This window comes from Flavobacteriales bacterium, assembly GCA_016124845.1.
Taxonomy (GTDB): Bacteria; Bacteroidota; Bacteroidia; order UBA10329; family UBA10329; genus UBA10329.
Genome location: WGMW01000008.1, coordinates 1 through 57,671 on the forward strand (window position 1 = coordinate 1; position 57,671 = coordinate 57,671).

The window sequence follows — 57,671 nt, forward strand, 5'->3', positions numbered from 1 at the left end:
TCTTCTTGCCTTGCATCTACCGAAGGTCGGACCGACCGCGCAAAAAGTCAAGATCATGGAAAACTGAGTTTTCAACAGGTATATTTGGGTTGTGCAACGGGCACAATGCCTAAAAGTATTGCGTGGGACGGTACGTCAGTCGGGCTCAGTTTCATTCTGCTGCGTTACCGTATCTCGAAAACTCAGTAGTTTCAAAACGCAATACTTTTAGGCGCACCGTTGGCGTGCATTGCGAAAACTAATTGAAGCATCTATCATTCATATTGTCAGGAGTATTCTTGTTCTGCACTTTAAGTGCATCTGGTCAAATCGACAAAAGGAGCTTGAATGGCGAAAAGTCAGGGGTTGTTAGAATGAAGGACATCTCGGACGATGAATTGGTAAGTTTCAAATCTGGAAACCACATCATTACATTCAATTTCGTTGACATAACGCAGAGTGACACATCACTCGTTTTTCCATTTGACAGATTACCAGCGGACACATTGACTTTTAGTGAACTTGCAGACAGAACGGAACGTGCTGGAGGAGAGAACTGGGATGAATACTCACTTAAATTCAAAGTCAAATTTCTAATCGACCGTGGGTTGGTTTCCGTTTATTCGACCTTTGAAAAAAAGTGGATTAAGAAGCTTTACAGGACAGTTGTTTATCGTGGAAATTATGAAGGGACTGATTACATCTACACTCAAGATGAACGTCTTGTATTCGAAGTTAATCGACCATTTATTGGATGCCCCAGCTTTTAAATAAAACATCGACACGCCAACAATGCCTAAAATCATTGCGTGGGACGGTACGTCAGTCGGTCTCGGTTCGGTTCTGCGCTGTCCGTGCGCGGGTCAGTCCGAGTGATCTTTGATCGTATCGAGGACTGTGGGAAGGCTAACCACACACTTCTCGATACGCGCTACGCGCACTCGAAGTGACCTAACGCATTATCTTGAGCGGAAACAGTTATAAGGCATTTAAGGATGACAATAAAACAAACAATGAACAATTTGAAAATATCAATTAGACTTTCAAAACTTAGCGACTTGACAGAGATGCAGAAAATGTTTGTGGACACCATTTCGACAATCTGCAAAGACGACTATTCGCCAGAACAAATTAAGGTATGGACTTCTTCCATTGAAAACACTCAACGTTGGACAGACAAATTGACTTCACAATATTTTCTTATTGCAGAGCTTGACAATAAAATTGTCGGATACGCTTCATTGGAGAATAACGACTACTTTGACTTTTTATATGTTCACAAAGACTACCAGAGACAAGGTATTGCCGACAGACTTTATTCAGAAATCGAAAAAGAAGCAATTAAGCGAAATGCAACTATTCTAAATTCAGACGTAAGCGAAACAGCAAGACGGTTTTTTGAGAAAAAGGGGTTTAAAATAATAACACCACAGACAAACATTATCAAGGGCGTTGAAATCGTAAACTATAAAATGACCAAGACATTATGATTTTACTTACTGAACTCCGTTCAGAACCAATAAAAGCGACCTATAACAGCAGCTAAATCCCTACTTCTTCTTCTCACTTTGCTGCACCACCCCGCCTGAAACGATGAATTTCATCACTTCGGTAGAAGGCATATCGAGAAACTCCACGTGCTCCCTGCGCACAGCCATTTGGTTACCCATAACGCCATACGAGTACGGGAAATAGACGGAGATGTAATCTTCGGAGAGCTTGAGATCCTTGAGGTCGTGGCGGGTTACAAAACCGAACTTGTACTGTTCGGGGTCGCGCTGCACCAACACTTTTACGGGCTTGCCCATCTTATCCTCCTTCCCGAAGAAAACGGTTATGAGATCCTTTACCGCAAAGTAGATGACCTTGACCAGCGGGGCGCGTTTCATCAGTTCATCGAACCACGCCACAGCCGACCGCGACACTAAATGCGCAATGAGGTAGCCCAGCATGGCCAGCCACAGAAAGGAGAACAGCAGTCCGAAGCCGGGGATATGATACGGAAGCAGTTCGGAGAAGAGCGGTTCGAAGAGGTCATCGAGCAGCGTAACGAACCACACGATAACGAAAATGGTGACCGCAATGGGCATGATGAACAACAGCCCTTGCAGGAAATACCCGAACGCACGTCTTACAAAATTCTTCATGGTCTATGGTGATTGTCTGCTTTCCTACACGGAAGGGTGGGTGGGTTTGTTACTGGTTATTGGTTATTGAGTGATCCGAATTCGATGTACAAGTACCCTAAATAACTCAATAACCGAATAACTCAATAACTCGTTAAGCATCGCTTTGCATATCATCATTCGAGCTATTCTCCAATTCTTCCTGCGTCTTTTTGGGCAAGCTACCAACCACAAGGTTGTATGAGTCCAGCACCCATTGCCGTGCCTGCTCATCGGTAATGGAACCGTCAAATACAACGGTGTTCCAATGTTTCTTGCTCATGTGGTAACCGGGCCGTACGCCCGAGAATTCCTCGCGCAGTTCGATGGCCTTTTCGGGGTCGCATTTTGCATTGAACTGCAACGGATTGTTCTCCAACGCTGCCAAGCAGAACATCTTTCCCATCACCTTAAAAACCAGCGTGGATTCATCGAACGGAAAACCCTCCTCCACCCCTTTCAGGTTCAGACAGCATTCGCGGAGTTCTTCGATGTTCATGGGTTACTGATTACGGATCAATACGAATATACGAACAGGTTCAATGCTCCTTCAACGCACCGAAATAGCGAGTATTCATTAATTCTATATAGTCTTCAATTGAAGGAAGTCCTACTTCCATTCTCCGTTCGTTCAAACCCTCCCGATCCATTACGGGTTTTGGTTCAAAAGAGGTACTGTCAGGATTTAACGTTACCTGTGTACCATAGGTCTGCTGTTCTCCACGGTTGATGGCCAGTCTATCAAAAAGGTATGCGTAGTTAAGAGCAGGGGCATTTCCCTTATCTACCTCAATCTTCATCTGTTGAAGTACCGCTTCTTGAAATTCCACGTCCTTATCCTGATGCTGAACCAGAAGCCAAAACCTTGTGCAGCCTTCTTTGCCCACTTTATCATATCCGAGAAATCCATACTTGTGAAACAGAGCTTCTATAACTGAACCGTTCAGGCTATCGGTCAGTTGCATGTTCCTTGAAACTGTTTCCTTATCAAATCCAACCTCTCTACCATTTTCCAATTCCCTTGAAATACCTCTCCATCGCTGGTCTTCCGCAACCATAGAATCCAATAGCGATGTGAGGGTGGAATCTACTTGTGCAACCACACTATTGCACAGAAGCATCGATACCGATATCAATATTGCATTAAGTACAGACATTCAGAACATAAATCACAGGCCGGCTCGGAGCAGCATCATTCTCAAAAGGAGCAACCTGCAGATTGAGCAGGTAGAGGCCATCTTTCGCTTCCTGCGGAATGAACGCCAACTCGGTTACCGTGCAATCCATCCGAGGCGCTTCGGGATAGTTCCAAAAAGCCTTATGACCGAGCAGTTTGCCTCCATCCTCTTCCCTATCGATACTGGGTAGGTCGAGTATGAGATGGCGGCAACCGTTTGAAACCAACTTTGCCACGGTCTCATGATGCAGGTAAGGCGGATTCGTTCCCGAATACATGCGGTTGTGCTTGCTCTCGTCATTCGGTAGCGTTCGGATAATGATGGCGTCCGTTCTGGTCAGTTCTGGAAGTTGGTCAGGCATCACCACCCTGTCGCCACCAGGCATCTCTTTCGGTTGGACCGTGATAAGTTGCGCAACGCAATGGAACTGCTTGAAATACTGGTTCACACTAAAAACCTCCTTGTCGATATGACCGACACATTCGGTATGCGTGCCATTGCCATGCGGGTTGAAGAAGATGTCGCGGTAATTGACCGAAGCACCTTTCTCCACCGCCCCGACCCAATCGCCCATCACGTAGGGTTCCATGGTAACGGGTTTGGCGTAATAAGCGTTCAGCTTCCCTTCCACCGAAACAGGAATGGACAGGTCGATACCTTGGGCAAGGTCGGCCGTGTACTGTTTTCCGTTATGTGAGAGGGTCACCTTCATCAGTTCGCCCAGGTGTTTATCCAGTCCGTGTTCTTGTCGGCCTCAACTGTATTCTCTTCTGCATCTTTCAACTCCCAAAGCAGGTCAAGGCCGCTGCGTTTCTCCACTTCGTCAATGGTTACCACTTTGGTGACCAACGCATCGTTGCGCCCACTGTTCTGATCCATGATAAAAGCTGCATGTTCAAATGTGGATTTGCCCGTTGGCAGAATCACCACTTTCCAGTAACCGCTGGGTACCTTGTGCTCCTCGTTGGCCTTTGGCAGTGGCGGCATATCCCGTTCGTAAAGCGGACCGGTCATTACGTAAACCGTTCCGTGCTTCAGCACCAGCTCGCGCACGGCATTCTCCAACTTCACCCACGGACCTTGGTTCAGATCCGATTTCTGGGGAGTGATGTTGCTAAGTAGATTCGTCTGCGAGGCATCCAGCGAATGCTTGAACGAACCCAACGGAGCCTGATGTCCGCGCTCGTAATCCTGTGCCGCATTGGCTCCTGAATAATCAGAGGCTTCCAAGGTCTCATCATCATCCAACCACTCTTCGGAGTGCCAGTTGCGCTCCAGTCCGAGGTCGCCATCCACTTCATGCACAGTTAGCCGATATGCGACCCAATCGGCAAACTTGGTGTCATCGTTACTGCTCAGCACGTAGATGTCGTGAAAGATGAGATCATTGGTTGCTGGAGCCCCGTACGGAAACCCCATGAAGAAATGTTTGCAATGGATCTCGGGTCTTGTCTGCGCCATGGTGGCGACAACGGACAAACTGAGAATGAATGTGAGAACGCTCCTCATAACCGCAATTTGGGTCTAAGGTAGAATGGTGTGGTCGGAAATAAAGAAGCCCCGCTCATTAGTTATGAACGGGGCTTCCACTTTTTCAGTTCAGAATTACTTCACAAGCACCAATCTTTCCTGAATGCTCCTTTCGCCATCCACCACAATGCGGAGCATGTAAACGCCATCCGCCTCGGCAGAAAGATTCAGCATATATCGGCCGCTGAGGCCAGGCAGCTGCGCCATTTCAACCACTTGGCGACCAAGCAGATCGCGTACCTCCAACTCTACTTTAGACTGATGGTCCAACGAGTAATTGACCGTGAACATACCGGTTGATGGGTTCGGGAACACATCCATCGTCAATCCATATTCCTCAATACCTGTGGCACATGGCGAATCATCGCTATACGTGTACTCAGACGTGAAGCTGGTGAGCTCACAACCATTGGCATCTACCAGATGAACCGTGTAGTTACCGCTTTGAGTAGGACAGTAGAATGACTCTGTGGCACCTGCTATCGGAGCTCCATTGAGCGACCATTGGTATGAAACGGCTGAATCGTTTGAGCAATAAAGCACACCATCGGAACCTGCGGTGATGGTCGGATTCTGCACATCATAGTATGATAGATACACCGTGTCCGTGTTGCTCACGCAACCATCCGCATTGACCACACTCAGCCAGTAGGTGGCCGGAGTTGAGACCGTGATACTTGGAACAGAAGCCCCTGTGCTCCAGTTGTACTGCGCATAACCAGCTGCAGCGCTCAACACAACTGCATCTCCTGGACAAACCTGAACATCGCCCGAAGGATCGATCTGAATCTCGAATGGTGCACCTTCACCGATCACCACGCTACCGACAACAGTACATCCGTTGGCATCTGAAACTGTTACGGAGTAAGATCCCGCGGCCAACGCATTCGGATCGAATCCGCCCCAGTTCGGTGTGTATGGAGCCGTTCCGCCCGTTGTTGTGACGGTAGCTGTTCCATCGCTTCCGCTCGCACACGAGGCATCGGTTCCGGTAACCGAAACAGACATCTCCACCACATCCACAAAGAAGGTACACGTGGCCGTATTGCCGTTGTTATCCGTTGCAATGATGGTCGCGTTCAACTGAGACGTGATGGCTGAACCAGCCAAGGGCGATTGTGTCAATGTAACTGTTCCGCATGCATCGCTGGCAGTTGCCATGGCCGTGTAATCTGGAACCGTGAATTCGCAGTTGGCATCCAGGTTCAACAATTGATCGGCCGGACATGTGACCGTTGGGTTTGTGCTGTCCTCCAATGTCACATCAAATTCACAAGTGACCGAATTACCGGCATCATCAGCAACAGTGATCGTTACTGTTTGAACGCCTCCTGCGGTCAGCGAAGTTCCACTTGCCGGCACCTGCGTTATCTGAAGTGTGGCATCGCAGTTATCCGAAGCTTCCACATCACCAATGTAGTTCGCCAATGTAGCTTGGCAGTTAGCATTCAGGGCAACTGTCTGGTTGGATGGACAGACCGTGATAACCGGATCGGTCACATCCTGCGGTAGCACCGCGAACGAACATGTGGCGGTGTTTCCATTACCGTCATCAGCAGTAAGTGTTATGGCAGTACTTGAAAGAATGAAGGTACTTGCCGGTGGGAATTGCGATACCGAAACCGTTGACCCACAGTTGTCGGCCGTGGTGGCCATTGATGTATAATCCGGCAACAGGAACTGACAGTTGGCATCCAGATCGGCCGTTTGGTTTGATGGACATGTGATGGTAGGATCCACATCATCTATCGGAGTCACATCAAACGTACAGGTGGCATCATTTCCAAATGCATCTTCCACTGTTATGGTTACCGTGGTTCCTGCCGAAATGGTGCTACCGGCCACTGGTGACTGTGAACCGCTTACAACACCGCAGTTATCAGAATACTGCACCAACGGGCCATAATCTGGCACTTGATATTCGCAGTTGGCATTCACGGAAACCTGCTGATCGGCAGGACATGTGACCGTTGGAGGAGTATTGTCCGAAGGAATGATCTGGAACGAACAGTTAGATCCGTTTCCATTGCCATCTGATGCCGTCAGAAAGATGGTCTCGGTCTGCGCGATCAGATCTCCTGGCTGGCCACCTTGTCCACCAGATTGGCCTCCGAGTCCTTGAGTTACGATGATCTGCGAAGCGCAGTTGTCTGAAACGGTGGCAAGTCCTGTGTAATCAACCAACTCGAATGCACAGTTGGCATTGAATGTCACTTGCATATCACCAGGACAGGTTATAACCGGAGACGTTGTATCTGCTGGAGTAATATTGAATGAACAAGAGCCTATATTTCCGTTTCCATCATCGCCAGAAAGGGTGATCTGAGCGGTACCGCTGACCAATGTTCCAGCCGCTGGGCTCTGCTGAATCACGATTGTTCCAGAGCAGTTATCCGTAGCTGTTGCAAATCCTGCATAATCTTGAATTTCAAACTGACAGTTGGAATTGAAATAGACCGACTGATCTGGTGCACAGGTCAGGTCAGGAGCAGTATGATCGGCAGGATTGACCATGAACACACAGCTGGTGGCATTTCCAGCACCATCCGTCACAGTCATCGTGATCTGGGTGGAAGTGCTGATGGCTGCTGGAGGCGCTGGCGACTGAGTTGTTGTCAGAATACTTGAACAGTTATCCGAAGATGTCACCAAGCTTCTCATATCCGTCAGCGCATATTCGCAGTTCTGGTCGAAATCCACGTCCATATCTGCCGGACAGGTAATGTCTGGTGCGATATTGTCCTCTGGCATCACCAAGAAGACGCAACTTCCTGTATTGCCACTTTGATCGGCTGCTGTGAGAGTAACAACCGTGTTGGAGGTGAACGAAACTCCTGCCGCAGGCACTTGCGTGACCGTGAATGTAGTACTGCAATTGTCAGAAGGCGTTCCATCACCTGTATAATCTGCCAATGCAAATGCACAGTTCGAATCGAAATCGACTGTTTGATCGGATGGACAGACGATTGTCGGTGGCGTGTGGTCGGATGGAACGACATTGAACGTACAAGACGTGCTGTTTCCATTGTCATCCTCCGAAGTAAGCGTAACCGTTACCGAACCGGAGATCAACGTTCCAACTACAGGGTTCTGGGTGATCGTTGGACTACCATCGCAGTTGTCAGAAGAACCGGCCTGCGTTGTGTAATCTGGCAGCTCGTAGAAGCAACTTGCATCAAACTCAACTGCCTGATTGCCCAAACATGTAATGCTCGGAGCGATGTTGTCCTCCAGCGTAATGCTGAAATTACATGTCGAGGTATTTCCGTAATCGTCTTCAGCAGTTACCGTCACAGTTGTCTGTGTATTGATGATGGTTCCAATAGCTGGGCTTTGCGACAGCGTTGCTCCACCGCAGTTGTCGGTCACATTCGACTGAAGCGTGTAATCAGGCAACGTGAACTGACAGTTGATATCGGAACCGACCACTTGATTGGCAGGACATACCACCACAGGTGGCGTTGCATCGATCACATCGAACGTACAACTCGCATCATTTCCTGCTCCATCCGTAGCTGTCAACGTAACAGTTGTAACCCCTGAAATGGTTGTACCAGCCGTTGGCGATTGAGAAACCGCAGGCGTACCGTTACAGTTATCGGTCGTTACCAACAAACCTGTGTAATCCGGAATCTGCAACTGGCAGATCGCATCGAAATTCTCGAATTGATCTGAAGGACACGTAACAAGCGGTGCCTCATTATCTGTTACCGTTACGGTGAAGCTACACGTTCCTGTGTTTCCATGGCCATCGTTGGCAGAATACTCCACCGTAGTTGTTCCCAACGGGAATGAACCTCCGCTTGCCGGACCCGATTGGAGTACAGCAACCAGGCCGCTACCGCAGTTATCGGCCACGGTCGGTGTTCCGTAGGTAACCGTTGCTTGGCATGTAGAATGCGCCACATTGGCCGTAATGTCTGAAGGACATGTCAGCACAGGGTCTTCCGTATCGTTCACCGTTACGGTGAAGCTGCATGTGCTTGAGTTTCCACTACCATCAACCGCAGCGTAAACCACAGTAGAAGTACCTAATGGGAAAGACGAACCGGATACCAACCCGGAGCTAAGTGTCGGTGTTATGCTTCCCGTGCAGTTATCTGTCACGGTTGGCGCAGAATAGGTCACCACCGCATCACAGCTTCCAGCATCGTTGTCAGTCGTGATGTTGCTTGGACATGTGATAACTGGAGCCTCATTGTCAGTCACTGTTACATCGAAGCTGCAAGAGCCCGTGTTTCCGTTGCCATCATCTCCACTATAGGTTACCGTAGTTGTTCCAACCGGGAAGTTGGAACCGGAGGCCAGACCCGCGTCAAGCGTAGGCGTGATCGGAGAAGTACAGTTGTCAGTAACGGTTGGTGTTGAATACGTGACATCCGCACCACACGTGTTTGCAGCTACGTTCATGGTAATGTCCGAAGGACAGGTCACAACCGGATCCTCAGTATCGTTCACGGTCACGTCAAACTCACATGTAGTTGTGTTTCCGTTGCCATCATCGGCCGTGTAAACAACCGTCAGTGTTCCCGTAGAGAAAATGGTTCCACTGGCCTGACCGGATGTCAATGTCGGAACGATCACTCCCGCACAGTTGTCTATGGATGTGATGGTGGCGTATGTGATCAGCGCACCGCATGTTCCCTGATCTGTTCCCTGAACAATATCAGACGGACAATCGAAAATGGTTGGAACCGTATTGTCTTCCGGTGTTACCGTGAACGTACATGTTCCTGTGTTGCCAGCGTCATCTGTTCCGGTAAGTGTGATCGTGTTGGCACTTCCAATGACCGAACCGGCATTTGGAGATTGCGATACAGCAACCGTTGGATCACAGTTGTCTGCCGTAGTGGCCAAACCAGTATAATCCAGCAGAATGAATTGGCACGTGGCGTTCAGATCCACCGTCATATCCGAAGGACATGTAATGGTCGGATCGATGTTGTCCTCAAGCGTTACGGAGAAACTACACGTGGCGCTGTTTCCATTGTCATCGATCACCGTCAGATTGACCGTGGCGTTGGCAGAGATGGTTGCACCTATCGCTGGACTCTGAACGAACTGAAGATTCGCATCGCAGTTATCGTGCGCATTGGCCATCACGGTATAATCAGGAACCGTGAAATCGCAGTTGGCGCTCAGGTCTTCCACTTGGTTCGATGGACAGATAATGGTCGGAACCGTATTGTCCTCTGGCGTTACCGTAAATGAACAGCTATTGGTGTTGCCTGAATCATCCATCACATTGATAGTGACCGAAGTGGCCGCAGTAACGATGGTCCCGATGCTTGGTGACTGCGTAACATAAGGTGTCAAATCGCAGTTGTCTGCAATGGAAGCAGAACCCATGTAGTCCGGAATCGTGAACTGACAATCTGAAGTGAAGTTGACCGTAGCGTTTGCTGGACAAACGATTGTCGGAGCCGTTGCATCCTCTGGCACCACATTGAAGCTACACGTGGCCGTGTTTCCAGCATCATCCGTTACCGTAAGCGTAACCAATGTTGTACTGGAACGCGTAGCACCAATGGCAGGGCTTTGCGTCACCGTTGGGCTCGCATCGCAGTTATCACTGACCGTTGCTCCTGTGTAATCCGCAAGCGTAAACTCACAGTTCGTATCGAAACTTACAGTCTGATCAGTTGGACAAGTGATGGTCGGGTCCACATCATCGTTCGGAAGCACTTGGAATGTACATGTTCCCGTGTTCGAAGATGCATCTGTAAACGTGTATGTAATAGTGGTTGCACCGCTGATCACCACGCCCGCAGCAGGCGATTGTGTTGGTGAGAACGGAGGCGCATCGCAGTTGTCCGTTACACTCACTAATGTTGAATAGCTCGGAAGCGTGAACTGACAGTTGGCATCAAACGATTCTAACTGATCCGCAGGACATGAAAGAACTGGAGCGGTATTGTCAGAAGGCGTTACGGTGAACGTACATGTGCCGATGTTTCCTGACGCATCGGTAGCCGAGATGGTAACTACGGTTGCTCCTGCAACCGCACTTCCCGTAACTGGGCTTTGGGTGATGACTGGCGAGCCATCGCAGTTATCTGTAGCCGATGCAAGGCCTGTGTAGCTTGGCATGCTCAACTGGCATTGCGCTCCGAACGAAGCCGTTTGGTTGGATGGACACGTAACCGTTGGCGCGGTATGGTCTTCTGGAATCACTTCAAACGTACAGTTGGCTGTGTTCGAATTGTCATCCGTTGCCGTCAACGTTACTGTTGTTTGAGCAGAAATATTGGTTCCAGATGATGGAGATTGCGTTACCGTTGGGTTGGTTGTGCAGTTGTCAGCCGCTGTTGCCGAACCTGTGTAATCACCCAATGTGTATCCACACGAAGCATCGAAATTCACGGTCAGATTTCCTGGACAGGCGATCGTAGGATCGGTCGCGTCATCTGGAACCACGCTGAAACTACACGTACTGGTATTGCCACCGTCATCTGTCACGGTAATGGTCACAGAAGTAGTTCCGCTGACGATCGTTCCTACACTTGGGCTCTGCGTGGCCAACGGATTGGCATCACAGTTATCAGCGTACGTGGCCGAGCCTGTGTAATCCACCAACGCAAAACCACAATCAGCCGTAAAGCTCACATTCTGAGTCGTTGGACACGTAAGCGATGGTTGCGTAACGTCCTGAGGCGTTACCACCAACGTACAGGTAGATGAATTGCCTGATGCATCTGTAGCAGTAATACTCACCGTTGTGGTTGCCGTAAGTGTTGTTGCTGCCGCTGGCGACTGCACGAGTGCTGGGCTTGCATCGCAGTTATCACTCACCGTGGCTGAAGCCGTGTAGTCTGCCAAGCTGAATTCGCAGTTGGTATCGAAATCAACTGTTGCATTTGCAGGACAGGTCAATGACGGATCTTGGTCATCATTAGGAATTACCTGGAACGTACATGTTCCTGTGTTGGATGAAGCATCTGTTGCAGAGAATGTCACCGTGGTCGGACCTGTGATTGTTCCGCCAGAAGCTGGTGATTGCGTCAAAGTGAATGGTCCCAAATCGCAGTTATCGCTTACAGACACAAGTGCCGAGTAATCCACCATAGTGAACTCGCAGTTTGCATCCACAGAAACTGTTTGATCCAATGGACAGTTCAGCGATGGAGGCGTGTTGTCTTCTGGCGTTACCGTGAATGTACATGAACCAATGTTTCCTGAAAGGTCTGTAGAAGACAGTGTGATCACAGTTGAAGAACCGATCAAGGTCCCAGCCACGGGACTTTGAGAGATCGGAAGACCACTATCGCAGTTATCGCTCGAAGAACCCATGGAAGTGTAGTCGACCAATGTGAACTGGCAGTTGTTGTTGAATGATTCTGTCTGTGCCGAAGGACAGGTAACGGTCGGAGCCGTATTGTCGTCAGGAACTACATCAAACGAACAGGTCGCGGTATTGGAATCACCATCCGTAGCGGTCAATGTGATAGTTGTTGTTCCATTGATCACCGTTCCCACAGATACGTCCTGTGTGATGGTTGGAGAAGCGCTACAGTTATCGGTTGCCGTTGCAAGAGATGTGTAATCGACAACGGTAAACTCACAGTTGGTATCGAAATCCTCCAGTTGGTCTCCAGGACAACTGATACTTGGGTTGTTGTTGTCATTTGGAGTAACGAGGAATGTACAGTTAGACGTGTTTCCGTTGGCATCTTCAGCCGTCAACGTCACGTTAGTTGCAACAGTTATCAGCGTTCCGAAAGCAGGGCTTTGCGTCACATTCGGGCTGACATCACAGTTATCGGAAACCGAACCAGAACCCGTGTAATCAACGATCAAGAAATCGCAACTGGCATTGGAGCTCACGATCTGATCGGAAGGACAAACGATGGTCGGATCCACATTATCATCTGGAATCACATTGAATGTACACGTACTGCTGTTTCCCGAAGCATCTGAAACCGTAAGTGTGATGGCCGTTTGACCAGCGATCATTGTTCCTGTGCTTGGGCTTTGCGTCACGGTCGGGCTGCTATCGCAGTTATCGCCCGTTGTGGCCGAACCGGTGTAATCCACCAATGTGAATTGACAGTTGGTGTCGAAGTTCACGTTCTGATCCGATGGACACGAGATCGTTGGATTCATGTTGTCCGAAGGAATCACATCAAACGAACATGTATTCGAATTTCCATCCGCATCTTCTGCGGTGATCGTGATCGTCTGCGTAGCTGTGATAGGAGTTGAAGCCGCTGGACTTTGCGTGACTGTTGGAGAACTGTCACAGTTATCACTCACGTTCACCATGCCCGTGTAGGTCAAAAGCGTGTAGTTACAGCTTGCGGTAAAGCTAACTGCTTGATCTCCAGGACACGAAACGGTTGGAGCTGTATTGTCTGATGGAATCACATCGAATGTACACGTGGCAGTATTTCCGGCATCATCGGTTGCCGTAAGTGTAATCGTAGCAGTTGTTCCGATCGATGTTCCCGCGATTGGCGATTGGGAAACTGTCGGAGAAGTCGTACAGTTGTCCGCAGCCGTTGCCATCGATGTGTAATTGAGCAACGAATACTGGCATTGCCCATTGAATGAAACCGTTTGATCGGATGGACAGGAAATGGTCGGATCAGTATTGTCAACTGGAATCACGTTGAACGTACATGTTCGGATATTTCCGGCATCATCGGTAGCCGTCAATGTAACAGTCTGGCCTCCAGAAATGCTTGTACCAGCAGTTGGAGACTGCGTGATGGCAACACTTGCATCGCAGTTGTCTACAGCCGTTCCGAGTGAAGTATAATCAGGCAAACTCAACGTACATCCCGCACCGAACTGCTCTGTTTGGTTGGATGGACAAGTGATGGTCGGCAGCGTGTGGTCAGCTGGAATCACATCGAATGTACACGTGGCGGTGTTTCCAGCATCATCCGTTGCGGTCAACGTGATTGTTTGCGTTGCGGTAACAACTGTTCCTGTAGCGGGACTCTGTGTAACCGTTGGCGAAGCATCACAGTTATCGGCAGCCGTGGCCAAACCAGTATAGGTCTGTAGCGGATATTCGCAATCTGCATTGAAGTTCACATCAATATTGCTCGGACAGGAAATTGTCGGATCGACATGATCATCCGGAATCACATTGAATGTACATGTATTGATGTTTCCGCTGGCATCGGTTACCGTCAATGTAACTGCTGTCTGACCAGAAATGGTAGTTCCCGAAGCAGGACTTTGCGTAACTGTTGGCGAAGAATCGCAGTTATCGGCAGCGGTAGCAGAAGACGTCCAATCGGCCAAAGAATGCTGACAGCTGGCATCGAAGCTCACATTCTGATTCGAAGGACAGCTGATGGTCGGATTGGTCACATCATTAGGAATAACGCTGAACGTACATGTGCTGGTGTTGTTGTCTGCATCTGTTGCAGTAATGGTTACCACTGTTGTTCCGGTCACGACCGTAGAGGCCGTTGGGCTTTGCGAAAGTGTTGGCGATCCATCGCAGTTATCGTTCACAGTGGTCAAACCCGTGTAGCTCAAAAGTGTGTACTGGCAAGAAGCGCTGAACGAAACCGTCTGATCGGTAGGACAGGTAACCGTTGGTCCGGTGTTGTCAGAAGGAATTACATTGAACGTACATGTTCCGGTGTTTCCACTTGCGTCTGTGGCGGTTAAGGTAACCGCAGTTGTACCACCCACTGAAGTTCCAGAAACGGGTGATTGCGAGATGACAGGACTTGCATCGCAGTCATCCGAAGCAGAACCCAAAGCAACATAAGAACCTATTGTGTACTGACATTGGGAATTGAAAGACACGTTCTGATCGCTTGGACACGAAACAGTCGGATCCGTATTATCAACTGGAAGCACGCTGAACGTACATTGACTGCTGTTCGAGTTATCATCAACAGCCGTAAGGGTTATTGTCTGAGCACCGGAAATGGCAGTTCCTGGTGACGGAGATTGCGTTACAAGCACACTATTGTCACAGTTGTCAGAAGTTGAACTCAAACCTGTATAGTTCGGAAGCACAAACTGACATCCCGAACCGAATACTTCTGGCTGGTTTGATGGACAACTGATGGTTGGAGCCGTGTTGTCGGCAGGATATGCGCTGAATGTACATGTACCTGTATTTCCAGCATCATCCGTTGCTGTCAAAGTAACCGTTGTAGAAGCGGTAAGAATGCTACCGATAGATGGTGTCTGCGTGACTGTTGGCGATGGATCGCAATCGTCCGTTGCAGCCGTTCCTGTGTAATCAGGCAGCGTGAACTGGCAAATGGAATTCACAGTGATCGGCTGATTGCTCGGACAGATGATGGTCGGATCGACAATATCATTGGGAAGAATGGAGAACGTACAGCTTGCCGCATTTCCATCTGCATCCGTTGCCGTCATGGTAATTACCGTACTACCAGTAATAAGCGTATTTGCCGCAGGGCTTTGGGTCACAACTGGCGAAGGGTCACAATTATCTTGAAGGAAACCTACTTGACCTGTGTAATTCAAAATCTGGTACTGACAACTTGCGTTGAACGTCACTGTCTGATCTGAAGGACAGTTCATCTGCGGAGCTTCATTATCCTCCACCGTTACGGTGAACGAGCAGGTTCCCACATTGCTGGCACCGTCCGTTGCGGTATAGGTTACTTGCGTATCTCCGATCGGGAATGTGGCTCCACTTGCCAGACCAGTACTCAATACTGGTGTTACCGGACCATCGCAGTTGTCATTTGCCAGAAGGTTCACATAGGTCACAACCGCATCACACGATCCCGGATCAGAATCAACCGTAAAATCAATCGGACAGTTAAGGAATACCGGAGGTTGATTATCGGTGATCGTTACCGTGAAAGAGCATGTGGCTGTATTCGAAGACGCATCGGTAACTACAAATGTCAATGTCTGCGTTCCAACGGCAAAGAAGCTTCCACTTGCCAATCCGGCCGTTTGGCTCAATGTCTGTCCCGTACAGTTATCCGTAGTGGTCGGAGCTGCGAACGTGACAACCCTTCCGCATTGACCAGAAGAAGCAACCATGTTGATATTCGATGGGCAACTGATCGTTGGATTCTGGTTATCGATCACTGTCACCGTTTGGGTACATGTGTTTGTATTCCCTGCATTGTCGGTAGCCGTCCAAGTCACGGTTGTATTTCCTACCGGATATGCCGAAAGCCCATCATTGGTTGTAGAAGCCACCGCACAGTTATCAGATGCTGTTGGGGTGCCGAGAGAAACACCGGACGCAGTACACTGACCGGCATCCGCATTCACTGTAACAGTAGAAGGACATGAAATGGTCGGATTCTGACCATCGGTCACGGTTACCGTTTGATTACACGTGGCCGTATTTCCAGAGCCATCGGTAACAGTCCAAACAACCGTTGTATTTCCAAGCGGGAATGTGCTCGGAGCGTTATTCACGGTTGTTGCAACCGAACAGTTATCTGCAGTAGATGGCGAACCCAGAGAAACACCAGAAGCGGTACACACACCTGTTGATGTGTTCACGCTCACAGTTGCAGGACAGGTAATGGTCGGATTCTGTGTGTCTACAACCGTTACTGTTTGGTTACAGGAACTCGTATTGCCGGAACCATCAGTTACAGTCCATGTAACCGTGTTGGCTCCAAGCGAATAGCTTGATGGAGCATTATTCGAAGTTCCGGCCACCGAACAGTTATCCGATGTGGTTGGAGAACCAAGGGTGACGCTCGTTGCCGAACACGTTCCGCTGGCCGCATTCACCGAAACATTTGACGGACAGGTGATGGAAGGATTCTGATTATCGCTGACGTTGACGGTCTGCGTACATGTGGCGGTGTTTCCAGAACCATCAGTCACGGTCCAAGTAACTGTATTGGCACCCAGCGGAATATTGGAAGGAGCGTTATTGGTGGTACTTGCAACAGAGCAATTATCTGAAGTAGCAGGAGATCCCAAAGAAACTCCTGATGCATGGCAGGTTCCAGAGTTTGTGCTCACACTAACGGTTGCCGGGCATGAAATGGTCGGATTCTGATTATCATTCACCGTAACCGTCTGGTTGCAGGAAGCCGTATTTCCGGCAGCATCCGTTGCCGTCCATGTTACCGTATTCGCGCCAAGCGAATAAGTAGAGGTTGCATTATTGGTGTAGGTAACTCCCGAACAGTTATCTGAAACCGTTGGCGTGCCAAGCGAAACACCGCTGGCGGAACATCCTGAGTTCACATTGACCGAAACATTGGAAGGACAGGTTATACTTGGATTCTGATTATCGTTGACCGTGACCGTGAAACTGCACGACACGTTATTTCCAGATGGGTCGGTGGCTTTGTAAGTAACCGTTGTGGTGCCGACCGGGAACGAGCCACCACTTGCCGGTCCAGCGGTCCTTGTGAGCGTTGCCGAACAGTTATCATTATACGTAGGCAATGAATAAGAAACATTCTTAGAACACGAACCGCCCGTATTATTGGTGGTAATATTGGTTGGACAACTTATGGTCGGGTTGGTATTGTCCTGAACCGTCACAGTAGCATTGCAGCTTGCAGAATTACCATTGTTGTCGGTCACGGTCATGGTAACTGTATTGTTGCCAATGTTGCTACAGCTGAAACTTGTTTGGTTTAATGAATAAGTAGAAATTGAGCAGTTATCAGTACTTCCGTTGTTGATGCTACTTGCAGAAACTGAACCTGAACCAGATGAATTAAGCGTAACTGTTGCATTCTGACAATGAGGTGTTGGAGCAACGTTATCGATTGTAGGGGCGCCAACCGATTGGCACGAAATAGAAACAGAACTTGGATTGGCACAGCCACCCACTCCTCTTACAAAATACTGAGAGCTGAAAGGAGGAGCAATTGAAACACTTGAGCCCGAAGTGGCACCTACAGTTGTCCCACCACAACTGCCTGTATAAACCTGCCATTGCGTTGCGTCATGTAAATTTCCGCTGATCTGTAGATTGGTTGCGCTGCCCGCACAGACGGGGTTCGGGTTCCAAGAGAGAGACGGAGTAGAGGCGTAATTACAAGGCGTATAACTTATTGTAACTACAATTCTATCAACGCAAATGGCATTGTCTACACCTCCATTAGAGACGTTTGTTGTGATAGTGTTGGTTCCTCCATAGTTGTACGCATTCAAAACTGCGGAACTGGAACTTGAAACCGTTGTATTGAAACAGCTATTACAGGCGCAACTCCAACCACTGTTAACCCCAGATGCAATGGTGGCGCTATTGAGAAGCACATTGAATGAACCACCATCACAGACGGCATAATAGGTACACGAGATTCCTGTGACCACCGAGTTGGCAGGAAGGGGATCAGTGAATGTTTTACTTGGTGTCCAACCACCAGTTGAGTTGGATGAACACTGATAATCCTGAATTCCACAAAGTTGACAGAAACCACCTCCTGTGTAATCAAGGGTCACGGTTGCCGTCTGGGAAAAAGCAAAGGAAACGTTCAGTAAGATAATGGCCACCAAGGAAACAAATCCTAAATAACGCTGTGATCCTTGCTTTCGCTTACGTAAGAACTTCACAAATGGAGAGAGTAAAGAAATATTCATGTATCAAGAGGGTTGGGACAAGTAAAAGACGAAAATACCATTTTCCTCCATGAGACACATCATTTCATCGACCATCGGCAAGCGCGGTACAAGTAAAAACAAAAGGCCACCGTTGCGGGTGGCCTTTCATTATTCTCCTTGGAGCATCTTTTACTTGATCAGCACAAGTCTTCGCTGCGTCACATTTTCATCATTGATCAACATACGAAGGATATAGACCCCGTCAGCTTCTCCTGAAAGGTCAATGATCTTCCTTCCGGTCGACCCCATCAATTGTTCTCCGACTATCACCTGCCGCCCCATCTGATCCAGAACAGCCATTTCCAACTTCGAATCATTACTCAACGTGTAGCTCAATGTGAACTGACCAGTAGATGGATTCGGATATACTTCCATGCTCAGGCCGTACTCTTCAATGCCTGTGGCACAAGGCGAATCCTCGCTATACGTGTATTCTGAAGTGAACGAACTGACCACACACCCGTTGGCATCGGTAAGTTCTACTACATAGTTTCCACTCTGCGTTGGGCAATACCAAGAGTTGGTGGCACCCGAGATCGGTGTTCCATTGAACGACCATTGATAGTTGGTGGCCGTATCATTGGAGCAATAAAGTACACCATCTGTACCTGAACTGATGGTAGGGGTCTCCGAGGCAAAATAGGCCACATTCACCGTATCCGTATTGCTCACGCATCCATTAGCATTTACCACGGTTACCCAGTAGCTGGCCGGGTTGGTAACCGTAATGCTCGATACGGTTGCTCCTGTACTCCAATTGTATTGCGCATAGCCGGCACCGGCACTCAGAACCACTGATTCCCCTGGACAGACCTCGATGTCTCCAGATGGGTCGATGGTGATCTGGAAAGCACTGCCCGAACCGATGGTAACGCTACCATTTGCAGCACAACCATTGGCATCCGTTACGGTAACGGAATACTGACCCGCGACCAAGGCATTCGGATCGAAACCACCCCAGTCCTGCGTGTATGGGCCTGTTCCTCCTGTGGGAACAGCGATCGCGGTACCGTCATTTCCGTTCGAACAGGTGACATCGGTGCCAGTAACGGACACGGACATTTCCACAACATCAACCAAGAACGTACATGAAGCCGTATTGCCTCCACCATCCGTTGCAATGATAGTTGCATTCAATTGAGATGTGATGGTTGAACCTGCCGCTGGAGACTGGGTCACGCTTACGGTTCCACAAGCATCGCTTGCCGTTGCCAGAGAGGTGTAGTCCGGAACTGTGAACTCGCAGTTGCCATCCAAATTCAGCACCTGATCTGATGGACACGCAACCACAGGAGCAGTAGCGTCCTCAACTGTAAGATTGAACTGACATGCTGAATAGTTCCCGTTATCATCAATCAGTGCGACTCCCACCTGACTGGTTCCGGCCACGTTGATCTGGCTTCCCGCAGCAGGCAATTGCTGAAACGATAACGTTGCATCGCAGTTATCGGTACCGGAAACAAGCGAGCTGTAATTCGGTACGATGAACTGGCAGTTGGCATTCAGACTTACGGTCTGATCCGGTGGACAGGACGTGATGACCGGATCCATGTTATCTTCTGGTTGAATACTGAACGAACATGTCCCCTCATTCCCAGCATCATCCTGCGCTGTAATGGTTACGGTTGTAGTGGAAACGATGACCACTGTGGCTGGGGGAAACTGAGAATAAGTGAGGTTGGAAGAGCAGTTGTCCTGAGCCGAAGCGGATGAGGTGTAATCCCCCAGTTCGAACTGGCAGTTGGCATCCACATCAACAACCATATCTGAAGGACAGGTGACGGTTGGCGCATTCACATCTGATGGAATAACCATGAAACTACATTGAGCAGTATTGCCAGCACCATCTGTCACTGTAATCGCAACAGAGGTGGAAGAACCGATGGAGGTGCCTTCTTCGGGAGCCTGTGCGATGAACGTATTCGGACAATTGTCCAAGGCCATCACCATGGACTTGTAATTCGGCATTTCAAACTGACAGTTCGAATCGAATTCAACAAACTGATCGGTTGGACAAGTAACTGTCGGATCGGTAATGTCTGAAGGATTGACCCAGAAACTACAGGTGGCCTGATTGCCATTTCCATCATTGGCCGTCATGGTAACCAGCACCGTATCTCCTACAAATGACCCTACCGCATAGTCTTGCGATACAAGAACATTGCCCGAACAGTTGTCGGTGGCGGTGGTCATAGAGGTGTAGTCCGCCATCACAAAACTGCACGAATTACCAAATGCCACATCCTGATCTGATGGACACACAATGACCGGATCCTCATCATCCGTAGGATTGACATTGAAGCTACATGTGCTTGAATTTCCGCTTGCATCCGTTGCAGTCAGAACGACATTGGTCGAAGCGTAAACCAAAATTCCTGTTGACGGGTTTTGATCGATAGCAATTGTTCCCGAACAATTATCAGTTACCGATGCAAACCCTGCATAATCACCGATCTCATAAGCACAGTTCTGATCGAATGAAACGGTAATGTCTCCCGAACAGACCATTGTTGGTCCGAGATTATCAACTGGCGTGATAGTGAAAGTACAATTGCTGGCATTACCACTCACATCCTGCGCGGTCAGGGTTACAAGCGTATTTGAGGTTACCACCGTTCCAGCAATCGGGCTTTGGGAAACATTGAAATTGGAAGAACAATTGTCAGTAACCGTTGCCTGATTCGTAAAATCAACCAGCGCGTATTCGCAGTCAGCATCCAGATCGACCTCTGCATCGGACGGACACGTGATAACAGGCGCAATAGCATCTTCTGGTTCCACCAAGAACAGACAACTTGCAGAATTGCCGGCTCCATCAACAGCGGTCATGGTGACAATGGTGCTCGTAGTGAAAACGGAACCCACCGCTGGCGACTGAGAAACCGTGGGAGCACCGTTACAGTTATCTGTGCTGCTCACGGAAGATGAATAGTCAGAAAGCATGTATTCGCAATTGGCGTCCAACTGTGCCATCTGAGTGGACGGACAAGTGATGGATGGCGGAATATTGTCCACGGGCAGCACGCTGAATGTACACGAGGCCGAATTCCCCTCATCGTCTGTTGAAGTGAACGTGACCACCGAAGTTCCAGTAAGCATACTTCCAGGAGCGGGCGACTGTGTAATTGTCGGACTGAGGTCGCAGTTATCGGAAGTTGATGCCTGAGACGTGTAATCTGCCAACTGAAACTCACAGTTTGCATCGTAGAAAACCTGCTGATTTCCGATACACGTGATGCTTGGAGCAATGTTGTCGATCAGAATCACCTCAAACGTACAGGAGGCCTGATTGCCTACACCGTCTTCCGCGGTTACAGTAACGGTTGTCTGTGCAGACACAACCACACCAATGGCTGGCGACTGTGTCATTGTTGTAGAACCGCAGTTATCGCTCGATTGAGACAAGAGCGTGTAATCGGGCAATGTGAACTGACAGTTGATGTCTGAACCGACCGTCTGGTTGCCTGGACAGGTAACGGAAGGTGGAGACGAATCGCTTACCGTGAACGTACAACTGTTGGTGTTCCCGGCATTGTCCTCTACAGACATGGTAACCAACGTTGTTCCTGTAATGATAGAAGATGCCGCAGGTGATTGCGTAAGTGCAGGAGACGCATCACAGTTGTCATTGGTCGTAACCAAGGCTGTGTAATCTGGAATTGCCAACTGACAAAGGTTGTTGTATGCCTCGGTCTGATCGGAAGGACATGTGATCTCCGGCATCTCGTTATCCACAATTGTCACCGTGAACGAACATGTTACGATCTGACCATTGCCATCATCCGCAGAATAAGTGATCTGGGTATCTCCCAACGGGAACGAGCTACCACTTGCAAGACCCGACTGCAGCGTTGCCGTGATGGAAGGATTACAATTGTCTGAAACGGTTGCATCCGAATAGGACACAACGGCCTGGCAGGTCGTTGGCTCCACATTCACGCTGGTATCGGATGGACAACTGATGACAGGATCTTCGTTGTCCTCAACAGTTACCGAGAAAGAGCAAAGACTTACATTTCCCGAAGCGTCCGTAGCTGAATATCTAATGGCGGTCGTTCCCAACGGGAATGTGCTTCCAGACGCAAGTCCCAACTCCAAAGCAGGCGTTATCGGTGAGGTACAATTATCGGTAACCGTTGGCAATGAGTAGGTCACAACCGCATCACAACTGCCTGAGTCATTATCAACCGTAATATCAGCAGGACACGTGATGACCGGAGCTTCATCGTCCGTAACCGTTACCGTGAAACTGCAAGTTGAAGTATTTCCATACTCATCTTCAGCCTGATAGGTGTTGGTAGTTGTACCAACTGGGAAGTTTGAACCCGAAGCTATTCCCGCCTCCAATGTTGGCGTAATGGAACCTGTGCAATTATCCGTCACCGAAGGAAGGCTATAAGTGACATCTGCACCGCATGTGCCCGCATCCACATTCACCGAGATATTTGAAGGACATACGATGATCGGGTCTTCTGTGTCGTTTACCGTTACGCTGAATGAGCAATCGGTTGCATTTCCAGCCCCATCGGTAGATGTGTACAGAACTGCGGTTGTTCCAACTTGGAAAATGGAACCACTTGCCGCCCCATTTATCAACTGCGGGATCACATTTCCATCGCAGTTATCGATGGCCGTAATGGCCGAATAGGTCACAACCGCCCCACAGATGGAAGCATCGTTCGTTGTGGTAATATCCGATGGACAACCGATAACGATCGGAGCCGTGACATCTTCTGGAGTCAGCACGAAGGTGCATGTTCCGGAATTGCCCGAAGCATCCGTGGCAGTGATGGTGACCGTGGTCGTTCCACCGATCAATGAACCGGCCAATGGCGATTGGCTAACGGTCGGACTTCCATCGCAGTTATCGCTCACCGTTGCCGAGTAACTTCCCACAGTGTAGGTGCAGGAAGCAGACAGGGAAACCGTAGCATCAGCAGGACAGTTGGTAAGCGTTGGTGCTTCCTGATCCTCCCCTACTACATTGAATGTACAAGTGGAAGAATTGCCGCTATCATCGGTGGCAGTAAGAGTTACCTGCGTTGTGCCAGAAACATTCGCCCCAATATTCGGACTTTGCGTTACCGTAACTGTTAGATCACAGTTGTCGGTTGCTGTTCCCAATGTGGTATAATCGGCCAACGAATAACCGCAGGTTGCATCCGTGGCAACTGTTTGTGTTGCAGGACATGAAATGCTTGGAGGCGTGTTATCATCCAACTGAACCGTAAACGTACATTGACCGATATTTCCTTCCGAATCGGAAGAAGAAAGCGTTACAACCGTAGTTCCTCCAATGGCAGAACCTGCAACTGGAGATTGTGTGATGGCAAGTCCCGAGCCATCGCAGTTATCAACCGATGACGCGCTTGAAGTAAAGTCGGTGAGGAATACCAGACAGTTGACATTCGATGCAATGGTCTGTGGGCTCGAAGGACAGGTCACGGTCGGAGCCGTAACATCCATGGCCGTGATGTCGAATGTACACGAAGCCGTGTTGCTCGAATCATCCGTTGCTGTCAACGTAATGGTTGTAGCCACACCTACACCGATCGTGCTTCCGATGGCCGGAGAAGTGCCTTGCGTCACCGTTGGTTCGGCAGCGCAGTTGTCTGAGGCAACGGCCAACGTGGCGTAATCCTGAATCTGATACTGACAGCTTGCATCGGCATCCACAGTCATATCTCCCGGACACGTAATGGTTGGAGCCGAATTATCGTTCAGAATGAGCTGGAACGTACAGTTGGAAGTATTTCCATTGTCGTCCTGAGCCGTAAGCGTTACAGTCGTATTGACGGTAATGGATGATGAGATTGCGGGAGACTGGGTAACTGTAACCGTATTGTCGCAGTTATCGGTAACGGTTGCACTTCCTGTAAGGTCTGGAACGAGGAAGACACAGTTCGAACCCACGATGGAAGAACTCACTACCTGATCGCTCGGGCAAGTAATTACCGGAGCTGTATTATCCACAGGGGTCACATTGAACGTACAGGTACTTGTATTTCCATCATCATCCGCAGCCGTAAGCGTTACCTGTGTAGTACCACTTTGGGTCGTACCTGATGATGGAGATTGCGTCACATCGATGGTCAGATCGCAGTTATCGGAAGTTGTAGCGAAACCACTGGTGTAGTCGCCCAATGCAAACTGGCAGTTGGCATCCGCGTTCACGGTTTGATTCGATGGACAACTGATGGTCGGAGCAGTTTGATCATCATGAATTACCGTGAATGTACACGAAGCAGAATTCTCAGATACATCTGTTGCGGTTAGCGTCACCACCACATCACTATTGTGTGTTGTTCCGGCTGCAGGGCTTTGCTCTACAGTAACATTCGGATCACAGTTGTCATCCGTAGTTGCGAGATAAGCGTAGCTCGAAAGCGTGATCAGACAGCTTGCGTTTGCAACCGCAGTTTGTGTAGCAGGACATACGATGGTCGGATTGGTGTTGTCCTCAACGATGAGGGCAAACGTACAATTGGAAGAATTACCGGCATCATCCGTTCCGGTAACGGTAATGGTGGTTGTTCCCTGAACCGTTGTCCCTTGCGTTGGCACCTGTGTAAAGGTCAACGAACCATCGCAGTTATCAGAAGTACCTGCCTGTGCATTCACCAGACCCGTATAGTTTCCCGCAGAGAAAGTGCAGTTCGAATTTCCCGTTACCACAACATCTGATGGACACTGAAGGGTCGGTGCAATCGCATCATGCAGAACCACATTGAATGTACAAACCGATTGATTCGTTCCATCCGAAGCGGTCATCGTAACAGCAACCGTAGAATTTGAGGTCAGATTGTAAGTTGATCCAGAAGAAGGTGACTGCGTAACTGTAACCGTGCTCAATGATGGGCAGTTGTCCGTGGCTGTCACCAAACTGGTGTAATCTGCCAAGCTGATGTTGCAGCTCGCATCCACATTCACTGTCTGTGCCGATGGGCAGACCACAACTGGAGCTGTATTGTCGTTCAGGTTGAGTGTGATCTGACACGTGCCATCATTTCCAGCCTCATCAGTTACCGTGAGAACCACAACCGATGAACTTGCACCGATGGAAGTTCCAGCAGATGGATTCTGGCTCACAACCAAGTTTCCGGTTGAAGAACAGTTGTCCGCAAGGGATGTGGCCAAGCTGGTAAGATCCTCCATTACGTACTGGCAGTTGGCATTGAAATTCTTGCTTACCGATGCCGGGCAAGAAAGCGTTGGTGCGGTTTGGTCTTCCGCAGAAACAGTAAATGAGCAGCTTGTGGAATTGCCCGCATCATCTGTTGCCGTCATTGTAACGATGGTGTTTCCAGACACAGGACCTACAATATCCTGCGTCACATCCAAGTTCGAATCGCAGTTATCACTTTCAGAAAGCAGCGAATAGGCTGGAATGACCATACCGCAGCCCGAAGTTGCCGCCAACGTGGAGTTCGGTGGACATTGGATGGTCGGAGCGATCACATCCTTCGGATGCATATCGAACACACAGGTTGCCACGTTCGTTCCGTCCGTTACACTCACAGTCACTGTGGAGTTTGAGGAAAGCACCGTTCCCGCAGTTGGCGATTGTGAGAATGTCAATGTCGAGTTGCAATCGTCCGTCACATTCAGCGTGGAGTAATCGGGCACGAAGTATTGGCAGATGGCATTTACATCCACCGAATCCGGCTCTGTTGGACAGTTGGTGAAAACCGGAACAGAGTTATCGAACGGAGTGATGGTCCAAGCACAGGTGCTTGCATTGCCGGAGTTGTCTGTTGCGGTGATCTGCACCGTGGTCTCACCCGTCAGCGTTCCCGTAGGAGGTGTTTGAACCACCGAGGCCAATCCGCAGTTGTCAGCTATTCCACTCGCTCCGGTAAAGTCATTCAATTGATATACACAGTTCGGGAAGGTGGTGGTAATTGAGGTTGGACATACAACATCAGGAAACTCGGTATCTTCCACCGTAACGGTGAATACACAGTTTGCCGGTGAATTACCAGCACCATCAACCACCGAATATTCGACCGTGGTAGTTCCGAGCGGGAACGTATCACCATTGCCCAAAGTAGAAACTTGAGTAATCGTAGGGTTGGCAGTACAGTTGTCCTGAGCATCGATCGAGAAATTGACCACCGCATCGCATACATCTACATCTGTGGACACGGTCATGTTGGAAGGACACGGATCCCATTCAGGATCTTCCGTGTCCGCAATCGTGAAACTGAAATCGCAAGAAGCGGTGTTTCCAGAACCGTCTGTCACTTGATATCCAATGGTGTAAGAACCATTCTGGAAAGTGTTTCCACTCGTTAGAGGAACATTGTCCGTTCTACTCAATGGATTTCCAGGAAGTGTACAGTTATCGGAGATTGTCGGGTTTTGCCAGATGACCTGAGCTCCGCAGGCACCGGTTGTGTAGTTGATAGTTGGTGTGGGACAGGCAATGGTCGGATCGGTAACATCAGAGACCGAAACCGTGAAACTACAGTCAGCTGTGTTTCCGTTCACATCTGTTGCCCGGTATGTAACGGTTGAAACCCCAAGTGGGAAGTTGGCACCTTGATTCGGTCCAGCTGTCTGCGTGACACTCAATATGGAACAATTGTCGGTTGCTGTTGGCGTGCTCCAGGTGGCCGATCCGACACACGAAGAACTTGCATTGACAGACATGTTGGAAGGACAAGTGATGTGGGGATTGGTCTCGTCTGTAACAGTAACCTGAAACGAGCAATTGGCCTGATTACCCGAAGGATCCTGTGCGGTAAAGCTCACATTGGTTGTTCCAACCGAAAAGGTTCCACCACTCACCGAATGCCCGGTTGAACTGGAAATGGTGGCAGAACAATTATCTGATGCGGTGATCGAATAGGAAATATTTGCACCACAACTGTTGCTCGGAGCAACAGCACTCAACGTTCCCGAAGGACATGAAATGGATGGATTCTGGTTATCTACAACCGTTACTGTGAAGGAACAGTCATAATTGGAACTGCCCTGAGTTGCTCGGAACGTAACTGTGGTTACACCGACCGGAAAGGCCGAACCGGAACCTGGACCCGAAAGAAGGGACGGACCGGTAAAGCTGCAGTTATCGCTCGCGGTTGCGGACGAATAGGTAACGGTGGCCGTACATTGGTTTGAAGGAGCATTGACAGAAATATTCGAAGGACAGGTTATTTGTAGCGGCTGATTATCAGTAACAGTAACGGTAAATGAATGATCGGCCGTATTTCCGTAAGTGTCCGTTGCCCGATGTGTTACGGTGGTGGTTCCAACGGGGAATTGCGAACCGCTTGCGGGTCCGGCAATGCGCTGCACAGTTACACCACAGAGGTCGCTTGCAACAGGAGTATCGTAACTGACAACTGCATAGCATTGACCAGAAGCTGTATTCGCTGTCATATTTCCAGGAACACTGGTCCAAGTAGGTGCGGTATTGTCTGTGGCGGTTGTGATCTTCAAATCGTATCCCGAAACAAGCAGCGGATCGCCTGATGCTTGATCACCCGCATCGAGACTCCAGTTTCCGTAAACAGAAGTTCCCACGTAATCATTCAGGTTTCCACCGTCAGGTTTCCATGTTCCCGTTGCCGGGGTGCTGTCGTCAGGAATAACGGAACCGTTCTGCCTGAACTTGGTGGCAACAGCATAACCAATAGATTGACAGCCACCCCAAGTACTGGCTCCCCCATTGGTGGAACCATAGGCACTGACAGCCAAAACTTCATTGTTGGAAGGCCCATTCAACCTGTAGTTGACCTCATTGAAATAAGAGCACCCTGTACCGGTAGGATTCGCACAGGAACCACCCGTTTTTGACCAATGTATCACCACCTCCACATCAGAAATGGCACAACCCGAGGCAAACTGAGAATGCGACAGAGAAACCCCTCCTAAAGTTTGTGTCTGGGCATCGATACAGACCGAACTGACCGGTGTGTACGAGTAAGTATATGTTTGAGATGATGCATTCGAGTGTACCTGAAGCAGGATCAATAGTAAGGCTGAAGCCCTCACAAGTAGTCGTTTTAACATAGTTTTCTGTTTCTGCAAGCGAATTTATCCTTTTTGGAACAGATAGGTCTGTTCCTTTCCTAAATATGAAATTGGGGTAACAAACACGTGGGTCAGGAGCCTATCTGTCTCCTCAGCGCAACAAGACCTGCATTTCCCGGATAGATGGCCAGACCCCGGTCTATGGCACTCAGTGCCTTACCCGTTTCTCCAACCTTCATGTAGAGCTTGGCCATCAGCTCGAAATAGGAAGCAGAGCTGGTGCCAAGCTTTTCTCCTGTTTCCAATCTTTCAATTGCATCATCATACCATCCGGAATTGAAAAGACATATGGACAACAGGTAATAGAAGTCGGAATTTGTACTACCGTTCTTAATAGCGTGTTGAAAATAAGGAATGGCCTTGGCATATTCCTGAAAGCTCATGTAATACTTGCCCATCTGCACGTAAGGCATGGAAAGATCAGGATACTCTTCGATGGCCGCCTCAAATACAGCCTTGCCCTTGTTCGGATAGCCGAACTCCATGTAGGCAGACCCCAGATCGATATACACGTTGAAAAGGCGATCGGTGAGCTGCAACGTACGTTCATAATAGTGGAGTACCTTCTTTGCAGCCTCTGGGCGTTTCGGCTCGGGCAATGAATAATACTCGCGATGGAGCAGAAGCGCATAATTGTAGTTGGCGCGCACGCAATTCTCAAGTTTCGGCAGGTCGGTCTCTAAGAGCGTTCGGTTGTCTTTCCATGCCTTGTTGCGATAAACGCCATATCCGAACAATGGAATCATAACTACCAGAATGACCACCCCACTCCACTTCTTGGTAACCTCGAATGTGAAAAGACTGAGTAGAGCCACACATAATCCGAGCGATGGTGCAAATAGGAATCTTTCGGCAAAGATATCGGGAGCTATCTGCACCAGATGAAGGTAAATTGAACCAGTGAGCAGAAAAATGATCAGGCCAATGCCGTAAGGTTTACGCTTTAGAACTCCACGGATTGAAACAACAACTGCGACAAGAAGTACGATGGCTGCCAACCAGACCATCGGATCACCGAAAGAACGGACCGCGAACTGACTGTAGCTATAATCGTGTACCAGAGGATATGGAACAACAAAGCGGTACACGAAATAGCCGGCCAGGTAGACGGCCGTTGCCAATCGTTCTGAGGTTGAAGCTGCAAAGAGCGGGTTGCCAACATAGCCATCTTCCAAAAACAGTCCTTTTTCCTGCAGTTCAAAATCATTGGATTCGAAAAACAGATCCGAGTAGACCAATGCCCGCAGAACAAGAGCAAAAATCAGGAAGATAAATAGTGGAAGGGTCTTCTTCAGGTTTCCAAGATGATCCTGCGGATCCAGTAGCACCCACGGCAGTATGAATGCAACCCCAATGAGCGTGACGGCACTTTCTTTGGACAGGAAGCCCAGTACCATGAACAGCAAACTGACCAGATAATGCCACCATTTACCACCGGAAATGGCTTTCGCATAACTCATTAGACCAAGAAGTCCGAAACCAAGGGCCAGTATTTCATCGCGGCTTTTAATGTTTGCGACCACCTCTGAATGAATCGGGTGCACCACAAACAGTAGAGCTACAAGGAAATTACCTGCCACCATCTCCGGAAACAGTCTGTGCAAAAACACAAGAACGATAACCGATAAAAGTCCGTAAAGGAAAATATTGACCCTATGCGCAGCGTGCGGATCCATCCCGAAAAACTGAACATCTGTGGCAAATGAGAGCAGAGCAATGGGGCGGTAACCGTAGTGATTCTCTGTTTCGTTAGACTTTTTGTTCTTGAAAAGTTCGGGTATATCCTTCAGTCCTTGTTTGACACGGCTGTTCTCGGTAATGACAATGGCATCATCCCAAGCGTAATCATGATTGGCGGTGTTGGCATATTGCAGCACTGCAATCAGGAAAACAAGAGCGGCCTGCACCCTGATGTTCTTGAGAAAAGCCACCTATCTGTTGTTCATTGATGAATTTGAAACCGTCTCTTCAAACTCAAATAGGCCAGGGTAAAGTTCATCGATCTGGTCAACCACCTCTTTGGTATCAATTACTCGCACCGAACGACCGGCCTGCGCCAAGGCCACGGCCAACCGTAACTGTTGCGATTCGGTGATCTGGGTCGTACCTTTCTTATAAGCGACTCCATTGAAAACGATCAGATCCGACTCTGCATAGTCTTTTAAATATTGATTGAGTTGAAACTGGAAGTGTTCATCATTGACCTTATCCGTAGCATTACTGAGGTGCAATGGCATACCAAGCATTCCACCGAACTTTCCGAGTGCCCGGTTATCTCTTGGAAAACAAGGCCCACCGAAACCGAAACCATATCTCAAGTATTTGCTGCCAATACGAGAATCAGAACCAACTGCAGCCAAGATCTTGTCAGGATCGGCACCAGCGACCATTGCCATATCTCCGATGGAGTTGGCGAAGGATATTTTAGTGGTCAAAAAGCAATTGGTGGCCAATTTGGCTATTTCAGCACTCAAAGGATCCATACGACAGTATACGGGTTCGTTCTTTACAATGGCCGCATAGATGGATTGCAGCCTAAGACCTACTTCCTCTGTTGCCTCCCCGATCAACACCTGATCTGGATAAAGTTGATCGTGGATAATGGCACCTTGGGCGATGAACTCAGGGTTGTACGACACGGTATAGCCATGAGGTTGGAGTCGTTTAGCCAGGGCATTGCAATACCCTGGCATGGTCGTACATCCAACGTAAACATGTCTTTGCACCCCATCATTTGCAAGTCCCAGCAACTTATCGGCAACGCGGTCAACTTGCGAATGGTCATAACCACCGTCTGCCATGGATGGCGTGGCAACCATTATGAAGATATCTCGAATGTCTTTCTCAACAATACATTCAATCTTATCCGTCAGGTGCATCGCCTTGGCACTTGCCAAAAGTTCGTTCACCTCCGGCTCTGCGCTGTCCAAGGTTCTGTCGGTCAACGATCGTAAGTACTCGCTATTCGCTTCTACACCCCAGACCTCAAAACCTGAGCGTTCCAAATTGAGGGCAAAACAGATTCCCAACTTACCTACTCCAACAACTGCTATTCTCTTGGCCATCCTTAAACTCTTCCTTCAAAAACGTATTCGTCAAAATCTTCATTCGCCCAACCCCAATCAGGCTTGTTCAATCCCCAATTCTTACCATCGGCCACCATTTTCATCCCTGCCCGATGGACAATGGAATAGTCTAAACTTGGTTTGTCGGATATGAACCGGATGGTCTGAATGATGTCATCAGATTCCCAACCATTGTCATGATCGATATGATACACACATGCCCTGTATGGGAAAATGACCTGCTGCATACCCAATGCACAGGCAGACCACAGCCCCATACTGTCAACATGTATTGAATACATGTCGAGTTCGGCATACCCGTCTATTCTCAACCAATCCTCTCTGCTCATGAGCGTGTAATCGCCACAGGCCATGAAATCTATGGTAAAGTGAGCAAACTGACCTGGATGCGTTTTTTTCCAGACCCACATCAACATTTTATTCAGCAGCGTGGCAACCCACGCGTACTTGTAAATGATGTCAGGCCCTTTGATGGCCTCGTGTCCAGGCGAATTGCCCAGTCTTCTGATAATGTGCTGTGAAGCATAGTCCAGCTGCTCATCATGCGAAGTGAACTTTAGCACGTCCTTGGGAATGTCGCATCTGTTGGCCCTATAGAACTTTCCCTTTTCCAGATTCCTTGCCGCCAACATTTCAAAGTTCAGATCCGAAAAAAGGATGTCGATGTTGGTGCAGAGTACAAACTCGCCCTTTGCCCGTCTGATACCAACGTTCTTAGCGATCATCTGATAAAGCGGAAGCGAATCGGCAAACCGATACCGATTATGCAGTTGGGCCGGTACCACAATGATTCTCAGGTCTACCCGGGTATCTGCATCTGGCTTTGGCAATACTTCGTTCAAGAGAGGCTTATCATGTGGGGGGTTCCACTCCACAATGATCAGCTCGATCGGCAGATCAAATTTTTTGGACTGATGATAAACGCTTTGAATGAATGCGCATGTGCGTTTCAGCAGGTCACCACCATGATTGTCGTTACGCGTGGTGGCAACTATCGAAAGATAATAGGACCTGTTCTGCACTGTGGTTGAAATAAGCTCACAAATTTATACAAACAGACATGCCGAATCGCTTTGGGCAAACTCAAGTGAGAGTTTCGGGCAGGTCATGAGCTGCCAACCCCCAACTGTCGGTATTGTAGATGACAGGTCTCCCCGAACGGACCATTGCTTCAACATCATTCTTAAACTGCTGATAAACAAATCGTTGGTCGGAATCATCTTTTCCTATGGCATCGAATCTCCTAACGTGGTGTTTATGATAAATGGGTGGTACGAACACTTTTTCGCGCAGGCCTGAAAAAGCCGCCTGAATGACCATGAGTGAATCCACGTGAAGCGAAATGAGCGAATTCTCCTTATATCCCTTCAGCTGCGCCCAGTGGTCTCGGTGCATGAGCATCAGGTCGCCACTTGCGTTGCAATGCAACCTATACTCTATGTTGTGATAGTAAACTGGAATCGAGAAATAGTTGAGTACCGCTTCAAAATAAACCGTGTTGCCACGCCATTTGTTCTCGAACCATTTTCTTGCCCATTGCTTGAGGTACATGCTCATACTGAAGTTTTCGAAATCCTCATGGCTTCCTTTGAACCAGACGGTGCGCACATGATTCCGAAGCTGTTCATAAACGGTAGATGTGGTGGTCAGTTCCCCTTCAAAGGTGTGATCCGACCTGTTGGCTCGATAATAGGTGCCCTTTTTTAGTTTCTTCAATTTCGGGAACAATGCTTCGCTCATGACTATGTCCGGGTTCATGGCCATGATGAACCGACCTCTGGCTCTTCGTATGCCAACGTTCTTGGCAACGTATTCCAGAACAGGCACATCCTTCACCTTGCTTTCAGCTACCGTTTCCTTATGAATGAGACCTGGTACCGTAACGATGCGTACGTCAACCCATTGGTTTGAACGGGGCCATTCAATGAAATCTTCAATCGGAGACCCATCTACAGGATTGTAATTCACAAATATCAGTTCCGACCTTATTCGGGCTTCAGTGAGGTGATGGAAAGTCCAACGTACGAAGGTCTGTAACCGTAAGCGGAAATCGCCTCCATAATCGTCATTTCTACCTACTGCCACAATGCTCAGATCCATATCTTCGGAGTTTACCATTCAATTAACGGAAGATCTTCGTGTGCAAGCCCCCAATCGTCAGTATTCAAAAAGCGGTGGGTATCTTTTCCCTCCTTCACTTCATTCGATATGTCTTCGAACAGCCGATAGGTCTCTTCAAACATGCTGTCTTTTTTGATGTCATCCCAGGCGTACCTGCGCTCATGTTCCTGATGGAATACCGGGGCGTGCAGAACGACTTCGCTATACCGCTGATTGGCAAGTACGGTGAAGATCGCGTCCGTATGTGTACTGATGCGGGTATACTCAGGGTACCCCTTCATCCGATCCCAAAGTCCGTTCGGCATCAGCATAAAATCTCCCGAATTGAGACAATGGGCAAGATAGGCACCATTATCGCGTACCACGTTCAGTTTCAGTCTGTCGGCCAATCTGCTATGCTGGAACTTAAGCAGTTCCCATCTTAGGCGGAACGAATTCAATATTCTGAGAAGATGAACCTGAAAAGGTTTGGCAGGTCCGCGAAGACTGTACATGAACCCCTTCAGGGATATTGCAAATCCGTGCTGCCAGAAGTCAGAAATACGGTGGGTTTCGGTTTTGCGGAAATCAAGCCTATCGGCCCGGTAATAGGTATCGGGAGCGAGCTGTGAGTGGGCCAAAAATTCAAATATCCTCGGATGAATGAGAATATCGGCATTGGTGCAGAGAATGTTCTTACCCTTTGCTCTTCTGATGCCAGCATTCTTGGCAATGAATTCAAACATGGGTACCGTATTGCGCACCCTCGGGTCCACATACTTATTGTGGATTCCGGCCGGAACTTCCACCATCCTGTAAGTCACATACTCCCTGTTCAACGGCCAACGTACCGTTTCGGTCAGGTCGGGCCGCTCCGTCAGCGGATTCCAGTTCACCAACACGAATTCGGTGGCGATACGATAGTGTTCCAACCAGCGGGTGTTCCAATCTATACTGGTCTGCAATCGTTCAGCAAAGTCGCCACCATAGTTATCGTTTCGGACGGCAACAACAACTGAAAGCTCCGGACGCCCGTCTTCCATTTTGTTCAACGGTCTGATGTGTTTAAGGGTAAGTCCTGCAAGGGTCCAATATTGATCGCTATCACGGAATCGATCAGCCCCTGCAGATGATCGGCATACAAAAGATGGCCTGCATCATTGAAGTGGCCATCGCTTTCCTTATACACTTCTGCAGAAACTTGGGGTTGGTGGTAGGTTATGCCCTTAAACAGTCCATCCACGCTCTCTGCTCCGAAGACCTTACCTTTTTCCAATTTCGGAATGACGGAAATTATAAGAGGTACATGAACACTATCGCAAAACGAAATAATGGGAGCCAAAAGCTCATTCGTAATATCCTTTTCGGGAAAGTCTTTTCCGACAAAGAAACGGTGGTCAATCAAACCTTCATTTACCATGAACTCCCACAGATAGGTGGTTATCACCGTTTTCCGCATAAGCCTATTTATTCGTGTGGTGGCAGGGATCTGCATGTTGCGCATCACGTTCTCGTAAGCGGATTCCAACGAACTGAACTCTACACCGTTATGCATAGCGTAGATGTTTCCTGCATTGGACCAATACATCAATTGATGTTGCACACCAACCGGTCTCTTAAAATGCGCCACGTCATTCCCAATAAAGAAGTTCAGAACCACAAGGCTCGGTCTCAACTCTTCATAATAGGCCTTCAGTACCGATCCGTACTGCTGCACATCGGCACCACTTATGCCGGTATTTAGCACATTGTACCCACGTCCCAGCAATATGTTAGAAAAACTGCTGAACTTGCGGGATGCCGAATGTCCCCAAGTGAAGGAATCTCCCAACAGCAATATTCTTGGCCCTTTCAAAGTTGCCGTATCGAAGGGTATGCTGTAAAAACCGTCCTGATTGATGGGATGTTGAATGTATTGCCCGATCAATTGAGCGCGCATGTCATCATCGAGAATCACGTTTTGCCTCCAATTCTCTCTATATGTTTCGTACCAAGGATAGGTTGACCAGTGTTCGGTAAGCAACGCCAAGAGGTCTCCGGCATATCTCTTTTCCAACGAATCGGTACCCCAAAACGCACTGAAGTGCTTCTTCTGGGCCCCCAGCTCATTCACCATTAACGTATCCACCTTCAATATTCCGTTCTGATCTGTGATAAACCCTTTGAGAGCATAGACCGAATCTACCGGGTGGAACCACTGGTCATAGGTGAACTGGCCGGGTCTGTAACCGATGAGTCTCAGGCCGAACTCGGCCAATAGGAGTGTGAAGCACAAGGAAAAAAACGACAGTATCAAGTTCTGCTTCAATCGCCTGCCGATAAATGTCACTATGAGAAGTATCGATGAAATGACAAGGAATCCGAATCTCAGCCCCCGCATGAAGATATAGACCAACCAATGCCAATGCGGAAAACCTCGTTCGAGTTCGTGAGAACCGGCACCCGTTAACCAACAAAGGTCTGTTTGGAAGACCCTGATCTCTGAACACCAGAGCCGCAATGATACCGTTACTCCAGCAACAAGCATTAACTGAAGAACCGCAATTACCTGTACACGTGTCAGTTTTCCGGTCTTTGTCATTCAAGTCATCCGATATCTGGGCGAAAGTATTCAGTTACACTCCTGTTCGCTGGACCAAAATATCAATATTTCAGGAACGTCCTCACCCGACCTGTCCGGATGCAACGGTTCAGAGCGAATCTTGAATCGGTAGGCGCGCGCGCGATTTACTTCCGGAACGCTGGAGCAAAGCAACTTCCAATAGGTGACCACCTCGCTCTCCACCGAACCGCCCTTGTTGTGAGCGTTGATGATCGCATCCTCATAGGGCGTGTCGCTTTCTCTCCGATACCCAGCTCGACTGAGCGCATCGTCCACATTTACCCACACCCCTTCTTCATTCTTCATTTCAATGATCACGAACTTCAGCTCATCACCGTAAATGCGCGTGTAACCCGGAAAAGATGTGAACGGATAGCTGTAAATCGCAGCGAAACCGAAGATGGAATTGAAAAAGAACAAAATGGAAGTGACCATGATCATCAGTTTACTTTGTAATCCGAGCTTGAAACAAACAGTATGGCCTGAAGCGGCCCTCCATTTCGGGAACACTCGCCCCAGGTTGAAATAAAAGACATACATGCCAAGTACCGATGGGAACCAGATCCGCAAGGTCAGTCCGGTCAACGTATGGAAGATGACCCCTCCTGAGATCGCCACCCATCGGGTCTTATCGGTCAGTAGCAGGAATATGTAGGCCATCTCAAAAAGTATGACCGAGAGACCGCCAATTTTGACCATCCCCGGAAATCGCTCTACCGGAAGCATGGAACGCCAGCCATAGTGCTGATGCCACTCTACATAGATCTGATTGAGCATGGAGTTGCTCAACGCCCAATCAAATCCGGCAATCCAAAGTTTCTGAAACCCGGGAAAGAAATACACCACTCCCAAGGTGATCCAGATAAGACGTATCGGCAGCCCATAGGCCACCGAGACGGGTATCTCGATCTGCTTTCCGAACCATTTTCTCATCAGGGCATCTATTGACAGTACATCGGAGCATGGCGAGAACGTCAGTATCCACGGAATCCATATCCAAAGATGTTCATGGAACAGTTTGCCGTAGAAGTTGGGCGTGGCCATGACCACGAAGATCAAAATGGCGTTCAACAGCAACATCGGACGGGTAAGGAATCCCAAACAAATGAACAGGTTGACCACGGATGTGGTCTTACAGATCATTACATACTGCTCCCGTGTGAGATTGACAACTTTGATGTACCAATCCATATACGGCAAGCCCTGCGGCTTGATATCGAAATACGCGCTATGTTGATCGGGGTAAAACCAACAGATTACGGCCATGAACCCGAAGTACAGGAAGCGTAACATGGCCAGGTTGTAGGGCGTGTCCGCCACAAGGAAGAATCTTTTTAACAAACCCACGAAACTCTTCCATTTTACTGTTACGGAAAGGGCGATCAGGACAATTAGCGATAGGGCAAATGCCCGTGAAACCACAAGTTGATCCTGAAATGTAGTGTCTCCCGAAGAAATGACACCGGTCCTTACAGCAAAGTAGAGCAGCAGGAAAGCCGAAAGACTCAGAAGCACGGCCGCGGTCAAATACCTGAGGTTATGGTCCAAATTATCAGAAAGAGTCGGAAACAGTTTGGTCGGTTCGGTGGGTGAGAACAAGGACCTGATCTTGCATCTCCTGAAGAGCAGGTAAACCATTGCAAGCACCGCCAAGCAGCCGGCAATGAGTAGAGAGCGGACTCCCCAAAATGCCAGGTCATGGTAGTGAGGGAACCATTGTTGATATTGCTGTGGCGTACCTTGAAGCAACCAGCCAAGGTTCCAGTGCGAACCCATGAATGCATTGTTCCAAACCTCATGGCACAACCACATGACCGAACCAAGAGAAAGCAGAGCCACAATTACCGACCATTTACAAAGGTCGCGTGCCACCAGACGGTACATCATTCAAACAGTAGCGTTAGTTCAGGGAAAACTGCTTTTGCATCTTCATTGCGCAATCGGTCCAGTTCCTTCGTCTTATTTCTGAACTCAGGGATCAGGTGGCTCAGATCTTCAGAATTCATGTGATCGATGCTTTTCTCGAATTCATTTATAACAACGTAAAGTTTTACATGGGCATCAATCGAGAATCCCTTCAACCAGTCCAGATGCTTCCGATATTTTTCCACCACCTGCTCCTTGAGCTGCTTCGGTAGGATCTTGATGTCGTATATCTTGGGATGCAACAGCACATGAGGCAGAAAATCATCCACGTAGATCAATTTCTTCTCCACCCATTCCCGATGAAAATCCGGGAGATGAAACACGTTGAACACGTTCAGTGTCGATGTGATCATGAAATCGACATGCGGGCACTCTCTTAGCAGCCGCTCGCGGTTTTTCACGGCCTCCTCCCAAACCTGACCGCTGCGCTGTAATTCTCCCCTTTTGTTAGATCCGTCCAAACTCACATGCAAATTCACATCTTTGAACTTCTTCCAATCTTGGAACAGATCACGTCCTTTTAATCCGGTGGCTGAGAAGTTGGTACTGTAGCGCAACTTCACATCATTCTTGCCGTTCTGCAACAGCAGGTCAAGTATTCGGTAATGCTCTTCCATGAGTATGGGTTCACCTCCAGCAAAGTAAACCTCCTCCACCTCATTCACATATTGGCCCAGTTGACCCAGCACATCATCAAAGTCGTCCATGCTGTAATCCAGTCGGTGCGGAAATGAGGTCTCGCCCAATGCTTTGGCATCTTCGTACCACTTACTGCTGGCAAAATGACCACAGATGCGGCATTTGAAGTTGCATAGGTTGGATATGCGAATGTCCCAATAGATCGGTTTTGCATCTACTGCGTATCCGTTTGCCTTCGTACTGTTCACCCAGTCCAATTTGTGACTATAACAGAAATTGGCCGTCTTTCTGTGACTTCTGAGCCCATTTTGCTCATTCTGATAACACTGCCAGCATCGCTCATCCTTGCGGTCCTGTAACATCTTTGCTCTCAGCTTCCTCATTTCTTTGCCATTCCAGATCTCAGATAGCGGTACCTTGTTAATATTCCCCAACGCTTGGTCCTCATCCCAAGGGGTTACACAGCACGGAACAACTGTACCTCTTTGTGAAAGATAGAGATGGACCCAGGGCAGCATGCAGAAAGCCTTGCTACTGTCAACCGAATCTTTATCGAAAATCTTTCTGCCCTGGATGTGTTTCTGAAATACCTTCTTGAAATCTGCCATGTCGTAAATTTATCAATCCGGTGCAGTTCATTCGAATCACACCAAGCCCAGAGGCTTCAATTGGTAACACAATATAGCACAAAAAGCAAACACATTAAGCCTTTCTGTCGCTTCGGATCGGCTGTTGTCTCAACATCAAATAGTTACTATGCCGACATGATGATGTTTACAAGTGCCGGTGCGTTAGCGGCCTTAACGGGGCTTCTTTTGCTTGCATTCATGCTGGTCCGATTTTGTCGTCTTGGGGAATTCCCATTCCATTCTGGTCCGGCACATCATAGGATACCTCGTCTGTCAATCGGCCAAGAAACCTTGCAATTTGCGGATCAGGTAAGAAGGTTTGTTGCAACCAATGCAGATAGAGGGTTGCTGAACAATCCCATAACCGAAGGGTTGACTTAACCACTGTGGACTTCCAGTCCACAGTGGTTAAGTGTTTCACCGGCTTGAAAATTCGAATAGGCCAGATACTACAGCTGTCGGCAAGGACAGATTTATTTTTTTTCACTTTCCGCCCGAATCCATTGTCGGTTTACCTTCGCAACGGTATTTTAAAGATGCGGGAATGGATTGGAGAAGTTGGATGAGGTCGATGATGACAGGATCTCTGTTCGTTATTCTTTTCATGACCCGTTTTCCCGGTTTTGAAGCATTTGCGTTTCAAAGCCGGTCAATGCATACCCAGGAGCCTATATTGACCCAAGGTCAGGACTCGTTACAATTTGTAGAACAAGTAAGGAGGTTTGTGGCCGAATATGCGGATGACGGACTTCTTTACAATCCGATCCTTGAGGGTCTGGCAAAGCTTTCTATTGCTCAGTTGTATCCACAGCAGTTGTTGGATGAGTTTGATCATGACAATGCCGTCATATCTTGTGCGATGGCGTCAAAACTCATGGTAAGAATACTTCTTGACAACGGCATCGATGCCTATACCTACAGTTTCGGGTTTGCTTGTACGAACCTCACCCATACTGTGGTCCTGGTAAAGCTATCAGGCAAGCTGTACGTGTATGATCCTTTTCTCAACTATTCACTTTTGGATGAGCAGGGCGGTCACTTGGATATTCTCACCCTATTGGAATCGGCAAGCAGAGACGACCTTAGAATGATGGCCTCACAGGATACTGTTGTAGCTGATATGCTGGTGGATGAGGAACTGATGATGGCCATGGCAAATGCTGATTCGCTGAAGGAAGACCCCAGATGCCGAGTACAGTTCCATGATGAGGTGAGAATACGCGAACATCTGCTCAAATTCAGGGTTAACCGCTGCTACCAATGCATGGTCGAACGATGCGACAGTTTCATCGAACTGTTTGAGACCAAGCTGCGTACCGATACCGCGTTGAGGCAGTTCCATCAAGGATACCTGCTGAAAGTGGGCTGTATGGATGGAGCTGAAGATTGGCCGAAGATCGACCGATTGTTGAATGAGGCGATCGAAAGGCTGCAGAACTGAATCCCGTCAGTAAACCCGTGATTTTCTGTTCAACGCTTTCACATTCTTCTCTATCCATCTGTAGGTCAAGATTATTCCTTCCTCAAGGGATATTTTGGGATTCCATCCGAGCCGTTCTCGGATGAGTTCATTATCAGAACTACGGCCTCGCACACCAGTTGGGCCCGAGATGTTCTTGATGTTGACCGACCTGCCACTTACCTTGGCAATGAGGCGCGTGAAATCGTTGATTGATATCATTTCTTCCGACCCGATGTTCACAGGCCCCACAAAATCGCCTTGCATCATCAGCCTCACCGCATCCAAACAATCGTCTATGAACAGGAAGGAACGCGTCTGTTTGCCGTCTCCCCATATTTCTACCGTACCATTATCGCCTGCTTCGGCAACCTTTCGGCATATAGCGGCTGGAGCCTTTTCCTTTCCATTGTTCCAAGCTCCTTCCGGACCGTAGATGTTGTGAAATCTTGCAATTCGCACCGAAAGTCCATGGTTACGGGCAAACGTTAGATACAATCTCTCGCTGAAGAGTTTTTCCCAACCGTACTCGCTGTCCGGCTCGGCTGGGTAAACTGAGCTCTCCTCACATCTTGGGTTGTCCGGGTCAAGTTGATTGCGCTCCGGATACACACAGGCTGATGAGGAATAGAACACGCAGCCTACCCTTTTCTTTACACACTCGTTGGCAACATGAAGGTTGATAAGGGCCGAGTTGTGCATGACGTGTGCATCATTTTCGCCCGTAAAAATGTACCCTGCACCACCCATGTCTGCCGCAAGCTGATAAACCTCATCGGTCTCTTCGGGTATGCATTGTTCAACAAACGATGCATCTCTCAAATCTCCATGAAAGAACATATCCGCAACGGTCTTGGAATATTCGGGGAGTTTCAGGTCGGCTCCAAGTACGTGATAACCTTCACCTTTCAATCGTCTCACCAAATGACCTCCAATGAAGCCTCCTGCACCCAATACTACTGCTCTCTTCATCTCTTGATTTTGTGGAGGTCTATTAACCTCGATAATATTTCAATATGTTCTCTGACCAAATCGTTGGACCTAATGCTATCGGCCGCAGCATCGCCCAATTCACGCATCTTTTCCGGATGGTTGAAAAGAGCTGTCATCTCTTCGGCCATTCGAAGGTAATCAAACTCGTTGACCAGAATACCGGTTTGGCCATTCTGTATCATATCTTCAATTCCAGCATGCTTGGTAGAAACAATGGGCATGCCGCACGCCATGGCTTCCATAATGGCCACGGGGGTACCTTCCCGGTCGCCTGTTTCGGGAGCAGTTACCGAATGCTGTACGAAAAGGCTTGCAGACCTCATTTCCTGTGCAATTGATTCATGGTCCAAAGATCCCAGAAATTCAACTTGGGTCTCAATTCCGAGGGCTTTCACCAAGGATCTGCACGACTCCATGATGCCATTACCCTCGTCCAAACCCACCATGCGAAGTTCGGCATTGGGATGACGCTTCAGGACATCATTGAAAGCAAGGATAGTGAGATTGGGAGCCTTTGTAACGCAGAAGCGTCCTACGGTAAGGATCACCTTTCTGGAAAAGTCTCTCTCTACCGGACTGAACAGTTGCAGATCGACATAACATGGAAGATAGAATATCTTAGAGGAATGACACCCTAACCGCTGAAGCTGTCCGCAGATATCTCTGCTTACGCCAACCACCGCTGAAGCCTGCCTGAACATTTCCTGATATTCTGCCTCATTCTGAAGCAATTCCTTGGAATGCCAAGCATCGTAGCCATAAAATATGACGATCATAGGGATGCCGGTCAACCTTGATACGTTGGTCAATCTGGCACCCATTGTACCGAATTCCGCAACCATCAGGCACACTTCCTTGTCAACCAGGTTTCTGCACAACAAACGGTCTTCACCAATGCGGGCATCAAGTGCCAATGTTTCCCACCAATTGTAAATGAGCGACCTCAGATATCGGTTATCTGAAACCAAGTTTCCGTGTTGCAGTAAAAACATTGGAGATGGCCAGCCATAGAGCTGGATGACATGATAGGGCAATTGGCCGATGTGCCCCTGAACGAACGTCTCCGTGTATTTTTTCAGGTTCTGATTGAAAATGGCAATAGTTCCGCGTTTTTTACGCGCTTCAATCGCCTTGTCCTCAAGGTGCTTAGCGTAATGAACTCCCCAATTGCGTTCTTCACTCCAATTCAGAAACCACTTTCTGAAGTAGTAAACCAACCAGTTGGCAGATAGGGACAGAACATTGGAAGGGTGTGAGAGCGTGCGAAAAGACCACAGCTTCAACGGAACCCATATCGGGTGCTTGATGAGGTTGGAGAAAAGAAAAAGAAAGACCAGAAGGACAATTAAATATCGGGCATCATGAGCAGAGAGAAGCAATAACGAAAACACACCAAGATAATAGGACGTGAGCCTATCTGTTGGAATGCCATCGAACCACAGCTCGGTTCTTTTGATAGGGAGCAGCGGTATTCCGAGAATAACGACCCCACACGCCAAAGCAATCGAAAATAACCCAGAGAACTCCCAACAGGAGAGAAAGAATCCTACGGATGAGACAAATTCAACAGGGTAAATAATCCGCCCCACCATACCGCGAATCCTATATATCTCCATTCGTAAAGCAAGGTTCGGTGTACCACTGACACGGTCATTTTCACGGTCTTGGACATGGTGATTTACAATCTGACGGAGGCCACGCATGGTCATCCATACTGCGAGAAATACCAAGTGCGGCTGCAAATTCGACACAACTCTGTTCAGCACCATAAGATCGAACGTATGCCACGCCAAGACAGTTGGCACAGTAAACGCATAGAGAGAATCGGCAAGCATGGCTGCTCGAGGATGGTTCTTCAAACGGAAAGGAGGTAAAGGGTATAGGAATATCAGCATAAATTCCAATGCGATAAGCACTTTGCTAAAAGAATCCGACCGGAAGAACAGAAACCATGGGGCCATGGTAAAACCTATTACAACGAGAAAAATGGGCAACCTCGTCCACGGCAACAGGTCGGCAACTGCATTCGTTTTACCAGCTTTGCGGTCGGACGGAATATCTGCCCAATCGTTGAGGAAATATGTGGCTAGCCCAAAGCCGCAGAGCGTGACGACAGAACTGAAAAGCAATTGCACCGCAAAGTTGAACGGCAAATTTCTGGCCGACAGGTAAAACAATAGCAATGAAAGAATGGTTCCTGCCTTCGGCCTCCACCATTCTTTCAGACGCGCCATTTTAGCTGAAGACATGATACAGGAATTTAAACTTGGTGGGTTCAACTTCTGCTACAATGGTACGAAGCCTATTTGACATATCTTTGATGCAAACGCCAGATAAGCCTCTGTTAGGGTTTCGGTTAAGAATTTGAATACAAGAACTTTGAAAGAACCATTTCAATTTACAAAAGCAAGAGGTCTCGGCACCCTGTTGGTGCTAAGTGTGGCTGGTATGCTCCTTACCAGATGCGAGACCAGCAATAAGACGGACACTGTAACACCCCAAGAAAAGACCATCCTGTGCCAAAAATGTCCCAAGTTCAATAACGGGCAAGATACTTTGAAGTACGTAAAGGACGTAATGTACTATGTGGCGCGGACAGCGGATGCAGGTTTGCTGGACAACGAAAAGATCATGGCCACTTTGGATGTTCCCTTCGATAGGATCGATGCAGACCGGGTCGTTGAAATTTTCGAGCATGATAGTGGAATTGCGGATTGTGGGCAAGTGGCCAGTCTAATGGCAAAGATCTTGGTTGACAATGGAGTTGACGCTTATATATTCAGTTTCGGTTTTGACGACATGGCACTGAGCCGTTCATTGGTACTGGTAAAGGTGAACGGCCAACTACTCATGTTCGACCCTATACAGAACTATTGGGTAGAGGACGAAGCGGGTCATCCGTTGGGCCTTATCAACCTGATAACCCAAGTAGGAAAAGGCGAATTGAAGGTGCGCACATCCGCAGACACAGTGATTGCCGAAATGCTTATCGACCAACGCAAGTTGCCCAAACCGCCCCTTCAGAAAAACTACCGACTTGATTCGGAATGCTTCAAGTATTGGTCTAAGGTGGAGACCGTGAGAGATTCGGTTATTAAAAAGAAATTTACCCGGTGCTTCGCATGTGAAACCGACCGTCCGTGCATGAAAAAGAACTTTAGAGAACAGTTCGTTGACACCCTCGCGGTCAAAACGCTGCTAACCTCCTATCATCAGGGGTTTGTGGTCAATCCTCATGTCATATCTGGGGCAAAGGACGCCCAAAGAATAGATGACATGATACAAACGGCCATTTACAGCCAGCCTGGGCTTGGCAAACTTGTAAATGGCAGAATAAAATGATTTTCGACTATTGATTCTCAACTGATAATGGCATCCAATAGAGTTACAAGCATCAAGGTTGAGAGCTTATGCAAACAGTATTCTCTCAACCAACAAGGAAACAAGTCTGCCATTTATGCCCTTGAGGATGTGAGTTTCAATCTCTTCGAAGGAGACAGGGTCGGTCTCATCGGGCTGAACGGTTCAGGAAAGTCAACTCTTCTGAAGATACTGTCTGGGCATCTGAGACCCAGTTCCGGACGTGTTACTCTCTCAAGTGAAGTTTTGTCGCTTAGCCATTTTGACTCTCTGTTACACCCAGACCTTACTGGGACGGAGAACATCAGAATGCAACTAAGAGTGCTAGGAATACCTAAAACCGCACTGGAGAAGGCATGCCGAGAGGTTGTAGATTTCTCTGAACTCGGTGAATCCGTAAACCGACCAGTTAAGACCTTCAGTTCGGGAATGATGCTGCGGCTCTCTTTTTCCATCTTCAGAACGGTAAAACCTGAGATACTGTTGCTTGATGAAGTGCTTTCAGCTGGAGACATCCTTTTCCGAAAAAAATCTGACGACCTGCTTCGGCATCACCTCGAAGCTGTTTCGTGTATCATTATGGCAAGTCATGAGCTGACAGAAATCGCGCGGTACTGCACCCGCTGTCTTGTGCTCCAACACGGCCGTTTGGTATTTGACGGCACAGTGGATGATGCAATAGCGAAGTATATTGACCAAAGCCAGTCGCAAAACAATCTTGTACTGGCCAATGCCGAGATCGAGCTGGTCAAAGTGTTTCTAAACAGGTCAGAACCTCGTTTCGAGGTTAGTGAAGATGTGACCGTAAACGTAGTATATCTTAAGAAAACCCCAGAAGTGGCGGATCTAGTAGTTTACATACGCAACAACTTCGGAAACGCGCTGACAGATTGCGACATTTACCGTGAGAGTTTTATACGGGTAAACGAACCTGTTGGAAGGTATTTGGTGAGCTTCACCATACCTAAAAACCTATTGAACGTTGGAAAATACATGGTGGACCTCGCCTTCGGAAATGGCGTTAAGGACATTCTGAAAATAGATGCCGCTGTTAATTTTGAGATAGGACCCGACAAATGGGAAACTGAAAAGCTCTGGAATCAGAACCCTACCGTTCCTATACGACCTCAACTGAATTGGAAAAAAGACCGTATAGCATGAGAGTTCTGATGGTGGGTTACCAATGGTCTCGAAGAATCCTATTCAACTTCGTACGGTATAGGATTCACCTATCGCTTATTTACTACTTCCTCTTGGTTTACAATAACCTCAGGATTGGCAGCCCGCTCAATTATCATCTTATCATTTCCTTTACCCTTTGGCACTTTGCTCTGTTTCTTTTCGACCGCATTTATGACAGACACATCGACCGAATTGCGCAACCCGATGAGTATGTGCCAGACAATCAGGCCAAATTCCTTTATGGGCTCGTTGCCACTCTCACGTTCGCTTCGCTAGCGATTTATCTGTCCGGTGGATTTGATGTAAAGTATTGGCTTATCCTCTTACCTATCACGTTTCTCTATCCACTGAGAATTTATCGCAGTAAACGTGTTAAGAGCATCTTACTAATCAAGAACCTATACTCTGCCGTGCTCATTTATGCCATGCCCATTGGTCTTCAGGCATTCTTACTAAATAGGTATGCTATGCCTGACAATGAGGTGATAGAACCCATCAGTTCACTCATGATCTATGTGATGATCGGAGAGATATTCTGGGACATCAGAGATATGTCGGTTGACCTGAATAATGGCACCCGAACGATTCCCAATACAATCGGTCCAAATTTAACGAAGATGATTTTAGTCAGTCTCGTATTGGTTGATGCAGCCTTCAGAAACTGGAATTTCAATGGAAGTGCCATAATATACCTTGTACTTCTTTCCTTTGTGCAAGAGAAAACCGATCGGCTTGTTTACCATTTGCCTCCACTTATTGCCCTGCTCCGCTTCTTGATATGATAGATACATTATTCACATTTGAGACTGTTTTCAAGGGCGAGGCCATTCATGACACGATGATCCGAGACCTTCTTGAAGAGCGCATTACCGGCATTATCGTCAAAGGTTTTCTAAGCAATGAAGAAGTGATGTCGGTACTTCACACATTCAACAACATACCAGACAGCAAGAAAACCAAGGTGAACGATGGTTTCACCTCATTCCCTCTCAGTTTTGCACAGTTCACACAGATGAAGGCCGCTGGGCTTATGACCATTGAAGACTACCTCCAAATTGCAGGTGACGTGATGGATGAGCAACGCCAGCGTTTCGGTGTTGACGTTCTGAGCAAACTCTGCCAGTTGCTCGAAATGACCGAAGTGTTTGAAACAGTTAGGCCGATATACAACTCAGATGCCGGTAAACCGATGGTACCATTCAACTTCAGAGAACTCTATCCCGGCAACGGAGAACTCATCGTTCATTGCGAGAATCTATTTTTTGAGGAGTTCCCTGATTTCTTCAATTGGTTGAAGCTGATGGATATAACAAACAACAAGTTGAGTTATTTCATCACGCTGCAAGAACCGGATGAAGGAGGAGAACTTTGCTGTTTCGACCTGAACTGGAATTCAGTAAAGTACCGGGAGAATCCGACAGTTGTGATAGACATGGACCGGAATGAAATAGACGTGGACAGTGAAACCGTTGCCAGACAACTGATAAAACCAAATGAGGGTGATCTGCTTCTATTTGCCGGTGGTAACGTGTGGCACAGGGTGGAAAAAGTAAGAGGGAGCAAAAGCAGAATAACGCTTGGAGGCTTTGTAGCTGAAACTACCGAACCGGGCAAATACTACATCTGGTCCTGATAGAATTTACGATGAAATCTCTTATGCTCAAAGACCGCGACCTGAACCAACAGGTTTTGGAGCACGGGTTTATCAAGGTTAGATTCTTTGATGAGAACCTCCTTAATGCAACCCTTAAGGAGATCATGACTGAGCTAAAAAGCGAATCATCCTCACTGAAAGGCAAACAGAACCCAGACAATAACGTCACATTTCATAGCACGTTTCTAGATACTGACCAAACATATAAGACCGTAGTTTGGAAACATCTTTCCAAGTTGTTCAAACCATTGGTTAACGAACTTCTATACGGCCATCGGATCATTCAAACAAGCATCTTCAATAAACCTTCGGGTGAAGGATTCATCAGCCCACACCAGAATCTGACCACTGTCGATGAGGAAAAATTCACCTCGCTTTCCATTTGGACTCCGCTACAAGACACGAATGAAGTTAACGGAACGCTTCATTTCAAACCACGCAGCCATGGTCGTTTTGAGAAATTCCGAAATGGAGATATCTGGTGGCCACCTTTGAGCATCACTCAGCGGATTGAAGATTACGGGATGGTTCCGGTGAATGTTGATGTTGGAGAGGTTCTGATCTTTGATGACAGTTTGGTTCATGGATCTCCGGCCAACCACTCTGACACCGACAGGCTCATTTTTCATTGCCTTGCCATACCTAACGCTGCATCTGCCATTTACTGCAAAAAAATGGACGGAAAGGTTGAATTGATCGAGGTTGACGACCGCTATTGGCAGTTCAGTCGTCCTGGCAAACCGGTGCCCACAGGGAACGTTCTGAAAGTGGTTGATTTTGAAACTACGACCTACACTAAGGAGATGCTGTTCAAAGAAATCAGCAATGCTTCTTGAACGATTCAGAAATTGGGCGGCAGCACCGTCACAAACGGAAAGCATCTTTCGGCTTTTTCACAAATCCCTTGGGCTGGTTTACATGGTGGCACTTGTCCCACTTCTGTATGAGGTTGATGCGCTGATCGGGTCGAATGGGCTTCTTCCCGCCAAAGGATTGCTTGAAATGTCCTATGCCGACCAAGGAGTAATTCGAAGTCTGCTCCAATTTCCGTCACTTTATCACCTCTATCCTTCGGATCTTTCACTTTACATTATTCTTGGAATTGGAGTACTCGGAGCTTTGCTCTTACTGCTCACGCGTCATGTCTTCTTAGGCGCGTTTTTGGCCTGGATCTCCTTCCTTTCAGTAACCTCCATCGGTGGAGATTTCCTGATCATCATCATCGACCTGTTCCTTGCCGAAGTCGGATTCCTCGCACTCTTTTCCACGTATCTTATTCAATATCGTGGATACGTCCCCAAACTGGTTCACTTCAGTTTTCTGATGCTCAACTTCCGGTTATGGTTCTGCATGGGTGTCAACAAATTCTACATGCCATCCTCCGTTTGGGTGAATTTCGAATTCTTCGACACCTTCTTTCAGGCGCAACCAATGCCAACGCCTGTGGCCTACTATTTTCATCAGGTTCCCCGTATTATGAAATGGCTTGCGGAAATCGGACTTTTCATCGGTGAGGTGTTCATTCCATTTGCTGTTTTCGGTGGTAAGAAACTCAGAAAACTGAGCTTTTGGACGTTCGTTGCCATCTCGGTTCTAATTCAATTGAACGGCAATTACGGGTACTTCAATGTGCTTTCCATTGTTGCCGCCCTCACAATTCTAAAGGATGACGACTTTGGTTGGTTCCGTAAATTGAACTGGAAAGACACCAAAACCACATTCGGGATTCCAAGATTTCTGGCCTGGATCCTGTCAGCACAGATCGCATGGCAAGTGCTTTACTCGATCTACGTCTTTGAGCCTACTCCGTATTCTGCGCAGAATCATCTCAATATCATGTTCAACACATGGAAAACCGATTCAAAGGTTCTCAACGTGTTGTATGAACCCTTCAGATGGATCGGCTATTGGCGTGTTTGTAATCCATATGGCGTTTTCAAAGGCATACCGAAGTACCATGGAGAACTTCGGTTCTCAGGAAGTATAAATGGAGAAGAATGGAAAGATTACGAATTCAGATTTCTTCCTTCGGGCAAAACCGACCAAATAGGATTCTTCGCTCCATATTACCCACGGCTCGATCATCTTATGTTCTACGAGACCCTTAGCGAAAGCAATTGCAGGCACAACCCACTAAACCCATATTACACACTGGAAAATGCTTGGAGTTGCAATTTTGTCAATGCATTATTTTCAAATAATGGGCATGTGACGAAACTTCTAAGAAAGAATCCCTTTGAAGATGAGCCTCCCAAGTTCATTCGAACTGAAGTGTATCGACTCAGTTTTGACGAATGTTCCAAAGGGTATTGGAAATCGGAAAGAATGGACGGAATGGGCAGAGTCTACGACCTTGGAAACTGCTCAGCCCCGTTGATAAACTATAAGGAAGCAATGGCCACGGTTTATGGTGTCAGTAACTGAGAGAATGGAGCAACTCACCGGTTCTGGTGTCAAATATCTTGGCACCGCCACCTTCACTTCCGGCCACCATATGATCACCGCTGGGAGAATAATGGATGGTATTGATAAGTGTCTTGAAAGCATCGATTCTCATTCTCACCTCGGTTAATGTGGTGTCCAAGAAATAGATGCTCCCAGAAGATGTGGAGGCCGCAATGAGATCATCATTGTGATTGAAACACGACACATAAGCTCTCCCATCCAATTTAGGTGACGTATACAGCAATCGTTCGGTGCCCCGATCAAAAATCCTCACCGTGCTGTCGGCCGAAGAAGTGACAACTCTGGTCTTATCATTGCTTGGCATTATACAATAGACCCTGTCACTGTGACCGGCAAAACGCTTACTGACCACTCCCGTTGGTATGTCCACTTCATAGCCATGGAGTCCAGAAGACACCACAACAGTCGTGTCCGCGTGCACAAAGAAGATATAATTGGCCCCATCATCTTCCAGTTGAACTTGTTGTCCTTGTTTCTTCAATCCATCCCAGATAACTACGCCACCACCACTTCCACAACTAACAATTTTTGAATAGCCGTATATCGTGGTGTAAGGGCTGAAATCAATAGGTATCTCTTGCATCAAACCGAGATCGGGAACACTCCATTCTTTCAGTGAACTGTCACTTCCACCAGTTATGATACAGCTATCGTTCAATCCAAAAAATGAGGAAGAAACCCGAATATCATGAGCATTCACGGTCTTTATGACATTCAGCAGACTATCCGCAAGTATCAGTCTACCATCAGTGGTTGCAATTGAAATCCAGCGTCCGGAACCGTCATAAAACGCAGAATGGACGCCAACCATCTTCTGTTCAGAAGTAGCATCACTTTCCTTCATCTTGGTATCTTTATCCGAGCACGAAAAGAATATGAACAAGGTAGCGGCAATAGCGATCTCTCTAATAATTCTCATGTCTTGTGAAGGAGTGAAATCAGGGATTGGAAGGGTAGATTTTAATCACGTCAAAGATACTGTTATTCAAGGCATTGAATTGGTATTTGTTCCCAGAGGCACCTACAAAGCGGGACTGCAATGTGATTCGAGGAACCTCGAATACGATTATTGGATCGGACGCTTTGAAATCACCAACGGACAATACTTCCATTTTCTGAAGCAAGCCCTTTCAGACAGCTTTCTTGTCCTCACTGATTCCAACCTCCTGTATCACTATAAAGGTGATTCTCTTATCCCGGAAGATGATTATCACATCAAATTATTTGACAACCGTATCACTTATTCTTCAGGGACATTGAATTTAGACACCTCGTTCGCTAACCATCCGGTAACTGGAGTTACTTGGTATGGAACCAAAGCATTCTGTGATTATTTCGGTTTGTATTTGCCCACCGTGGCCGAATGGGAAAAAGCGGCTCGAGGATCAAATAATTTCCGTTTTCCTTGGGGGGATTCCATTGATGGAAGTTTCGCAAACTATTATCAAAGTGGTGATCCATTTGAACCTGGCACCACACCTATCGGATTCTATGACGGCTCTTTACGTGGAGGATTTCAAACCTCCAATGCCCAAAGTTGCTTTGGCTGTTACGATATGTGTGGAAATGCGTGGGAATGGGTAGAAGATGTTTGGGATGAAAGAACTCCATACCACATTGGCAAGGGTGGCGGTTTCTACTATCACACCCCCGCTCAACTTCAAATTTATTTTCACAGCGTTTACGGACCAAGCACTCCACCACCCTTGGATATGTGCGATGTGCCAGATGGTTTCAGAGTTGTATACAAGACTATCGGACAATGAAAATCCAAGCTATTTTCCTTGCACTGCTTCTACTTGCCCTTGTAGGTTGCAGTGATAGAGCTGCTAAAGAGAGGAATACAGTGTGCATTTTATATGAAATAAAGAACGGAGAAGACTTACGAATTGATGGTACAAACCAACCGGGAACTCCTCAACCTTTGTGTTTTGTGGTTGGGCATCATGAGGTTATAAATGGAATTGACAAAGCCGTTCTTGGCATGAAAACCGGAGAATCGAAAACCGTACGAGTTCTACCCGAAGATGCCTATGGAAAGCGCGGTCTTGATTATGTTGACCATTTCGGAAAAACCGTATTTCTTGCTAAACCGAACGATACGCTTTCGGTATGGATAAAGATTGAGAATATCAGATGACCAAGGCCCTCTCAACCTCACTTATAAATACGGGTTCTACCTGAAACGGAGGTCTTACCTCTACAGGCGAATCCGTTGGCGGCCGTGTAAACGATTCTTCCCGCACTTTTTCGTACCCAAATGCAAAATTATCTTCGGGTCGGTGCACCTCCAGTTTGTCGTTCGGAGTTCGTTGGAAATACACTTGTAAAGGTGCTTCTTTTGGAATGATGGACACCTGCACCGCAATGCGTGGTTCGTTCGAAAGATTGCGTGGGGAACCATGAACAGTGCTATGATAGAAAAGTGCCGCTTGGCCCGCCTTCAGCGGATACTGCGACATGCTTGGCCTCAATTCATCCAAAATGCCAGTATAATCAGGGAAAAGATAGCCTGGGCCTCTCACTTTGCGGTTCAGATTATGCGTACCATGAACTACCCACATGGCACCGTTGGATTCATCCACATCATGTAATGCAAGCCAAAGATTGAAGGATGGATATTTGTATTCATCCACAATGCTCCAATCCTGATGTACGGGAAAATCCGTTTCCGCTCCGGGCATTTTTACAATGAACTGGTGTGAAATGGCCCGGTAGTTCTGAAAAGCACGGTCACAGGCAGGCTGCAAAATTGCTTTCAACCCTTCGTAGACCTTCAGCTTATACTCAAGATCTGAATGCCAAATGGTCATATGGATTCGGCTGTACATGGTAGGAGGCTCCATTCCTTGATGCATCTCAGCATAGAAATCCTTTACCTGTTGCAATTCATCAGGCGTCAGGAACGGAATCCGGACAACGCCATACTTTACCAGATCATCGCTGAATTTCTTTTCAATTACTATGTCGTTGGTTACCATCATGTCAGACCGGTTCTTGAATTATATCACAGGCTACCTGAGTTAGGCTGGCCTCGTATTGCACGGCAGAAATTGTTGCTTCCTTACCAAGAAGATCCCTTAACTCATCTGCGGTCATTTTCAGCTTTACGCTCTTGCTTTCCCCGATCTTACGACCCGTTCTTGGCCGCACCGTGCAATCAATGTAAAAATTCAGATTTTCGGTTAAATAATCTTCTTCCTGAGCATAGATCTCTACGGGCCCATTCGCCTGCTCATCCCTATAAACACTGATCAGTTCTGCCCCGCGTGGGAAAATACCCGACCTTACCGCAACACGACAGGTCTTACCAATGTTGGAACCTGAAAGATGCACAATGCGGTCATCGAACAGTAAAACGTCTCCTTCAGTCATTTCAATCGGTATCAAATAGGGCTTCAACAGCTCAATATGGTCATCGAACATGGATCTGAAAGAGATGCCCCGATAGGGCGAAAACCAGCGATGACTCTTTGGTATCAACCAAATACAACCATCGGTAATATTCGTGTTCTGCAAAGGAATCCAAAGGCTCAATGGTGAATAACGCCATTCGTCAAGTCCGGTTGAGTCTTGGTGGAGGTAAAATTCACTTCGAGTTCCTGGAAACTTTACAATGAACGAGTTATTCGTGACATAATAATTCTCGAACAGGCTATCATTCAACGCTTTGAGAGCAGTACCCAGTTCTACATTGATCTTCCTTCGGTAGTTCCTGTCCTGCGAGTAGGCAGTATAGAACATACCTCCATTTACCGGACTCTGATGGTGGGCCGAAGCATAGACTCTTTGGAACTCTGAGATATTAACATCCCCACTATTCCGAAGAACGTAGTAACCCTTTTCGGCAAGTGTACTTTCAATTTCCGGGTTCTTTATAACCGTGTACGGTTGAGGCTTCCAATTTGAGCCATCGAACGAGGGGAAATCCTGTGCGTCCTTCTTAAAAAGTGATTTCAGTTGTTGTAGCATGGTTGGATGATTACCCTTCAAAGTTACCGTTTAACTGAAACATTTGAGCGGCCGGCCGGGTGATTCATATCATCGTCAGAAGCCTCTTTCCCTTTACGAATTCAATAATCGCGGCCCGGACATTAGATTTGCAATATGTCTGTTCCGTTCCAAGTTTCGAACAACTGTCTATCATGCGGCTCTGCCCAATTGGAAGAAATTTTCAGAATGGAAGCTCTTCCTTTGGCTGACCGACTGAAAAGCGATGCAAATGAAGTTTCGGAATCAGTACCGTTAACGTGGGTCAGATGCCGTGCATGTGAACTGGTGTATGTTCGGGAACTCGTAGAGCCCTCCGTTCTTTTTCCACCAGACTACCCTTACTTTACTGGTGTTTCCAGTGCTTTGACCAAACACTTCCGCGAGTTGGCGGACACGGTCATTGAACGGTACGAGTTGACAGAGGACTCGTTTATTCTTGATATTGGCAGCAACGATGGTACCGCGCTGAAACGATTCAAAGAGAAAGGGATTTCAGTTCTTGGTATCGACCCTACAACTTGGCCAGCACTAAGGGCGTTGAAAGATGGTATTCCCACGCTCCGCGAATTCTGGAATTACAAGACATCTGGAATTGTTCGGGCAGAACTTGGACGACCTATCGATGTGATCCTCTCGAACAATGTGATTTCTCATGTTGCCGACCCAAGCGACTACATACGTGGGCTGGCGAATGTTTGCGATGAGAATACAGTTGTAGTTGCAGAATTTCCCTACCTGAAATCGATCATTGAAAACACTGCATTCGACATCATCTTTCACCAGCATGTTTCCTATTTCACCTTAAAGTCTTTCGGCTCGCTTATTTCTACTCACGGATTCCACTTAAACGATGCTGAGGTTCTGAACGTGCATGGAGGCAACCTACGGGTTTATTTCAGTAAGAAAGAAGGCGGTTCTTCTCGCCTTAAAAAACTTCAATCTGAGGAAACATATGAGAGTGAATTGAACACGTTACGGTCCTTTGTAAAGCGCATTGACGAGACAAAAGCAGACACACTTCAACTTATTGACAATCTTATTGCGGAAGGAAAAACAATAATGGGTTACGGTGCTGCGGGCAAGGCCACTATGCTGATCGAATATTTCGAACTGGACAAAACGCGGATTTCAGGAATGTTTGACAAAAACCCAGTAAAACAAGGTCGATATTTCCCTGCATTCGGTCATTTCATCCACTCTCCCGAAATTCTAAAAGACCCCGATCAGCGGCCAGATTTCCTCATTATTCTGGCTTGGACATTGAAGGATGAGATCATGAAGGAATTGGAGTTCTTCCACCGAGATGGTGGAAAATTCATCATCATCCTGCCTGAATTAATAGTGGTCTGAAGATTTGATCTTCTCCCACTCGGTTCTCAGTGTGACCAGATCCTTGTAGGTATCCACACCTTTCCAAAAGCCATTGTGTTTATGACCGAAAAGTTTTCGTCCTTCCCTTATCATCCTTGGAAGCAACTCGCTTTCAAACTCAAGATTCGTATCCACTCCTTCCAAACATCTGCGGTTAATAATGAATGAACCCGCATTGATCCAATCTTCCAAAATGGGTTTTTCAATGAAATCGTAAACGCGGTTCTCATCATCCAGCATTACTCTACCATACGGCATGCGTGCTTTTACCAAGGTCATCGTCACGTCTCGGTCATGCGCTTCATGTTCAGCAGTCATTCTGTCAATGTCCACGTTAGAGAGAACATCAGCATAGGCCACAAAAAACCGTTCTCCATCAACATGTTTGAGCGCCTGTGCAATACGGTAAGTAGCCGTAGAAGTGGTTCCAGTATCAAGCATCACCACCTTTGAATCTCCCCATTTTTGATTCTGGTACAATTCTGCCTTGTTTACGGATTCGGCTATCATCTCGCTATCATTTCCCAGGCACAGCACAACCTTATCAAACTTTTTCAGCGAATCATAATGATCCAGAATATGATGAAGCAGCGGTCTGCCCGCAACTTCCGCAAGAATTTTGTTTGTGGCCGGAAGATCGAATCTCATTCTCAAGCTCTGCCCACCACAGAGAAGAACACACGTACATTTGTCTGACTGTTTCATTTCTGTATCCTTCCAGATGCGAAAATATTGGGAACTTCCATCAATTGTGTTGATACCTTTAGAAACTCAGAGTTAGTGCATGAGCCAATTGGAATCATTTTACAAGGATAAGAAGGTATTCATTACCGGACATACGGGTTTCAAAGGTTCTTGGCTGAGTGCTTGGCTCCTGAAATTGGGTGCTGAGGTTCATGGTTTTGCCAAGAACATTCCTACCGAACCATCGGTGTACAAGTTGACCGGTCTTACAAGGTTTATTCATTCTACCGAGGGAGACATCCTGGATCATGAACGACTTTGGAAAGCGATTGATGTGGTTAGACCGGACATCATTTTCCATACAGCAGCGCAACCGATTACCACGTTGGCGTTCGAACAACCGCTACAAACCTTTGAAACGAACGTTATCGGAACAGCCTCCGTTCTGGACGCAGTGAGAAAATCGGAGCGTCCATGCACAGTGGTTTGTATTACCAGTGATAAAAGCTATTTGAACAAGGAGTGGGTTTGGGGCTATCGCGAAACGGATGAGTTGGGAGGAAAGGATCCATACAGCGGTTCGAAGGCTGGGGCCGAAATGGTCATCCGCTCTTACTACCATACTTTCTTCAAGAAAAATAACGGCAAAAGAGTGGCTGCCGTACGGGCAGGCAACATTATTGGTGGTGGCGATTGGGCCGCAAACCGTATTGTTCCAGACTGTATCCGTGCTTGGCAAGAAGATGAGTCTGTAATTATCAGAAGTCCAAATGCTATTAGACCTTGGCAACACGTGATTGAACCGATCTACGGCTACATGCTTTTGGCAAAAAAGCTCCATCAAGATGAAAACCTGAATGGTGAGGCTTTCAATTTCGGACCAGATCCATTACATTTTAAAACGGTTTTGGAACTGGTGGAATTATTGGCAAGTTCGATGAGAAAGAACGGAGTGGATGCCAAGGTAAACGTGGAAGATGCCAACGACCATCGTGAAGCTGGAATTCTGAAATTGAACTGCGAAAAGGCGTTATCGCACTTGAATTGGCGGCCAGTACTTTCAATAGAAGAAAGCATGGGATTGACAGCCGATTG

The 57,671-nt window shown here is 47.7% G+C and carries 34 protein-coding genes (1 of these 34 running past the window's edge); 13 read left to right on the top strand and 21 right to left on the bottom strand.

Annotated elements, in window-relative coordinates; all coding sequences use genetic code 11:
• The first annotated feature begins 263 nt into the window (after positions 1-263).
• Together GC178_03235 and GC178_03240 are read left to right on the top strand one after the other, a co-directional pair.
• On the top strand, positions 264-749 hold the full coding sequence (locus tag GC178_03235) for a hypothetical protein (protein ID MBI1286570.1): 486 nt from the start codon (positions 264-266) through the stop codon (positions 747-749).
• Positions 750-992: 243 nt separating this feature from the next.
• Positions 993-1,469, top strand: a complete 477-nt coding sequence (locus GC178_03240; protein ID MBI1286571.1) for a GNAT family N-acetyltransferase — start codon at positions 993-995, stop codon at positions 1,467-1,469.
• Positions 1,470-1,529: 60 nt separating this feature from the next.
• Here GC178_03240 and GC178_03245 read toward each other — a convergent pair whose 3' ends face one another.
• From GC178_03245 to GC178_03315, 15 genes are all read right to left on the bottom strand, one after another.
• Positions 1,530-2,126: a DUF502 domain-containing protein gene (locus GC178_03245; protein MBI1286572.1), complete on the bottom strand. Its 597-nt coding sequence runs from the start codon at positions 2,124-2,126 to the stop codon at positions 1,530-1,532.
• 133 nt (positions 2,127-2,259) lie between these two features.
• Positions 2,260-2,643, bottom strand: a complete 384-nt coding sequence (locus GC178_03250; protein MBI1286573.1) for an MmcQ/YjbR family DNA-binding protein — start codon at positions 2,641-2,643, stop codon at positions 2,260-2,262.
• Positions 2,644-2,683: 40 nt separating this feature from the next.
• Positions 2,684-3,301 carry a hypothetical protein gene (locus GC178_03255; protein ID MBI1286574.1) on the bottom strand — a complete coding sequence of 206 codons (618 nt, stop codon included), beginning with the start codon at positions 3,299-3,301 and terminating at the stop codon, positions 2,684-2,686.
• The gene (locus tag GC178_03260; GenBank protein ID MBI1286575.1) at positions 3,288-4,034 is read right to left on the bottom strand and encodes a cyclase family protein; all 747 of its coding nucleotides are present in this window, start codon (positions 4,032-4,034) and stop codon (positions 3,288-3,290) included. Before GC178_03260 ends, GC178_03255 begins: the two co-directional genes overlap by 14 nt.
• Complete coding sequence (locus GC178_03265; protein MBI1286576.1) at positions 4,034-4,831, bottom strand: DNA/RNA non-specific endonuclease; 798 nt, start codon at positions 4,829-4,831, stop codon at positions 4,034-4,036. Before GC178_03265 ends, GC178_03260 begins: the two co-directional genes overlap by 1 nt.
• A gap of 96 nt (positions 4,832-4,927) precedes the next feature.
• The gene (locus tag GC178_03270; protein MBI1286577.1) at positions 4,928-18,373 is read right to left on the bottom strand and encodes an HYR domain-containing protein; all 13,446 of its coding nucleotides are present in this window, start codon (positions 18,371-18,373) and stop codon (positions 4,928-4,930) included.
• Positions 18,374-18,523: 150 nt separating this feature from the next.
• Complete coding sequence (locus GC178_03275) at positions 18,524-28,411, bottom strand: HYR domain-containing protein (protein MBI1286578.1); 9,888 nt, start codon at positions 28,409-28,411, stop codon at positions 18,524-18,526.
• Between the two features lie 92 nt (positions 28,412-28,503).
• Complete coding sequence (locus tag GC178_03280; protein MBI1286579.1) at positions 28,504-30,363, bottom strand: tetratricopeptide repeat protein; 1,860 nt, start codon at positions 30,361-30,363, stop codon at positions 28,504-28,506.
• Positions 30,364-31,497, bottom strand: coding sequence for a nucleotide sugar dehydrogenase (locus GC178_03285; protein ID MBI1286580.1), 1,134 nt, complete (start codon positions 31,495-31,497; stop codon positions 30,364-30,366). It abuts the gene before it with no gap.
• 2 nt (positions 31,498-31,499) lie between these two features.
• Complete coding sequence (locus tag GC178_03290; protein MBI1286581.1) at positions 31,500-32,540, bottom strand: hypothetical protein; 1,041 nt, start codon at positions 32,538-32,540, stop codon at positions 31,500-31,502.
• Positions 32,541-32,601: 61 nt separating this feature from the next.
• A complete protein-coding gene (locus tag GC178_03295) occupies positions 32,602-33,618 on the bottom strand; it encodes a hypothetical protein (protein MBI1286582.1) in 1,017 nt (338 codons plus the stop codon).
• Positions 33,619-33,629: 11 nt separating this feature from the next.
• Positions 33,630-34,661, bottom strand: coding sequence for a hypothetical protein (locus GC178_03300; protein ID MBI1286583.1), 1,032 nt, complete (start codon positions 34,659-34,661; stop codon positions 33,630-33,632).
• A gap of 5 nt (positions 34,662-34,666) precedes the next feature.
• Complete coding sequence (locus GC178_03305) at positions 34,667-35,893, bottom strand: hypothetical protein (protein ID MBI1286584.1); 1,227 nt, start codon at positions 35,891-35,893, stop codon at positions 34,667-34,669.
• 336 nt (positions 35,894-36,229) lie between these two features.
• Complete coding sequence (locus GC178_03310; GenBank protein ID MBI1286585.1) at positions 36,230-38,107, bottom strand: hypothetical protein; 1,878 nt, start codon at positions 38,105-38,107, stop codon at positions 36,230-36,232.
• A complete protein-coding gene (locus GC178_03315) occupies positions 38,104-39,393 on the bottom strand; it encodes a twitch domain-containing radical SAM protein (GenBank protein ID MBI1286586.1) in 1,290 nt (429 codons plus the stop codon). Before GC178_03315 ends, GC178_03310 begins: the two co-directional genes overlap by 4 nt.
• Before the next feature lie 673 nt (positions 39,394-40,066).
• Here GC178_03315 and GC178_03320 point away from each other — a divergent pair.
• Entirely contained in the window at positions 40,067-40,855 is a 789-nt protein-coding gene (locus GC178_03320) for a hypothetical protein (GenBank protein MBI1286587.1), read from the top strand.
• Between the two features lie 6 nt (positions 40,856-40,861).
• Here the strand turns inward: GC178_03320 and GC178_03325 are convergent, their stop codons facing one another.
• Together GC178_03325 and GC178_03330 are read right to left on the bottom strand one after the other, a co-directional pair.
• Entirely contained in the window at positions 40,862-41,845 is a 984-nt protein-coding gene (locus GC178_03325) for an NAD-dependent epimerase/dehydratase family protein (protein MBI1286588.1), read from the bottom strand.
• On the bottom strand, positions 41,842-44,115 hold the full coding sequence (locus GC178_03330) for a glycosyltransferase (protein MBI1286589.1): 2,274 nt from the start codon (positions 44,113-44,115) through the stop codon (positions 41,842-41,844). The genes GC178_03325 and GC178_03330 overlap by 4 nt, the downstream gene beginning before the upstream one ends.
• A gap of 130 nt (positions 44,116-44,245) precedes the next feature.
• Between GC178_03330 and GC178_03335 the strand changes: the two genes are divergently transcribed.
• The 6 genes from GC178_03335 to GC178_03360 are packed head-to-tail and all read left to right on the top strand — an operon-like array spanning position 44,246 to position 50,486.
• Entirely contained in the window at positions 44,246-45,208 is a 963-nt protein-coding gene (locus tag GC178_03335; GenBank protein MBI1286590.1) for a hypothetical protein, read from the top strand.
• 27 nt (positions 45,209-45,235) lie between these two features.
• Positions 45,236-46,387, top strand: a complete 1,152-nt coding sequence (locus tag GC178_03340) for an ATP-binding cassette domain-containing protein (protein ID MBI1286591.1) — start codon at positions 45,236-45,238, stop codon at positions 46,385-46,387.
• Positions 46,384-47,190 (top strand): hypothetical protein, encoded by an 807-nt coding sequence (locus GC178_03345; GenBank protein ID MBI1286592.1) that lies wholly within the window; start codon positions 46,384-46,386, stop codon positions 47,188-47,190. The genes GC178_03340 and GC178_03345 overlap by 4 nt, the downstream gene beginning before the upstream one ends.
• Positions 47,187-48,041: a hypothetical protein gene (locus GC178_03350; protein ID MBI1286593.1), complete on the top strand. Its 855-nt coding sequence runs from the start codon at positions 47,187-47,189 to the stop codon at positions 48,039-48,041. Before GC178_03345 ends, GC178_03350 begins: the two co-directional genes overlap by 4 nt.
• 11 nt (positions 48,042-48,052) lie before the next feature.
• Positions 48,053-48,898: a hypothetical protein gene (locus tag GC178_03355; GenBank protein ID MBI1286594.1), complete on the top strand. Its 846-nt coding sequence runs from the start codon at positions 48,053-48,055 to the stop codon at positions 48,896-48,898.
• The gene (locus tag GC178_03360; GenBank protein ID MBI1286595.1) at positions 48,888-50,486 is read left to right on the top strand and encodes a hypothetical protein; all 1,599 of its coding nucleotides are present in this window, start codon (positions 48,888-48,890) and stop codon (positions 50,484-50,486) included. Before GC178_03355 ends, GC178_03360 begins: the two co-directional genes overlap by 11 nt.
• On the opposite strand, the gene GC178_03365 is transcribed toward GC178_03360, so the two are convergent.
• Positions 50,476-51,447, bottom strand: a complete 972-nt coding sequence (locus GC178_03365; protein ID MBI1286596.1) for a hypothetical protein — start codon at positions 51,445-51,447, stop codon at positions 50,476-50,478. The genes GC178_03360 and GC178_03365 overlap by 11 nt on opposite strands.
• Between GC178_03365 and GC178_03370 the strand changes: the two genes are divergently transcribed.
• Positions 51,404-52,294 (top strand): SUMF1/EgtB/PvdO family nonheme iron enzyme, encoded by an 891-nt coding sequence (locus tag GC178_03370; protein ID MBI1286597.1) that lies wholly within the window; start codon positions 51,404-51,406, stop codon positions 52,292-52,294. The two genes, GC178_03365 and GC178_03370, sit on opposite strands and share 44 nt — an antisense overlap.
• Positions 52,291-52,668 (top strand): hypothetical protein, encoded by a 378-nt coding sequence (locus GC178_03375; protein ID MBI1286598.1) that lies wholly within the window; start codon positions 52,291-52,293, stop codon positions 52,666-52,668. Before GC178_03370 ends, GC178_03375 begins: the two co-directional genes overlap by 4 nt.
• Here GC178_03375 and GC178_03380 read toward each other — a convergent pair.
• Both GC178_03380 and GC178_03385 read right to left on the bottom strand, forming a co-directional pair.
• Positions 52,661-53,512 carry a hypothetical protein gene (locus GC178_03380; protein MBI1286599.1) on the bottom strand — a complete coding sequence of 284 codons (852 nt, stop codon included), beginning with the start codon at positions 53,510-53,512 and terminating at the stop codon, positions 52,661-52,663. The two genes, GC178_03375 and GC178_03380, sit on opposite strands and share 8 nt — an antisense overlap.
• Position 53,513: 1 nt before the next feature.
• Positions 53,514-54,500 carry a hypothetical protein gene (locus GC178_03385; protein MBI1286600.1) on the bottom strand — a complete coding sequence of 329 codons (987 nt, stop codon included), beginning with the start codon at positions 54,498-54,500 and terminating at the stop codon, positions 53,514-53,516.
• A 135-nt stretch (positions 54,501-54,635) separates the two neighbouring features.
• Here GC178_03385 and GC178_03390 point away from each other — a divergent pair, with 135 nt between their 5' ends.
• Positions 54,636-55,871 (top strand): methyltransferase domain-containing protein, encoded by a 1,236-nt coding sequence (locus GC178_03390; GenBank protein MBI1286601.1) that lies wholly within the window; start codon positions 54,636-54,638, stop codon positions 55,869-55,871.
• Here GC178_03390 and GC178_03395 read toward each other — a convergent pair.
• Entirely contained in the window at positions 55,857-56,597 is a 741-nt protein-coding gene (locus tag GC178_03395; protein MBI1286602.1) for an NTP transferase domain-containing protein, read from the bottom strand. The two genes, GC178_03390 and GC178_03395, sit on opposite strands and share 15 nt — an antisense overlap.
• A 79-nt stretch (positions 56,598-56,676) precedes the next feature.
• Between GC178_03395 and rfbG the strand changes: the two genes are divergently transcribed.
• A protein-coding gene (rfbG, locus tag GC178_03400; protein MBI1286603.1) for a CDP-glucose 4,6-dehydratase crosses the window boundary here: on the top strand, positions 56,677-57,671 show its 5' portion. 82 nt of this gene lie beyond the right edge of the window; the window shows 995 of its 1,077 coding nt (coding positions 1-995); the start codon lies at positions 56,677-56,679; the stop codon falls past the right edge of the window.

Excerpts from the sequence above, each read along its gene's own strand:
- GC178_03240 (MBI1286571.1), top strand. The coding sequence starts at position 993 with ATGAACAATTTGAAAATATCAATTAGACTTTCAAAACTTAGCGACTTG.
- GC178_03245 (MBI1286572.1), bottom strand. The coding sequence starts at position 2,126 with ATGAAGAATTTTGTAAGACGTGCGTTCGGGTATTTCCTGCAAGGGCTG.
- GC178_03250 (MBI1286573.1), bottom strand. The coding sequence starts at position 2,643 with ATGAACATCGAAGAACTCCGCGAATGCTGTCTGAACCTGAAAGGGGTG.
- GC178_03255 (MBI1286574.1), bottom strand. The coding sequence starts at position 3,301 with ATGTCTGTACTTAATGCAATATTGATATCGGTATCGATGCTTCTGTGC.
- GC178_03260 (MBI1286575.1), bottom strand. The coding sequence starts at position 4,034 with ATGAAGGTGACCCTCTCACATAACGGAAAACAGTACACGGCCGACCTT.
- GC178_03265 (MBI1286576.1), bottom strand. The coding sequence starts at position 4,831 with ATGAGGAGCGTTCTCACATTCATTCTCAGTTTGTCCGTTGTCGCCACC.
- GC178_03270 (MBI1286577.1), bottom strand. The coding sequence starts at position 18,373 with ATGAATATTTCTTTACTCTCTCCATTTGTGAAGTTCTTACGTAAGCGA.
- GC178_03275 (MBI1286578.1), bottom strand. The coding sequence starts at position 28,411 with ATGTTAAAACGACTACTTGTGAGGGCTTCAGCCTTACTATTGATCCTG.
- GC178_03285 (MBI1286580.1), bottom strand. The coding sequence starts at position 31,497 with ATGGCCAAGAGAATAGCAGTTGTTGGAGTAGGTAAGTTGGGAATCTGT.
- GC178_03295 (MBI1286582.1), bottom strand. The coding sequence starts at position 33,618 with ATGGATCTGAGCATTGTGGCAGTAGGTAGAAATGACGATTATGGAGGC.
- GC178_03300 (MBI1286583.1), bottom strand. The coding sequence starts at position 34,661 with ATGGAAGACGGGCGTCCGGAGCTTTCAGTTGTTGTTGCCGTCCGAAAC.
- GC178_03310 (MBI1286585.1), bottom strand. The coding sequence starts at position 38,107 with ATGATGTACCGTCTGGTGGCACGCGACCTTTGTAAATGGTCGGTAATT.
- GC178_03315 (MBI1286586.1), bottom strand. The coding sequence starts at position 39,393 with ATGGCAGATTTCAAGAAGGTATTTCAGAAACACATCCAGGGCAGAAAG.
- GC178_03320 (MBI1286587.1), top strand. The coding sequence starts at position 40,067 with ATGCATACCCAGGAGCCTATATTGACCCAAGGTCAGGACTCGTTACAA.
- GC178_03325 (MBI1286588.1), bottom strand. The coding sequence starts at position 41,845 with ATGAAGAGAGCAGTAGTATTGGGTGCAGGAGGCTTCATTGGAGGTCAT.
- GC178_03330 (MBI1286589.1), bottom strand. The coding sequence starts at position 44,115 with ATGTCTTCAGCTAAAATGGCGCGTCTGAAAGAATGGTGGAGGCCGAAG.
- GC178_03340 (MBI1286591.1), top strand. The coding sequence starts at position 45,236 with ATGGCATCCAATAGAGTTACAAGCATCAAGGTTGAGAGCTTATGCAAA.
- GC178_03345 (MBI1286592.1), top strand. The coding sequence starts at position 46,384 with ATGAGAGTTCTGATGGTGGGTTACCAATGGTCTCGAAGAATCCTATTC.
- GC178_03350 (MBI1286593.1), top strand. The coding sequence starts at position 47,187 with ATGATAGATACATTATTCACATTTGAGACTGTTTTCAAGGGCGAGGCC.
- GC178_03355 (MBI1286594.1), top strand. The coding sequence starts at position 48,053 with ATGAAATCTCTTATGCTCAAAGACCGCGACCTGAACCAACAGGTTTTG.
- GC178_03360 (MBI1286595.1), top strand. The coding sequence starts at position 48,888 with ATGCTTCTTGAACGATTCAGAAATTGGGCGGCAGCACCGTCACAAACG.
- GC178_03370 (MBI1286597.1), top strand. The coding sequence starts at position 51,404 with ATGAACAAGGTAGCGGCAATAGCGATCTCTCTAATAATTCTCATGTCT.
- GC178_03365 (MBI1286596.1), bottom strand. The coding sequence starts at position 51,447 with ATGAGAATTATTAGAGAGATCGCTATTGCCGCTACCTTGTTCATATTC.
- GC178_03375 (MBI1286598.1), top strand. The coding sequence starts at position 52,291 with ATGAAAATCCAAGCTATTTTCCTTGCACTGCTTCTACTTGCCCTTGTA.
- GC178_03380 (MBI1286599.1), bottom strand. The coding sequence starts at position 53,512 with ATGATGGTAACCAACGACATAGTAATTGAAAAGAAATTCAGCGATGAT.
- GC178_03385 (MBI1286600.1), bottom strand. The coding sequence starts at position 54,500 with ATGCTACAACAACTGAAATCACTTTTTAAGAAGGACGCACAGGATTTC.
- GC178_03390 (MBI1286601.1), top strand. The coding sequence starts at position 54,636 with ATGTCTGTTCCGTTCCAAGTTTCGAACAACTGTCTATCATGCGGCTCT.
- GC178_03395 (MBI1286602.1), bottom strand. The coding sequence starts at position 56,597 with ATGAAACAGTCAGACAAATGTACGTGTGTTCTTCTCTGTGGTGGGCAG.